Origin of the sequence: Aminobacter sp. DSM 101952, from assembly GCF_001424795.1 — a bacterium.
GTDB lineage: Bacteria > Pseudomonadota > Alphaproteobacteria > Rhizobiales > Rhizobiaceae > Aminobacter > Aminobacter aganoensis.
This window is the reverse complement of the sequence record NZ_LMCL01000003.1, coordinates 55470-101714: the sequence shown is the minus strand read 5'-3', so window position 1 is coordinate 101714 and position 46245 is coordinate 55470. Positions and strand designations below refer to the sequence as shown.

Annotated in this window: 36 protein-coding genes and 1 tRNA gene; 26 read left to right on the top strand and 11 right to left on the bottom strand. The window is 65.6% G+C overall.

All coding sequences use genetic code 11. The features are described from left to right. Nucleotides 1–419: 419 nt before the first annotated feature. Nucleotides 420–2735 carry a long-chain fatty acid--CoA ligase gene (locus tag ASC75_RS05000; RefSeq protein ID WP_280137925.1) on the bottom strand — a complete coding sequence of 772 codons (2316 nt, stop codon included), beginning with the start codon at nt 2733–2735 and terminating at the stop codon, nt 420–422. A gap of 479 nt (nt 2736–3214) precedes the next feature. On the opposite strand from ASC75_RS05000, the gene ASC75_RS04995 reads away from it, so the two are divergent. The 13 genes from ASC75_RS04995 to ASC75_RS04935 all read left to right on the top strand — a co-directional run bounded on the left by ASC75_RS04995 (nt 3215) and on the right by ASC75_RS04935 (nt 15051). After that, the gene (locus ASC75_RS04995) at nt 3215–4810 is read left to right on the top strand and encodes an ABC transporter substrate-binding protein (protein ID WP_055971165.1); all 1596 of its coding nucleotides are present in this window, start codon (nt 3215–3217) and stop codon (nt 4808–4810) included. A 109-nt stretch (nt 4811–4919) separates the two neighbouring features. Further along, the gene (locus tag ASC75_RS04990) at nt 4920–5924 is read left to right on the top strand and encodes an ABC transporter permease subunit (RefSeq protein ID WP_055971162.1); all 1005 of its coding nucleotides are present in this window, start codon (nt 4920–4922) and stop codon (nt 5922–5924) included. Between the two features lie 9 nt (nt 5925–5933). After that, nucleotides 5934–6842, top strand: a complete 909-nt coding sequence (locus ASC75_RS04985; RefSeq protein WP_055971159.1) for an ABC transporter permease subunit — start codon at nt 5934–5936, stop codon at nt 6840–6842. 1 nt (nt 6843) lies between these two features. After that, the gene (locus ASC75_RS04980; protein ID WP_055971155.1) at nt 6844–7695 is read left to right on the top strand and encodes an ABC transporter ATP-binding protein; all 852 of its coding nucleotides are present in this window, start codon (nt 6844–6846) and stop codon (nt 7693–7695) included. Then, nucleotides 7692–8519, top strand: a complete 828-nt coding sequence (locus ASC75_RS04975; RefSeq protein WP_055971152.1) for a dipeptide ABC transporter ATP-binding protein — start codon at nt 7692–7694, stop codon at nt 8517–8519. The genes ASC75_RS04980 and ASC75_RS04975 overlap by 4 nt, the downstream gene beginning before the upstream one ends. A gap of 237 nt (nt 8520–8756) precedes the next feature. Beyond that, nucleotides 8757–10364, top strand: coding sequence for an ABC transporter substrate-binding protein (locus ASC75_RS04970; RefSeq protein ID WP_055971661.1), 1608 nt, complete (start codon nt 8757–8759; stop codon nt 10362–10364). A 245-nt stretch (nt 10365–10609) separates the two neighbouring features. Then, nucleotides 10610–11596 carry an ABC transporter permease gene (locus ASC75_RS04965; RefSeq protein ID WP_055971658.1) on the top strand — a complete coding sequence of 329 codons (987 nt, stop codon included), beginning with the start codon at nt 10610–10612 and terminating at the stop codon, nt 11594–11596. Continuing rightward, nucleotides 11593–12420, top strand: a complete 828-nt coding sequence (locus ASC75_RS04960) for an ABC transporter permease (protein WP_055971147.1) — start codon at nt 11593–11595, stop codon at nt 12418–12420. Before ASC75_RS04965 ends, ASC75_RS04960 begins: the two co-directional genes overlap by 4 nt. Continuing rightward, nucleotides 12417–13175 (top strand): ABC transporter ATP-binding protein, encoded by a 759-nt coding sequence (locus ASC75_RS04955; RefSeq protein ID WP_055971145.1) that lies wholly within the window; start codon nt 12417–12419, stop codon nt 13173–13175. Before ASC75_RS04960 ends, ASC75_RS04955 begins: the two co-directional genes overlap by 4 nt. Beyond that, on the top strand, nt 13172–13960 hold the full coding sequence (locus ASC75_RS04950) for an ATP-binding cassette domain-containing protein (RefSeq protein ID WP_055971142.1): 789 nt from the start codon (nt 13172–13174) through the stop codon (nt 13958–13960). Before ASC75_RS04955 ends, ASC75_RS04950 begins: the two co-directional genes overlap by 4 nt. Further along, nucleotides 13957–14460: an L-2-amino-thiazoline-4-carboxylic acid hydrolase gene (locus ASC75_RS04945; protein WP_055971139.1), complete on the top strand. Its 504-nt coding sequence runs from the start codon at nt 13957–13959 to the stop codon at nt 14458–14460. The genes ASC75_RS04950 and ASC75_RS04945 overlap by 4 nt, the downstream gene beginning before the upstream one ends. Before the next feature lie 116 nt (nt 14461–14576). Continuing rightward, nucleotides 14577–14765, top strand: a complete 189-nt coding sequence (locus tag ASC75_RS04940; protein ID WP_055971136.1) for a YegP family protein — start codon at nt 14577–14579, stop codon at nt 14763–14765. 31 nt (nt 14766–14796) lie between these two features. Next, nucleotides 14797–15051 (top strand): GlsB/YeaQ/YmgE family stress response membrane protein, encoded by a 255-nt coding sequence (locus ASC75_RS04935; protein ID WP_055971133.1) that lies wholly within the window; start codon nt 14797–14799, stop codon nt 15049–15051. A 196-nt stretch (nt 15052–15247) separates the two neighbouring features. On the opposite strand, the gene ASC75_RS25855 is transcribed toward ASC75_RS04935, so the two are convergent. Beyond that, nucleotides 15248–15397: a hypothetical protein gene (locus tag ASC75_RS25855; RefSeq protein ID WP_156381109.1), complete on the bottom strand. Its 150-nt coding sequence runs from the start codon at nt 15395–15397 to the stop codon at nt 15248–15250. Between the two features lie 243 nt (nt 15398–15640). On the opposite strand from ASC75_RS25855, the gene ASC75_RS04930 reads away from it, so the two are divergent. After that, entirely contained in the window at nt 15641–16744 is a 1104-nt protein-coding gene (locus tag ASC75_RS04930; RefSeq protein ID WP_156381108.1) for a helix-turn-helix transcriptional regulator, read from the top strand. An 846-nt stretch (nt 16745–17590) separates the two neighbouring features. On the opposite strand, the gene ASC75_RS04925 is transcribed toward ASC75_RS04930, so the two are convergent. Continuing rightward, nucleotides 17591–17666, bottom strand: a tRNA-Thr gene (locus tag ASC75_RS04925). 162 nt (nt 17667–17828) lie between these two features. Further along, entirely contained in the window at nt 17829–18785 is a 957-nt protein-coding gene (locus ASC75_RS04920; protein WP_055971127.1) for a nitronate monooxygenase family protein, read from the bottom strand. A gap of 229 nt (nt 18786–19014) precedes the next feature. Between ASC75_RS04920 and ASC75_RS04915 the strand changes: the two genes are divergently transcribed. Beyond that, entirely contained in the window at nt 19015–20103 is a 1089-nt protein-coding gene (locus ASC75_RS04915) for a hypothetical protein (RefSeq protein ID WP_055971124.1), read from the top strand. A gap of 14 nt (nt 20104–20117) precedes the next feature. On the opposite strand, the gene ASC75_RS04910 is transcribed toward ASC75_RS04915, so the two are convergent. Both ASC75_RS04910 and ASC75_RS04905 read right to left on the bottom strand, forming a co-directional pair. Beyond that, nucleotides 20118–21836, bottom strand: a complete 1719-nt coding sequence (locus ASC75_RS04910) for a cisplatin damage response ATP-dependent DNA ligase (protein WP_055971121.1) — start codon at nt 21834–21836, stop codon at nt 20118–20120. Nucleotides 21837–22125: 289 nt separating this feature from the next. Continuing rightward, nucleotides 22126–23136 (bottom strand): ligase-associated DNA damage response exonuclease, encoded by a 1011-nt coding sequence (locus tag ASC75_RS04905; RefSeq protein ID WP_055971118.1) that lies wholly within the window; start codon nt 23134–23136, stop codon nt 22126–22128. 84 nt (nt 23137–23220) lie between these two features. Between ASC75_RS04905 and ASC75_RS04900 the strand changes: the two genes are divergently transcribed. After that, nucleotides 23221–24132 carry a methyltransferase domain-containing protein gene (locus ASC75_RS04900; RefSeq protein ID WP_055971115.1) on the top strand — a complete coding sequence of 304 codons (912 nt, stop codon included), beginning with the start codon at nt 23221–23223 and terminating at the stop codon, nt 24130–24132. On the opposite strand, the gene ASC75_RS04895 is transcribed toward ASC75_RS04900, so the two are convergent. Next, nucleotides 24129–24314: a hypothetical protein gene (locus ASC75_RS04895; RefSeq protein ID WP_055971112.1), complete on the bottom strand. Its 186-nt coding sequence runs from the start codon at nt 24312–24314 to the stop codon at nt 24129–24131. The genes ASC75_RS04900 and ASC75_RS04895 overlap by 4 nt on opposite strands. A gap of 388 nt (nt 24315–24702) precedes the next feature. Between ASC75_RS04895 and ASC75_RS04890 the strand changes: the two genes are divergently transcribed. Further along, the gene (locus tag ASC75_RS04890) at nt 24703–27348 is read left to right on the top strand and encodes a ligase-associated DNA damage response DEXH box helicase (protein WP_055971109.1); all 2646 of its coding nucleotides are present in this window, start codon (nt 24703–24705) and stop codon (nt 27346–27348) included. Continuing rightward, nucleotides 27345–28058, top strand: coding sequence for a ligase-associated DNA damage response endonuclease PdeM (gene pdeM / locus ASC75_RS04885; protein ID WP_055971107.1), 714 nt, complete (start codon nt 27345–27347; stop codon nt 28056–28058). The genes ASC75_RS04890 and pdeM overlap by 4 nt, the downstream gene beginning before the upstream one ends. 418 nt (nt 28059–28476) lie before the next feature. Here pdeM and ASC75_RS04880 read toward each other — a convergent pair whose 3' ends face one another. From ASC75_RS04880 to ASC75_RS04870, 3 genes are all read right to left on the bottom strand, one after another. Next, nucleotides 28477–29259, bottom strand: a complete 783-nt coding sequence (locus ASC75_RS04880; RefSeq protein WP_055971104.1) for a TIGR02186 family protein — start codon at nt 29257–29259, stop codon at nt 28477–28479. Beyond that, the gene (locus ASC75_RS04875; protein WP_055971100.1) at nt 29259–30185 is read right to left on the bottom strand and encodes a sulfite exporter TauE/SafE family protein; all 927 of its coding nucleotides are present in this window, start codon (nt 30183–30185) and stop codon (nt 29259–29261) included. The genes ASC75_RS04880 and ASC75_RS04875 overlap by 1 nt, the downstream gene beginning before the upstream one ends. A gap of 175 nt (nt 30186–30360) precedes the next feature. After that, nucleotides 30361–34080 carry an SEL1-like repeat protein gene (locus ASC75_RS04870; RefSeq protein WP_055971097.1) on the bottom strand — a complete coding sequence of 1240 codons (3720 nt, stop codon included), beginning with the start codon at nt 34078–34080 and terminating at the stop codon, nt 30361–30363. Nucleotides 34081–34522: 442 nt separating this feature from the next. On the opposite strand from ASC75_RS04870, the gene ASC75_RS04865 reads away from it, so the two are divergent. The 8 genes from ASC75_RS04865 (at nt 34523) to ASC75_RS04830 (ending at nt 44154) form a co-directional block, all read left to right on the top strand. Continuing rightward, the gene (locus ASC75_RS04865) at nt 34523–34975 is read left to right on the top strand and encodes a MerR family DNA-binding transcriptional regulator (protein WP_055971655.1); all 453 of its coding nucleotides are present in this window, start codon (nt 34523–34525) and stop codon (nt 34973–34975) included. Nucleotides 34976–35509: 534 nt separating this feature from the next. Continuing rightward, nucleotides 35510–37306 carry an acyl-CoA dehydrogenase gene (locus ASC75_RS04860; protein WP_055971093.1) on the top strand — a complete coding sequence of 599 codons (1797 nt, stop codon included), beginning with the start codon at nt 35510–35512 and terminating at the stop codon, nt 37304–37306. Nucleotides 37307–37369: 63 nt separating this feature from the next. After that, nucleotides 37370–38542: an acyl-CoA dehydrogenase family protein gene (locus tag ASC75_RS04855; protein WP_156381107.1), complete on the top strand. Its 1173-nt coding sequence runs from the start codon at nt 37370–37372 to the stop codon at nt 38540–38542. A gap of 30 nt (nt 38543–38572) precedes the next feature. Next, nucleotides 38573–39781 carry an acetyl-CoA C-acetyltransferase gene (locus ASC75_RS04850; protein ID WP_055971090.1) on the top strand — a complete coding sequence of 403 codons (1209 nt, stop codon included), beginning with the start codon at nt 38573–38575 and terminating at the stop codon, nt 39779–39781. A 22-nt stretch (nt 39782–39803) separates the two neighbouring features. Beyond that, nucleotides 39804–42023 carry a 3-hydroxyacyl-CoA dehydrogenase NAD-binding domain-containing protein gene (locus ASC75_RS04845; protein ID WP_055971088.1) on the top strand — a complete coding sequence of 740 codons (2220 nt, stop codon included), beginning with the start codon at nt 39804–39806 and terminating at the stop codon, nt 42021–42023. A 7-nt stretch (nt 42024–42030) separates the two neighbouring features. Further along, the gene (locus tag ASC75_RS04840; RefSeq protein ID WP_055971085.1) at nt 42031–42579 is read left to right on the top strand and encodes a thioesterase family protein; all 549 of its coding nucleotides are present in this window, start codon (nt 42031–42033) and stop codon (nt 42577–42579) included. A 97-nt stretch (nt 42580–42676) separates the two neighbouring features. Further along, the gene (locus ASC75_RS04835) at nt 42677–43327 is read left to right on the top strand and encodes a helix-turn-helix transcriptional regulator (RefSeq protein WP_055971082.1); all 651 of its coding nucleotides are present in this window, start codon (nt 42677–42679) and stop codon (nt 43325–43327) included. Nucleotides 43328–43332: 5 nt separating this feature from the next. Beyond that, on the top strand, nt 43333–44154 hold the full coding sequence (locus ASC75_RS04830; protein ID WP_055971079.1) for a thermonuclease family protein: 822 nt from the start codon (nt 43333–43335) through the stop codon (nt 44152–44154). A 329-nt stretch (nt 44155–44483) separates the two neighbouring features. Here the strand turns inward: ASC75_RS04830 and ASC75_RS04825 are convergent, their stop codons facing one another. Continuing rightward, on the bottom strand, nt 44484–46133 hold the full coding sequence (locus ASC75_RS04825) for a lysine--tRNA ligase (protein ID WP_055971076.1): 1650 nt from the start codon (nt 46131–46133) through the stop codon (nt 44484–44486). Nucleotides 46134–46245: the final 112 nt, after the last annotated feature.

Below are 46245 nucleotides of genomic sequence, written 5' to 3'. Positions count from 1 at the left end.
CCCGGCACCGGCGCTTCCCCCCGTTGCCCGGTGCGCACCGGAGTCCCGTGGAAGATCGCGAGGGTGATGATACGGGAGGTTGAGAGGGGGGTGGAGAAACGCGGGCGGCTCTCCACGCGGGATGCTGACAGATGGTGACAATCCGCGTGCATGTACGAATGGCATGGGACCGTGGTGTAAGCTCCAGCCGTCACGGCATGGATCCCCGGGTCTGCGCAGACCCGGGGATCCATGCCGTGAAGGTTGGGCTATTCCCACGGTCACAGGAAATGGCCAAGCGCTTCAATCAAATGGTCGTTTGATGCCGTTTGAGAAAATGAGGCGGCGTGACGCGCGGCGATCGCCGAGGGCGAAAATAAGCGGCCACCGTGGAAAACCTTTCCACGGTGGCCGCATGTTCGTCGCAATAGGGCGAGGGGTCAGCCCCGCAATTCGCGCCTCAAGATCTTGCCGACATTGGTCTTCGGCAGCTCGGTGCGGAACTCGATGTATTTCGGCCGCTTGTAGCCGGTCAGGTTTTCGCGGCAATAGGCGATCAGCGTCTCGACGGTGAGGTCGGGATCCTTGCGCACGACGAACAGCTTGGGCACTTCGCCCGAATGTTCGTCCGGCACGCCGACTGCCGCGACTTCGAGCACGCCGGGATGCTGGGCGACGACGTCCTCGAGTTCGTTGGGATAGACGTTGAAGCCCGAGACCAGGATCATGTCCTTCTTGCGGTCGACGATCTTGGTGAAGCCGGCCTCGTCCATGAAGCCCATGTCGCCCGACTTGAAGTAGCCGTCGGGGGTCATCACCTTCGCGGTTTCGTCGGGCCGGTTCCAGTAGCCGGCCATCACCTGCGGTCCCCTGATGCAGATCTCGCCGACCTCGCCGAGCGGCATGTCGTTGCCGTCCTCGTCGCGGATGGCGATGTCGGTCGAGGGCAGAGGCAGGCCGATGGTGCCGGTGAAGTCGGGTGACGAGCACTTGTTGGCGGTCGCCACCGGCGAGGTTTCCGACAGGCCGTAGCCCTCGGTGATGTGGTTGCCCGTCGCCTTCTTCCAGCGCTCGGCGACCGGCCGCTGCACGGCCATGCCACCGCCGAGCGAGAGGATCAGGCCCGAGAAGTCGAGCTTGCGGAAATCCTCGTTGTTGGTCAGCGCGTTGAACAGCGTGTTGAGGCCGGGGAAGATGTTGAACTGGAACTTGGCCAGTTCCTTCACGAAGCCGGGGATGTCGCGCGGATTGGGGATCAGCACGTTGAGGGCGCCCTGCTGCATGCCCATCAGCGCGTTCACCGTCAGCGCGAAGATATGGTAGAGCGGCAGCGCGCAGACGAAGGTCAGGTGCGGCGGCTTCGGCTTGACCGTGTAGGCGTCCTCGACCCACAGCGCCAGCTGGGCGACATTGGCCAGCACGTTCGAGTGGATCAGCATCGCACCCTTGGAAACGCCGGTCGTGCCGCCGGTATATTGCAGGAAGGCGATCTCGTCGGGGGCGACGGCGACCGGCTTGAGGCTCTTGCCCGAACCTTCCTTGAGCGCCGCCATGAACTTGACATGGCCGGGCAGCGACCAGGCCGGCACCAGCTTCTTGACCTTGCGCACCACCAGGTTGACCAGCACGCCCTTGAGCCCGAGCATCTCGCCCATCGAGGCGACGACGACATGCTTGACCTGGGTCCTGGCGACGACCGCCTGCAGCGTGGTGGCGAAGTTTTCGAGGATGACGATCGCCTCGGCGCCCGAATCCTTGAGCTGGTGCTCGAGTTCGCGCGGCGTGTAGAGGGGGTTGACGTTGACCACGGTGTAGCCGGCGCGCAGCACGGCCATCATGGCCACCGGGTACTGCAGCACGTTGGGCATCATGATGGCGACGCGGGCCCCCTTGGCGAGGCCCTTCGACTGCAGCCAGGCGGCGAAGGCCGTCGACATGCGGTCGAGCTCGCCATAGGTCAGCGACTTGCCCATGCAGGAAAAGGCGGGGCGGCCGGCATATGTCTGGCAGGCGGCGGTGAGCAGGTCGCCGATCGACTGGTAGGTCAGCGGCGCGATCTCGGCCGCCATGTTGGCGGGATAGCTCTTCAGCCACGGCTTGGCCCCGGCCTTGACTGGCGCGGCCTTGACAGGAGCGGAGGTGGCAGCGGTGGCCTTGGCCGGAGCCGCGGCCCTCGCGGCTGGCTTCGCCTTTGCCACGGGAGCCTTGGCGGCTGGCTTGGCCTTCGTCGGTGCAGCGGCCTTGGCCGCGGGCTTTGGCATTTCGGCAACCTTGGCCGGAGCCGCCTTGGTGGGTTCGGATTTAGCTGCCGCCGGCCTGGCCGCAGACTTGGCCGGCGCGGGGGCGGCCTTCGCCTTGGACGCGGGCTTGGCTGCCGGTTCGGCCTTTACCGGCGAGGCCTTGGCGGCAGCAGGCTTGGTCTGAGCCGTCTTTGTCTTGGCGGCCGCCGGCTTGGGCGTTGCCGGTTTGGCACTGGTAGGCTTGGCACTGGCAGGCTTGGCCGGCACGGCCTTCGCCTTGGGCGCTGGTGCGGCGGCGGCTTTCGTTTCGGGCTTCTTGGCGGGGGCAGTCACCTTGGCCGCCGGCTTGGCGGCGGGTGCTGCCGGGGCTGCCGATCTTGCAGTCTTGGCTGCCTCGGCCTTCGGAGCGGCAGGTTTGGCGGCTGCCTTGGTTTCGGGCTTTGCCTTGCCGGCGGGCTTGGCTGCCGCCTTTGCTGTGGTGTCTGCCGTACGCGCCTTGCCGGTAGATTTAGCCAATGCACCCTCCCACGTTGTTCTTGTTTTTCCGGCCTGATGGATCGCCGGCATTCGCCCTCGTCACTAGTCGCAGCGCCGCAAGAACAGTGCCGCGTCGGGGCATGTTGTAGTTGTTTGTATTGCCACATGACGTTAACGGCAAGTATCACCCAACGTCAGCTCGGCGGCCGAATTTCGCTTTTTTTTGACGCGGCTGGAATCGGCTATGGCGCGCCAGGACCCATGTCGCGGCCGCGACGAGATGTGGCGCAGCGGGAGCTGATAAAGCAGGTTCTGATGAAGCGTCGCCAAAGTCGAAATCGTCTGCCGGACAATCAAATTTCGAAAAAAACAGACTGTCGCCAAGTCATCTGTGGGTAAATTATTCTGCTTACCAAAGGGCACGTAGGCGGGGAGTTCCAAAGCTGAATAAACGGTGCTTATATGCGCGCCTGCGAGCCTGACGGGTAGGGCTTGGGAAAAATCATAGGGAGTGTTCAATGTTCAAAAAAACGACCTTTGCGGCCGCGTTGCTGGCTGCAACCGTCCTGAGCGGTGCGGCGAGCGCCAAGACGTTCGTCTACTGCTCGGAAGGTTCGCCTGAAGGCTTCGATCCGGGTCTCTACACCGCCGGCACGACTTTCGATGCCGCTGCGCACACCGTCTACAACCGCCTGCTCGAATTCAAGAAGGGCACGACCGAGACCGAGCCGGGCCTGGCCGAGAGCTACACGATCTCCGACGACGGCCTGGAGTACACCTTCAAGCTGCGTCCGGGCGTCAAGTACCAGACCACCGAGTTCTTCACGCCGAGCCGTGACTTCAACGCCGACGACGTCGTCTTCTCCTTCGAGCGCCAGCTCAAGGCCGACAATCCGTGGAACAAGTACGTTACCGGCGCTTCGTGGGAATACGCTGCCGGCATGGGCTTCCCGGAAGTCATCAAGTCGGTCGAGAAGGTTGACGACCTGACGGTCAAGATCACCCTGACCCGCAAGGAAGCTCCGTTCCTCGCCAACATCGCGATGCCGTTCGCTTCGATCGTGTCGAAGGAATATGCCGACAAGCTGCAGGCCGACGGCAAGATGAACCAGATGAACCAGATGCCGCTCGGCACCGGTCCGTTCGCGTTCGTCGCCTACCAGCAGGACGCCATCATCCGCTACAAGGCCAACCCCGATTACTGGGGCGGCAAGCAGAAGATCGACGACCTGGTCTTCGCGATCACCCCTGACGCGTCGGTTCGCTACCAGAAGCTGAAGGCCGGCGAATGCCACCTAATGCCGTTCCCGAACGCTGCCGACGTCGCCGCGATGAAGGCCGACACCAACCTGAAGGTGATGGAGCAGGAAGGCCTCAACGTCGCCTACCTCGCCTACAACACCACCCAGGCTCCGTTCGACAAGGCTGAAGTGCGCAAGGCGCTGAACCAGGCCATCAACAAGCAGGCCATCGTCGACGCCGTGTTCCAGGGCGCCGCCACCCCTGCGACCAACCCGATCCCGCCGACCATGTGGTCGTACAACAAGGCCGTCGAAGACGACAAGTACGATCCGGAAGCCTCGAAGAAGGCGCTCGAGGCAGCTGGCGTCAGCGGTCTCAAGATGAAGGTGTGGGCGATGCCGGTTTCGCGTCCCTACATGCTCAACGCCCGCCGCGCGGCCGAGCTGATCCAGTCCGACTTCGCCAAGGTCGGCGTCGAGGTCGAGATCGTCTCCTACGAGTGGGCCGAATACCTCGACAAGTCGAAGGCCAAGGATCGTGACGGTGCCGTCATGCTCGGCTGGACCGGCGACAATGGCGATCCGGACAACTTCCTCGACACCCTGCTCGGATGCGACGCCGTCGGCGGCAACAACCGCGCCCAGTGGTGCAACAAGGAGTTCGACGACCTGGTGACCAAGGCCAAGGAAACCAATGACGTGGCCGAACGCACCAAGCTCTACGAAGAGGCGCAGGTGGTGTTCAAGAAGGACGCTCCCTGGGCGACCATCGACCACTCGCTGTCGGTCGTGCCGATGCGCAAGAACGTCGAAGGCTTCGTCCAGAGCCCGCTCGGCGACTTCGCTTTCGACGGAGTTGACATCACGGAGTAAGGTTGCCTAAACAGGGTCAACCTGGGTTGGGGCGCTTGTACGACAAGCGCCCCAATGCACATTTTGTGCTACCCTTACCTTTCTCGGAACATTCACTTAAAGGTCTGACATGCTCCGGTTCCTGTTGGGGCGGCTAGCCGTCCTCATCCCGACATTCGTCGGGGTTTCCATCATTGCATTCTCATTCATCCGACTTCTGCCTGGCGATCCCGTCGCCCTCCTGTCGGGTGAGCGCGTCATGTCGCCCGAGCGGCACGCGGAAATCTCCGCCGCGCTCGGTTTCGACCGGCCGATCATCATCCAGTATCTCGATTACCTCTGGGGTGTCGTGCGCGGCGATTTCGGCACCTCGATCGTCACCAAGCGGCCGGTTGTCGACCAGTTCTTCGAACTGTTCCCGGCGACCGTCGAGCTGTCGCTCTGCGCCATCATCTTCGCCGTGGTGCTCGGCATCCCGGCCGGCGTGATCGCCGCGATCAAGCGCGGCTCCTTCGCCGACCAAGCGATGATGGGTACGGCCCTTGTCGGCTTCTCGATGCCGATCTTCTGGTGGGGCCTGCTGCTGATCATGCTGGTCTCCGGCATGCTCGGTTGGACGCCCGTCTCCGGCCGCATCTCGCTGATGTTCTATTTCCCGCCCGTCACCGGCTTCATGCTGATCGACTCGCTGCTGTCCGGCCAGGCCGGCGCCTTCAAGTCGGCCGTTAGCCACCTGATCCTGCCGACGATCGTGCTGGGCACCATCCCGCTCGCCGTCATTGCGCGCCAGACGCGCTCGGCGATGCTCGAGGTGCTGTCGGAAGACTATGTCCGCACCGCGCGCGCCAAGGGTCTTTCGGCATTCCGCGTCGTCGGCGTCCATGCGCTGCGCAACGCCATGATCCCTGTCGTCACCACCGTCGGCCTGCAGGTCGGCGTGATGCTCGCCGGCGCGATCCTGACCGAGACGATCTTCTCCTGGCCGGGCATCGGCAAGTGGATGGTCGATTCCGTGTCGCGGCGCGACTACGCCGTCATCCAGGGTGGCCTGCTGATGATCGCAGCCGTCATCATGCTGGTGAACCTTGCCGTGGACCTGCTTTACGGCCTCATCAATCCGCGTATCCGGCACTAGGAGGGCGTCATGTCTCAAGCTGCTGCAACCAGCGCCGTTTCGACTGATCCGTCCCGCCGGGCGCGACTGGCCGAATTCTGGTACTACTTCTCCGAAAACCGGGGCGCCGTCGTCGGCCTCGTGTTCTTCATCTTCCTCGTCCTGCTGGCGATCTTCGCGCCGCTGATCGCGCCGCACGATCCGACCCAACAATACCGCGACGCGGTCCTGGTTCCGCCGGTCTGGCAGGAGGGCGGCCGCGCCGACTTCCTGCTCGGCACCGACGCCGTCGGCCGCGACATGCTCTCGCGCCTGATCTTCGGCACCCAGTTCTCGCTGTTCGTCGGCGTCATCGTCACGACGCTGTCGCTGGTCGTCGGCGTCGTCTTCGGCGTCATCGCCGGCTATTTCCGCGGCTGGGTCGACACCGCCATCATGCGCGTGATGGACATCATCCTCGCCTTCCCGTCGCTGCTGCTGGCGCTCGTGCTGGTGGCCATCCTGGGGCCGGGCCTGGTCAATGCGATGATCGCGATTTCGCTCGTCTACCAGCCGCATTTCGTGCGCCTGGCGCGCGCCGCGGTGATGAGCGAAAAGACCCGCGACTACGTCGTCGCCGCCAAGGTGGCCGGCGCCGGCCATGCCCGGCTGATGTTCAAGACCATCCTGCCGAACTGCATGGCGCCGCTGATCGTCCAGGCGACGCTGTCGTTTTCGAGCGCCATCCTCGACGCCGCCGCACTCGGCTTCCTCGGCATGGGCGCGCAGCCGCCGACGCCGGAATGGGGCACGATGCTGGCCGAGGCCCGCGAGTTCATCCAGAGCAAGTGGTGGGTGGTGACGCTTCCGGGCGTGGCGATCCTTATCACCGTGCTGGCGATCAACCTGATGGGCGATGGCCTGCGCGACGCGCTCGACCCGAAGCTGAAGAGGTCCTGACATGGCACTTCTTGAAATCGAAAATCTGGTCGTCGAGTTCGAGACGGCCTCCGGCCCCTTCCGCGCGGTCAACGGCGTATCGATGAAGGTCCACGAGGGCGAGGTTCTCGCCATCGTTGGCGAGTCCGGCTCGGGCAAGTCGGTGTCGATGCTGGCGGCGATGGGGCTCTTGCCCTGGACCGCCAAGGTCACCGCCGACAAGCTGACCTTCAATGGCCGCGACCTGCTGTCCATGCCGGCCAGCGAGCGGCGCAAGATCATCGGCAAGGACATTGCCATGATCTTCCAGGAGCCGGTGGCCAGCCTCAACCCGTGCTTCACCGTCGGCTTCCAGATCGAGGAAGTGCTGCGCGTGCATCTGGGCCTCGACAAGGCGGCGCGCCGCAAGCGCGCGATCGAGCTGTTCGAGGCGGTCGGCATTCCCGACCCGGCGGATCGGCTCGGCTCCTATCCGCACCAGATGTCGGGCGGCCAGTGCCAGCGCGTGATGATCGCCATCGCGATCGCCTGCAATCCCAAGCTGCTCATCGCCGACGAGCCGACCACGGCGCTCGACGTGACGATCCAGAAGCAGATCCTCGACCTGCTGATGAAGCTGCAGGCCGACCATGGCATGGGCCTGATCATGATCACCCACAACATGGGCGTCGTGGCCGAGACCGCCGACCGTGTGGTCGTGCAGTATAAGGGCCGCAAGATGGAAGAAGCCGACGTGCTGACGCTGTTCGAGAACCCGAAGAGCAACTACACGCGCGCGCTTCTGGCGGCATTGCCCGACAACGCCACCGGCGACCGCCTGCCGACGATCTCCGAACTGTTCGTCGACGACCAGATTGAAGGGGCAGCACGATGAGCGTCATTCTCGAAGCGCGCAACATCGTGCGCGACTACCATGTGCCCGGCAGCCTGCTGAAGAAGGCCAAGACCGTTCATGCCGTGAAGGGCGTGAGCTTCACCGTCGAGAAGGGCAAGACGCTGGCCATCGTCGGCGAAAGCGGCTGCGGCAAGTCCACGCTCGGCCGCATCCTGACGCTGATCGACCCGGCGACCTCGGGCGACCTGCTGATCGAAGGCAAGAAGATCGACATCGCCAAGGGCGACATGACCCCGGAGATGCGCCGCAAGGTGCAGATCGTCTTCCAGAACCCCTATGGCTCGCTCAACCCGCGCCAGAAGATCGGCGACATCCTGACCGAGCCGCTGGTCATCAACACCGACACCCCCGCCGACGAACGCCGCGACAGGGCGATGACGCTGCTGAAGAAGGTCGGCCTCGAGGAGAAGCACTACAACCGCTATCCGCACATGTTTTCGGGTGGCCAGCGCCAGCGCATCGCCATTGCGCGCGCCCTGATGCTGAACCCGAAGCTGCTGGTGCTGGACGAGCCCGTCTCTGCGCTCGACCTCTCGGTGCAGGCGCAGGTGCTGAACCTTCTCGCCGACCTGCAGGACGAGCTCCAGCTGACCTACGTCTTCATCAGCCATGACCTGTCGGTGGTGCGCTACATCGCCGACGAGGTGATGGTGATGTATTTCGGCGAGGCGGTCGAATATGGCAGCCGCGACGAGGTCTTCGCCGACCCCAAGCACAGCTACACCAAGACGCTGTTTGCCGCGACGCCGCGCGCCGATGTCGAAAGCATCCGTGCGCGCCTGGCCAGGAAGAAGGCCGCCTGAACGAAAGGCGACTTCTTCCATCCTGCCTTGAGCCTGGGCCCGGAAACCGACATCGGTTCCGGGCCTTCGCACATCTGGCCTGTGCGTGTGGAAACACCCGCGCACGGAGCACAATGTTTTGGGCCACGGCCCCAAAACGCCAATTTCGTCTCTCGCAAAAGCTTCGGCGGCGATCATAATCCGCTGCATCGAATTGACGGGCCGGCCTTTCTGCCAGCCCGATGCATGGAGGCCGATATGGCGGGAATTGAATTGTCCAGGCGCAAGGTGCTGGCGGGGTCGGCATTCCTTCTGGCGTCGACGGCCTTGCCGTCGATCGGCTGGACGCAGGCGAAAAAGGGCGGGCGGCTGGTGGTCGCCGCCGATTCCGAGCCGCGCAACCTGAACCCGGCGATCGTCGCTTCGAACGGCGTGTTCTTCGTGTCGAGCAAGGTCGTCGAGCCGTTGGCCGAGGCCTCGTTCGACGGCGAGGACGGGCTCGAGCCGCTGCTGGCGACGAGCTGGGAAGGCTCGGCCGACGGGCTGTCGGTCACCTTCAAGCTGCGCGAGGGCGTGACCTGGCACGACGGCAAGCCGTTCAGCTCCGCCGACGTGGCGTTCTCGGCGCTGAGCGTCTGGAAGCCGTTGCAGAACCTTGGCCGCGTCGTGTTCAAGAACCTGGAAGCCGTGGAGACGCCGGACGCGAACACGGCCGTGTTCAAGTTCTCCAAGCCGACGCCGCTGCAACTGATCAGGAATGCGCTGCCGGCGTTGACGGCGGTGCTGCCGAAGCACGTCTACGACGGCAAGGACATCGCCGAGAACCCGGCCAACAACGCGCCCATCGGCACCGGCCCGTTCAAGTTCGCCGAGCACAAGGCAGGCGAATATTACCGGCTCGAGCGTTACGACCAATACTGGGGCGAGGGCGAACCGGCACTCGACGAGATCATCTATCGCGTGCTGCCCGACCGTGCGGCGGCAGCCGGGGCGCTGGAGGCGGAAGAAATCCAGCTTGCGGCCTTCTCGGCCGTGCCGCTGGCCGACCTCGACCGCATCTCCAAGGTGCCGGGCATCAAGGTCATCACCGAGGGCTACGAGGCGCTGACATACCAGCTGGTGGTGGAGATCAACCACCGCCGCAAGGAGCTGGCCGACGTCAAGGTGCGCCAGGCGATTGCGCACGCCATCGACAGGGACTTCGTCGTGAAGACGATCTTCCTCGGCTATGCCAAGCCGGCGACCGGCATCGTTCCGCAGAACGACAAGCAGTTCTACACGGCTGAGGTTGCGACCTATGGCTTCGACGTCGCCAAGGCCAATGCGCTGCTCGACGAGGCAGGTTATCCGAAAAAGGACGACGGCAAGCGTTTTGCGCTGAAGCTTTTGCCGGCACCCTATTTCAACGAGACCAAGCAGTTCGGCGCCTATCTGCGCCAGGCGCTGGCCGCCGTCGGCATCGACGCCGAACTGGTCAACAACGACTCCGCCGCGCACCAGAAGGCCGTCTACACCGACCACGCCTTCGACATCGCCATCGCTCCGCCGGTGTTCCGTGGCGACCCGGCGATCTCGACGACCATCCTGGTGCAGTCGGGCATTCCCGATGGCGTGCCGTTCTCCAACCAGGGCGGCTACAAGAACGACGAGCTCGACGCGCTGATCGCCAAGGCGGCGGAGACGCTGGACCCTGCGGCGCGCATCGATCTCTACAAGGAGTTCCAGAAGAAGGTGGCAGCCGAGCTGCCGCTGATCAACGTCGCCGAATGGGGTTTCATCACGGTCGCGCGCGACACGGTCAAGAACGTCTCCAACAACCCGCGCTGGGCGGTTTCGAACTGGGCGGACACCTATGTCGAAACGTGACATCATTCCGCCAGCCGGGATGATGATCCGTTACTGAGCATGCCTCTGGAAATCTCAGTGCCTCCAAACACCCCCACCCCTAACCCCTCCCCACAAGGGGGAGGGGGACTCGCTGTCGTGCGCCAAGCGCGCGCGCAGCTATCCATCTTGGCGCATCGGGTGACATGGGAATTCCCCTCCCCCTTGTGGGGAGGGGTTAGGGGTGGGGGTGCGTCATGCACGCGCCCATCAGGGGCAATGCCTCGATGAACCGCACTTTCCGCCTCCTGAAACGCCGGCTGGTCGGCGCCATTCCGGTGCTGCTGATCGTGATCGTCGGCTCGTTCCTGCTGCTCGAGGCCGCGCCCGGCGATGCGGTCGACGCCTATGTCGCCTCGGTCGGCGGCGACGCCGGCATGATCGAGGCGCTGCGCCAGAGCTGGGGGCTTGATGCCTCGCCGATGACGCGGCTGGCCGCCTATCTCTGGGCGTTGCTGCATCTCGACCTCGGCCACTCGGTCGCCTTCTCCCGGCCTGTGCGGGATGTCGTGCTGGAGCGGCTGCCGAACACGCTGCTGCTGATGGGCGCAGCGACCGCCTTGTCCTTCGCGCTCGGCACGGCACTCGGCATCGTCGCAGGCGCCCGGCCGGGCAGCGCCCGCGACCGTCTGCTGTCGATCGGCTCGCTGGCGCTTTATGCCGTGCCCGGGTTCTGGCTGGCGCTGGTGCTGACCATCGTTTTTTCGGTCGAGCTGCGCTGGCTGCCGCTGTCGGGCATGGAGACCATCGCATCCGGCAAGGCAGGCTTTGCCCGCGCGCTCGACATCGCCAGGCACATGGTGCTGCCGGTGACCAGCCTCGGGCTGATCTATCTCGCGCTCTATCTCCGCATGATGCGGGCCGGCATGGCCGAGGTCTGGCGCATGGATTTTACCCTGGCCGCCCGCGCAAGGGGGGTCGGCCGGCGCCGCATCGTGCTGAGCCATGTCGCGCGTAATGCGCTGTTGCCGCTGGTCACCATGCTCGGGCTGCAGTCGGCGCAGATGCTGGGCGGCAGCGTGGTGATCGAAAGCGTCTTTTCGGTGCCGGGGCTCGGCCGGCTGGCGCAGGAGGCGGTGGGCTCGCGCGACACGCCATTGCTGATCGGCATCATCCTGGTCAGCGCCGCACTCGTGATCGTCATCAACCTGCTCGTCGATATCGCCTATGCCGCGCTCGACCCGCGTGTCGGCGCCAGCGAGGCGAGCGCATGAGCCTCGCCCGCCTGCTCCGTTCGCCCGAGGCCGTCGCCGGATTTGTCATCCTCGGCCTGCTTGGCGCGATGGCTTTGGCAGCACCGCTGCTGTTTCCCGGCGATCCCCTGGCGATCGCCGGCCAGCCCTTGCTGCGGCCGTTCCAGGACTGGGCGCTGCCGCTCGGCACTGACCGCCTCGGCCGCGACGTGCTGGCCGGGCTGTTCCATGGCGCGCGCACTTCGCTGGCAGTGGGCCTTGCTGCGGCTGCCGCCTCGATCCTCGTCGGCAGCATCGTCGGAACCATTGCAGGCTTTGCCGGCGGGCTTGTCGACGAGGTGCTGATGCGCATCACCGACGCGTTCCAGACGGTGCCGGGCTTCCTGCTGTCGCTGGCGCTGGTCAGCGTCGTCGGGCCGTCGCTCGGCGTCGTGGTGGCGGCGATTGCGCTGAGCGCCTGGACCGGACCGGCACGCATCGCCCGTGCCGAGGTTCTGTCGATCCGCGAGCGCGACTATGTCGCCTCGGCGCGGGTGATCGGCATGCATCCGGTCGGGATCGCCTTCCGCGAGGTGTTGCCCAATGCGCTGCCGCCGGTGCTGGCGCTGTCGTCGGTGATCGTCGCAGCCGCCATCCTGACCGAGGCGGCGCTGTCGTTCCTCGGCCTCGGCGACCCCAACCGCGTCACCTGGGGCGGCATGATCGCGGAGGGCAGGGCGGTGCTGCGCTCGGCACCTTACCTCTCCGTCATCCCGGGCATCGCCCTGGTGCTGGCGGTGCTCGGCGTCTACCTCGCCGGCGAGGGTGTGGTCGAAGGCACGGCCGCGCGGGAGCGGCAGGCATGAGCGCGCTGCTCGAACTGCGCGGACTGGGCGTGCGCTACAGCGGCGCTGCGACCGCTGCCCTTGAGGGCGTCGACCTTGCACTTGCCGCCGGCGAACGGCTGGCTGTCATCGGCGAGAGCGGCTCGGGCAAGAGCACGCTGGCGCGGGCAATAGCTGGTTTGTTGCCACGAACGGCGAGGCTCCATGGCACGATCACATGGCCCGGCCTCGACCATCCGGCGCGCAACGGCCGCGACATCGGTTTCGTCTTCCAGGACCCCGGATCGAGCCTCGACCCCGTCATGGCTGTCGGCGACCAGGTGGCAGAGGTGGCGCATGCCAATCTCGACATGGGCTGGCGCGCAGCACGGCGGCTGGCGGTCGAATTGCTTGACCGGGTCAAGCTGCCCGAGCCGGCTGCCTTGGCGCGGGCCTATGCGCACCAGCTGTCGGGCGGGCAGAAGCAGCGCGTGGCGATTGCCGCCGCCATCGTGGCGCGCCCGAAGCTTTTGATCGCCGACGAGGCGACGAGCGCGCTCGACACCATCGTGCAGGCCGAGATCGTGGCGCTGATCCGGGCACTGGTGACCGAGGACGGCATGGCGCTGATCTTCGTCAGCCACGACATCGGGCTTGCCGCCAACCTCGCCGACCGCATCGCCGTCTTTCGCCATGGCCGCATGGTCGAGCAGGCCACGACGGCCGCGCTGGTGGCTCGTCCGAGGACCGACTACAGCCGTGCGCTGCTCGCCGCACATCTGGGGCTGGAGGCATGAGCGCGCTGCTCGACGTCCAGGGACTGTCGAAACGCTACCGGCGCGGCGACAGCGAGTTCGCCGCGCTCGACGGCGTCTCGTTCTCGATTGCTTCCGGCGAGACCCTGGCGCTGGTAGGCCCCTCCGGCTCGGGCAAGTCGACGGTGGCGCGCATCCTGCTGCGGCTGGTCGAGCCCGACGGCGGCGGCGCCCGCTTCGACGGCGAGGACCTGCTGGCGCTGCGCGGGGCCGCGTTGCGCGCCATCAGGCCAAAACTGCAGATGGTGTTCCAGGATCCACTCGCCGCCTTCAACCCACGCGCCGCGGTGGCCCGGCTGATCGACGACCCGCTGCGCATCCATGGCATCGCCGGCCGGGCGGCCCGCCCCGGGGCAATTGCGTCGCTGCTCGAACGCGTCGGGCTTGCGCCCGAACTTGCAGGCCGGCGCGTCCACGAAATCTCGGGCGGCCAGCGCCAGCGCGTGGCGATTGCCCGGGCGATCGCCACGCGGCCACGTCTGATCGTGCTCGACGAGGCGGTGGCGGCACTCGACGTGCTGGTGCGCGGCGACATTCTGCGGCTGCTCAAGGAGTTGCAGGCGGAAGAGGGCATCGCCTATCTGTTCATTTCGCACGACCTCGGTGCCGTCAGGGCGATCGCCCACCGCATCGCCATCATGGACGGCGGCCGTGTCGTCGAACAGGGCGAGGCGAGGGCGGTGATCGCCGCACCCGCCTCAGCCATCGGCCGGGCCCTGGTGGCGGCCACGCCGGAACTACCGAAATTCAGGGAGACCGCCTCGTGACCGAACATGCCGAACGGGCCGAAAGGCTGGCTCTCGAACTCGACTCCGCCTTCCGCAACCGCGCCGACCTCTACCGGCTGATGCTGGAAGAACTGTCGGCGGAGCTGGGCGAGGCGAAGGCGGAGGAGGTGCTGGTGCGGGCGATCGAGCGGCGCGGCCGCGAGGTGGCGGAGGTGGCGTTCGCCCGGTTCGGTCCCAACGACGCGCGCGCCATAGGCGAGGCCTTCCTGGCCGTCAGCCCGGATGACGGGCGCATGTACCCCACCGACGTCGAGCGCAGCGACAGCCACATCGCCTTCAAGGTCAGGCGCTGTCCGCTGAAGGACGCCTGGCTGGCGGCGGGCGTCGCGGAAGGCACGCTGGCGACATTGTGCCGGATCGCCGGCGCCTTCGATCGCGGCCTGTTCGAGGCCACCGGCGTGCGCTTCGACAATGTCACCTGGACGCCCGGCCACGGCACCGGATGCTGCCACATCTGTCTGACCGACAGGGACGCCTGACACGCTTGCCGCGAGCCGACCACGCGCCGATGCAACCGTGATGGACTTTCGCCGCTTGCCTGTGCGACGATTCGCCAGCGGCGTGAGTCGCGGACCGGCAATTACGAGGAAATGCGATGTACAAATTCGAGGTCTACAAGGACAAGGGCGGTGAGTTTCGCTTCCGCTTCAGGGCTTCCAATGGCGAGGTCATGTTCAGCTCCGAGGGCTATTCGGCCAAGGCGTCGGCGCTGAAGGCGATCGAGTCGATCAAGAAGAACACGCCGGGCGCTGCCGTCGAGGACCAGACCACTGCCGTAGCCTGACCTCCAAACGGCACAAACCAGGAGAGATCATATGGGTATCGAAAGCCTGCTCATCTTCCTTATCGTCGGTGCCGTCGCCGGCTGGCTCGCCGGCCAGCTGGTCAAGGGCTACGGCTTCGGCCTGCTCGGCAACATCGTGGTCGGCATCGTCGGCGCGCTGATCGCCGGCTGGCTGTTTCCGGCCGTCGGCATCAGCCTGGGGACCGGCATCATCGCCGCGATCATCCATGCGACCATCGGTGCCGTGATCCTGCTCGTGCTGCTGAGGGTGGTGAAATCAGCCTAGCGCCGAGTGCGTAAAATCCGCGGGTCCGGACGTCGGTCGACGGTGTCCGGGCCAGCGCGCCAGGTGCGACCCGTTCCGGGCCACTAATAGCCGAGCTGCCAGAGCACCGCGCTCGCCGCGCCGAACGCAACGGCGACATAGAACCAATCCGACCAATCCATAGCGGCAAGGCGGGCTTTCCCGCTCCTCGTACGGTTCAGGGCAGCAGCAATATGGCCAGCATGAAATCCGCCGCCGCCGCGTTGAGAATCGTCAACGCTACGGCGATCATGACCGCCGCTGCGAAGAAGTATTCGAAGCTGTTCTGATCTTCTCTCGGTTGGCGCGGCTGAAGCGGCGTCGGCATGGTGTGTGGCTCCTGAAGCTGCCTTTCGAATCAATTCCCGAAACGAAGGACAGTTCCATGGGCGGCTGAAAGTTCCGCACGCCGGTGCAGGCCCGACATCGAGCGGAAGAAGTGCGGCGCGAGCATCCGGAGCGAACGCGTCTCTGCCGGGCCAAATGCGGTTCGCAGCCGCACTGTCTCGATTTTCTACAAGGTATTGATGTATGTGTTGGAAAATAGACTCGCGCCTGTTCTGCATGTCCGATGCAAATTGACTTAGCCAAACTGGATCGTGCGCTCGACGGAACTCTCGAAGCTGCCGTCGATCCTTCCTTGTGGCCGCGCATTCTTTCCCAGGTGGCCGAGGCCACGAGCGCCTTCGGGGTCAACATCGTGCCCCTGCATGGCTGTTTCCCGGGCGGGCTGGTCAGCACCGACAGCCTCCAGCCAGCCCTCGAAGGTTATTTCGATGGCGGCTGGAACAAGCGTGAGTGGCGTCTCCGCGGAATGCCGTTGCTGGCGTTGCAGGGGACCGTGCTGGAGCAGCACTACACCACCAGCGAGGATTTCAAGAACCAGGAATATTACCGTGCCCAATCGAAGTATGGGATTGGCCGCACCTGCATCATTGGTCTCTCGAACGCCAGGGACCTGGTCTGCTTCACCTTGCACCGGCGCCTCGACGAGGACCCGTTCGATGTCGAGGACGAGCGGATTTTCCGCGCGATGCGGGATCGCCTGATGGTGTCCGCCTCGATCACATGGAACATCGCCAGCCAGAAGATCGACGGCATGCTGGAAGCCTTCCAGATGGCGAAGATGGGAGCGGTGTTTTTCGACCGCTTCGGCAAGGTGACGGCCACGAACGCTGCTGCGAGCGCAAGCCTCGGACGCGAATTGCAGATATCGCAAGGGGAACTCCGCTCGCGGACGCATGCCGAAACCGTGCTGATCAAGACGCGGATGAACACCGTGCTGACGGAAAGATGGCTGGACCCCGACGCAGCCAAGCCGGTGGTGATCCAGAGGGATGCCGCGCGGCCGATCCTGCTGCGCATCCAGCGCCTCGGCGGCAACCTGCTCGATATCTTCTCTCACTCGGTCGGCGTATGCCTGATCGAGGACCTCGATCAATCGAAGATTTCAGAACCCGAACATGTCGCCGAGACATTCGGCCTGACCAGGTCCCAGGCGATGCTGGCCTCGATGCTCGCCGATGGAATGTCGCTGCGCGAAGCGGCCGAACGGCGCTCGGTCAGCTATGAGACGGCGCGATCGCATCTCCGCTCCATCTTTGCCAAGACCGGCACCAGCCGGCAATCGGAGCTTGTTGCCTTGATCGCCCGCCTCCGCCAGACCGCCTCCTGAGTGCGCCATGCTCCCGGTGCCGATGTCTGCTCGGCGCGGCGGGTGGTGCGTCATGGAAAGGCGCGCATGCGATCGGCCCGCGCTCGCCATGCGAGTTCGGGAACCGAACCACCTCAGCTTCGTTCTTGGTTGACGGAGCGACCCACACCCCCGCCCGCCATCGCTCCGACATAGGGGCCTGCCGGCACCCCCCGGCGGGCCCTTGCTGTTGCCCGCTTACATTCGACTTTCGACACCGGCGTGCCGCCGGTTGCCATGGAACCCCATGCGACATGGCGAACGCGACCGATGCGCGCGTCACACTCTCGCGGTTTTGCGGCTGCCGATCAGACGAACATCATGATGGCGATGCCGCCGAACACGACCAGGACCAGCCCGGCGACCAGCATGGGGAGAAGGGAGCTATCTTGGTTGGCTTCAGGCACGGACTTTTCTCCGGTTGGGGTGCCGGCAACATGGCCCAGCGCCCCTGGGACTTCTTTGCGCTAGCGCAAAGAAGATGGCCTCGCGCGCCGCGGCAGATGCCGCAGTCATGGCTTGCCTCGCCTTGATCGAGACCACCGGCAGAAGAAAAGGCCCGCGCCGAATGGGGAGGCAGCGCGGGCGAGCTAGGTTGGATCAGGTGCAAACAGAGGGTGTTGCACCCGACGGAACGGACCATAGCGATGGCCGGCGCTGGCTTCTTTGCGCTGGCTCAAACTACGGGCATGGAACTGTCCTCGCGACGGGAATGCGCAGACGAAGTTTCGCTGGGACTGGTCGCCTGACGGAGCCTTGGGAAGCGGAAAAACGCCATCAGGAGGCGGGCAGGACGCCTCTCGGCTGGCTGGGTTCTCTGGGAAAAAGTGGTGCCGCTTAGGTGACTCGAACACCTGACCCCATCATTACGAATGATGTGCTCTACCAACTGAGCTAAAGCGGCTTCCAGGCTGCGCGATCCCGGAGGTTCGCGCGACGTGAGTGCCTGATAACTTCATTGCGCGCCGATTTCAAGCGGCCTTTGCAGGGATTTGACAGGCGGCGCACGATCGCCGCGTGTCGCGGTGCACGGGCCCGCGCGCCGCAATGGCGCGCAAGCTCCGCATCAGGCGCAGATGCGGGCCTTGGCGGCGGTGTATTCGCCGGCGAGGCGGGCGACGAGTTCGGCCGCCGGCACGACCTTGTCGACGGCGCCGATGCCCTGGCCGCAGCCCCAGATGTCCTTCCAGGCCTTGTATTTGCCCTCTTCCTCGAAATCCATCTTCGAGGGGTCGGAGACGGCGAGGTGGTCGGGATCCATGCCCGAGGCGCGCACCGAGCCCTTGAGGTAGTTGCCGTGGATGCCGGTGAACAGGTTGGAGTAGACGATGTCGGCGGCCTTCGAGTCGACTATCATCTGCTTGTAGGCCTCGGCGGCGCGGGCCTCCTCGGTGGCGATGAAGGGCGAGCCGATATAGGCGAGGTCGGCGCCCATGGCCTGGGCGGCGAGCACGGCGCCGCCATTGGCGATGGCGCCCGACAAAAGCAGCGGCCCGTCGAACCACTGGCGGATTTCCTGAATGAGCGCAAACGGCGACAGCGTGCCGGCATGGCCGCCGGCGCCGGCGGCGACCGCGATCAGGCCGTCGGCGCCCATCTTGATGGCCTTGCGGGCATGGCGGTCGTGGATGATGTCGTGCAGCACGATGCCGCCATAGGAGTGGACGGCCTGGTTGACCTCCTCGACCGCGCCGAGCGACGAGATGACGACCGGCACCTTGTACTTCACGCACAGGCGCAAATCGTGCTCGAGGCGCTTGTTCGACTTGTGCACGATCTGGTTGACGGCGAAGGGGGCGGCCGGGAGTTCGGGATTGGCGGCGTCGTGGGCGACAAGATCCTCGGTGACCTGGGCCAGCCATTCGTCGAGCTGGGCCTCGGGTCGGGCGTTCAGAGCCGGGAACGAGCCGACGACGCCGGCCTTGCACTGTGCCAGCACCAGAGGCGGATGCGAGATGATGAACAGCGGCGCGCCGACGACCGGAACGCGCAGGTTCTTCTTGAGGATTTCAGGCAGCGCCACGCTTGTCTCTCCCGGCTTTTGATTTTGACGTTTCCGTAAACGTAACTTCTTATAGCAGATCGGGCGCTGCGGACAATGCACCGGCTTCAAGCGCTGCTGCACGCATTTTTGCCGGTCCGCAGATGCATTGCATCCAGTTTTGGCCGACAAAACGCTTTCCGTGCCGTTGATTGATGCCCGGTCTGTCGCTAACCATCTGGCAACAAAGGTGCGTTGCGAGGAATATCGGTTGGATTCGATCGAAAAGGCGATCCGGAACGCTTTCGAAAAGGGCGACCCCGAGAACCGCGAATTTCGCGAAAAGGTCTATCGAGCGGCCTTTGCCGCGCTCGATCGCGCGCTCAAGACCAATCCTGCCATGACCGTCGAGGTGGCGATCAACCGCCGCAAGTCGTTGCAAGCCACGATCACCGAGATCGAATCGGAGTTCATGCCGGCCGCCCCGGCGGTTTCGACCGGCACAGCCAATGTGGCCCCGGCTCCGGAAGTCTCGCTCAACGGCAATGGCGCCGCCAAGGCGCCGTCGGTGTCGATCGGCAGCCCGGCGACCGGCGTCACGCCCGTCGTGCCCGATATCATGCCCGATGCCACCCTGCCCGGCGGGCCGGTCGAGATCACCGAAAAGCGCAGCAGGGCCGAGCGTCGCGCGGCGGATCGCGCGGCCCGGCGCGCCGAAAAGCAACGGCCGTTCGCGGCGATGTTCTTTGCCGTGACCTTGCTTGCCATGGGCGGCATCGGCGCCTGGTGGGCGGTGCAGACCGACCAGTTCAAGTCGGCCGAAGAGATCGACACGTCGGTGCGCAACCCGCCGAAGACGCTCGAGAGCGAGGACTTTTCGCCGGATGGCGGACCGGCCCGGCCGGGCGAGGTCGACCAGGCGCGCAACTGGATCACCGTGTTCACCCCGACCGATCCGACCGACGTCAGCACGCCGAGCGGCACCAGCGCCGAGGTGACGGCCGACGATACCGGCAGCTTCCTGCGCATCCGATCGGGCAGCACCGGCTCGGCCATCAGCTTCGACGTCGGCCAGGGACTGCTGCAGCAGATCGCCGGCAAGCATGCGGTGTTCGACATCGTCGCCCGCGCCGAGGACGGCAAGGAAACGCAGATGGCCGTCGACTGCAATTTCGGCGAGCTCGGCGATTGCGGCCGCAAGCGCTACATCGTCGGCTACCAGCGCGGCGAGTACCTGTTCGAGATGGACGTGCCCGACAAGCAGCCGGGCGCTGCCGGGACCATCGCGATCAACACCGACATCGACAAGCAGGGCAAAGCCGTCGACATCTACGAAATCAGGGTCTCGGTGACCGAATAGGCGGCGCACCCGCCTCAGTCGAGCAGCGCCTGCAGCGTCTCGATGCGGTCGGCCTCGGCCGGCGGCTTGTCCCAGCGCAGGCGCGAGATGCGGGGAAAACGCATCGCGACGCCGGATTTGTGGCGGGTCGAGCGGTTCAGTCCCTCGAAGGCGACTTCCAGCACCAGCCCGTTGGCTCGGTCGGCGCGCACCGAGCGCACCGGGCCGAAGCGCTCGATGGTGTTGTCGCGGACGAATTTGTCGATCTGTTTGAGCTCCTCGTCGGTGAAGCCGAAATAGGCCTTGCCCACCGGCACCAGCTCTTCCGCGCCCTCGGCGCCCGACCAGACGCCGAAAGTGTAGTCGGAATAGAAGCTCGAGCGCTTGCCGTGGCCGCGCTGGGCATACATCAGCACCGCGTCGACTGTGTGCGGGTCGCGCTTCCACTTGAACCACGGACCCTTGGGCCGGCCGGCGAGATAGGGCGAATCGAGCCGCTTCAGCATCACGCCCTCGATGATCGGGTGCGGCGGGGCGCTACGCATGTCCTCGAGCTGGGTCCAGCCATCGAAGGCAACCAGCGGCGACAGGTCGAAGCGGTCGGGGTCGAGCGCGGCGATGAAGGTTTCGAGATGCCGGCGCCGCTCGGTGAAGGCGAGGCCGCGCAGGTCCTCGCCATTGAGCTGGAGCAGGTCGTAGCAGCGCACGAAGGCTGGATATTGCGCCTGCATCTTGGCTGACACGGTCTTGCGGTTGAGCCGCTGCTGCAGGTCGGAGAAGGTGCCGGTCGCATCGCGGGGCACGCCGACCAGAAGTTCGCCGTCGAGAGCCGCCTCGAAATCCATCGCCGCGACCACGTCCGGGAACGCCCCGGAGACGTCGTCGCCGGTGCGCGAATAGAGCCGGCGGACGCCGCCCTCCGACACCGCCTGGACGCGGATGCCGTCCCATTTCCATTCGGCGGCATAGTCGGCGGGATCGAGCTTTTCGAGATCGCCTTCACTGACCGGGTTGGACAGCATCACCGGGCGGAATGGCGCCTTGGCTGCCTGTTCCGGCTTCGGCGCCTTGCCCTCCAGCCAGGCGAACAGGTCGGCATAGGGCGGTGCCAGCCCATGCCACAGCTCCTCGATCTCGGCGACGTCGACGGGGCCGAGGTCGGCCAGCGCCTGCTTGGCAAGCCGTGCCGAGACGCCGATGCGCAACCCGCCGGTGACCAGCTTGATGATGGCGAAGCGGGCCGATGTTTCCGCCTGGTCGAGCAGGCGGGCGAGCACGGCCGGCCCGTCCGAGCGGCTGGCGGACTGGAGGGCTGCGACGACGTCGGCGAGCGTGATGTCGTGGTTGGGTTTGTAGGCCGGATTACCCCCACCCCTCACCCCTCTCCACAAGGGGGAGGGGGATTCTGAGACGCTGATGTCTCCCTCCCCCTTGTGGAGAGGGGTGAGGGGTGGGGGTGCTGCAGGCGATGCATTGCCGCCTGGCTCCGGCCACACCAGCGACACCGTCTCGGCGAGGTCGCCGACATAGTCGTAGGAATAGCCGAACAGCACCGGGTCCATGCGCTCCGACACAAGCTGGCGCAGCATCGCCGGCTTGACCGAGGCGATGTCGAGCTCGCCGGTCAGGGCCGCCAGCGCCAGGCCGCGATCGGGATCCTCGACGGCGCGGAAATGGTCAGTGATGAGCTTCAGCTTACCGTTGCGCGACGGCGTCAGCACAAGACGGTCGAGGAGCTCGGCGAAGCGGTTCATGGGAGGGAGGCTCCTGATCGGCGTAGCGCTCCGTCCCACCCCCCTCTGGCCTGCCGGCAATCTCCCCCGCAAGGGGGGAGATTGGTCTCGTCGCCGGCGGCACTCGCCCTGCGACGCTGCAGCGATAGAGGTTGCAACGTTGTTGGTGGGCTGGCCGGGCGATGACAGCGTGATCTCCTCCCTTGCGGGGGAGATTGCCGGCAGGCCAGAGGGGGGTGCTGTCCCGCAGTCTTGGCGGTCCTGTCGCGCTTGGCGGGGCATGGGAGCGTGGGGCGGAGTGTAACCATCCTCAATCCCCCTCATCCTCATAGCCCACCAGATGCAGCGGTCTTGCCGCTATTCCGTTGAATTCGCACCAGCGCACCAGCGCTTCCTCGCGGCCATGGGTGACCCAGACCTCGCCGGCGCCGGTTTCCCGGATCGTGGCGGTCAGTTCGTCCCAGTCGGAGTGGTCGGAGATGATCAGCGGCAGCTCGACGCCGCCCTGCTTGGCGCGCTGGCGGATGCGCATCCAGCCGGAGGCGAAGGCGGCCAGCGGGTCGGGAAAGCGCCGGGCCCAGCGGTCGGCGAAGGCCGACGACGGCGCAATGACGATGGCGCCGGCAAAGTCGCTCCTGTCGCCGTCCTCGATCGTTGCGGGCTGGAGGTCGCCGAGGTCGACGCCCTGGCTCTGGTAATACTCGCTGAGGCGCGCGATGGCGCCATGGATGTAGATCGGCTTGTCGTAGCCCTGGTCGCGCAACAGCCGCATCACCCGCTGCGCCTTGCCGAGCGCATAGGCGCCGACCAGATGGGCCCGCTCGGGAAACTGCTGGACCGACTTCAGCAGCTTGCCGATCTCCTGCGAGGCATCGGGATGGCGGAACACCGGCAGCGCGAAGGTGGCCTCCGTGATGAAGACATCGCACGGCACCACCTCGAAGCCGGCACAGGTCGGGTCGCTGGCGCGCTTGTAGTCGCCCGAGGCGACGATGCGCAGGCCGTTGTGCTGCACCGAAATCTGGGCCGAGCCGAGCACATGCCCGGCCGGATGGAAGCCCACGGTAACGTCGCCGAGCCGGATCTTTTCGCCCAGCGCCACGGCCTGGGTGCTGCCGGCAAAGTCGGCTCCGCAGCGGATCGCCATGATGTCGAGCGTCTCGCGCGTGGCCAGCACCCTGGCATGGCCGGGGCGGGCATGGTCGGAATGGCCATGCGTGATGAGCGCGCGTTCCACCGCTCGCACCGGGTCGATGTAGAAATCGCCGGGCGGGCAATAGAGCCCTTCGGGGCGGGGATGGAGCAGGTCGCGGGCACGCATCTTTGCAAGATAGGCATTTGCCGCTTGCGTGGAAGGCCGCTTTGGCAGTAATGCGCGCCACTCTCCTCATTCTGGACACCGCGCTTGACGCCGTTGCAGCTCTCTTCCAACGACCTGCTTGCCGACCGGCGGGCGGACTATGCCGAAATGCTGTTCGCGTCGGGCGACCATGCCGCCGCCGCCGAACTGATGCTTGGCGCGCTCGAACTGGCGCCGAACTGGGCGATGGGCTGGTTCCGGCTGGGCGAGATCCAGGAGGCGGCTGGCCAGACCGACGCCGCCGCCGAGGCCTGGCGCATGTCGCTGAAGCTCGAGCCGGCCGACCGGCCGGGCGCAACGCTCAAGCTGCAACTGATCGGCGCGGCACCGGCCGCCGACAGCCCGCCGAGCGCCTTCGTCGAAATGCTGTTCGACCAGTATGCCGAGAAGTTCGACCACGCGCTGGTCGAGACGCTGCACTACCGCGTGCCGGAACTGCTGACGGCGGCGATCGGCGCCACCGGGCGCAGCGCGTTTGCGCATGCCGTCGATCTCGGCTGCGGCACCGGCCTGATGGGCGTCAAGCTGCGGCCTGTGGCCAAGCGCCTCGACGGCTACGACATCTCGGCCGAGATGCTGCGCAAGGCGCGTGACAAGTGTGTTTACGATAGCCTCGACAAGGCCGACCTGCAGGAGCTGGAGTTTGCGGGCGAAGCGGCGGACCTTGTCACCGCTGCCGACGTGTTCATGTATCTCGGCGCGCTCGACAGGGTGTTTTCCGGTGTCATGAAGATGCTGGCGCCTGGAGGCATCTTTGCCTTTTCGGTCGAGCTGTTTTCGGGCGTCGGCCCCTTCGAGCTTCAGGCGTCGCGCCGCTATGCCCATTCCGAGGCCTATGTCCACGGGTTGATCGCGGCCGCCGGCCTGACGCTGGTCTCGCTGGAGCGCGCCGTGATCCGCCAGGACCGCCGCGAGCCGGTCGAGGGCCTGATCGTGGTGACCGAGCGGCCGGCCTAGCGCCGGCTGCTGCTGCTTGGGCTACCCAGCATGCCGCGCGAGCGCAGCGGTTTTTCCGTTGGCTTGGCGGTGATGCCGAGGTGCTTCTGCACGGCTTCCAGTTGCGCCTGAAGGTCGCGGACGAGCTTTTCGAGTTCGGCGATGCGGGCTTCGTGGGAGGCTGTGTCGGTCATGATGTCCAAGTATGTCTTTCGTGCTGATCCCATTTGAAAGCGGACAGCCAGCGAAGCAAGGTCTCATTCCTTCACACCCCCCTCTGCCCTGCCGGGCATCTCCCCCGCAAGGGGGGAGATCAGGCCGTCATCGACGCTCCCGGCCAATCACCACTTTGCAGCATTTGCGAACTCGTAGAATGGGCGCCGCCTTGGACGAGACTGATCTCCCTCCTTGCGGGGGAGATGGCCGGCAGGCCAGAGGGGGTGCGAAGGATCGGGATGTCTCAAGTCGGCGTATGCAATGCTCATCCATGATCCCTGTTTGTTCCAGATTCCGCTTGGCGCAGCCCGATCCCCGCGCTAGGTCTGTGGCGTGACGAGCCAAGCGCGACTGGAGCCGAATTCGACTGCCGCCATGCTGCCGGAGCCATTCGTGCGATGGTTCGCCGCGCGCGGCTGGGCGCCGCGTGCCCACCAGCTCGATCTGCTCGCCAGCGCGCAGCAGGGTAATTCTGTGCTTTTGATCGCCCCCACCGGCGCCGGCAAGACGCTGGCAGGGTTCCTGCCGGCGCTGACCGATCTCGCGATCAGGCCGAAGAAACGGCCGGGCGAGGCGCATCGCGGGGTGCACACGCTCTACATCTCGCCGCTCAAGGCGCTGGCCGTCGACATCGAGCGCAATCTCGGCAAGCCGGTCGACGAAATGAGCCTGCCGATCACGATGGAGACGCGCACAGGCGACACGCCGCAGCACAAGCGCGCGCGCCAGAAGCTGTCGCCGCCGGACATCTTGCTGACGACGCCGGAGCAACTGGCGCTGCTGATCGCCTCGCCCGATGCCGAGCGCTTCTTTTCCGGCCTGCGTTATCTGGTGCTCGACGAATTGCATTCGCTGGTGACCTCCAAGCGCGGGCATCTGCTGGCGCTCGGGTTGGCACGGCTGAGGACCTTCGTGCCCGACCTGCAGGCGATCGGGCTGTCGGCGACCGTGGCCGAGCCCGACGAGCTCAGGCGCTGGCTGGTGAGGCAGGGCACTTCACCCTCCCCCTTGTGGGGGTCCGAAGGACGGGCGAGACCCGTGGCTCGCCCCGGTGAGTTGCCCGAAGGGCGGGGTGGGAGGAACGACCTGGCCTCTACCCCCACCCCGACGCTGCGCGTCGACCCTCCCCACAGGGGGGAGGGTAACGCCATGGCCGACCTCATCACCGTGTCAGGCGGCGCCAAGCCCGAGATATCGATCCTCGATTCCGAGGAGCACGTGCCGTGGTCGGGGCACTCGGCGCGTTATGCCATTCCCGACGTCTACGAGGCGATCCGCAAGCACAAAACGACGCTTTTGTTCGTCAATACCCGCAGCCAGGCGGAGTTGCTGTTCCAGGAGCTCTGGCGCGTCAACGACGACAATCTGCCGATAGCGCTCCACCACGGCTCGCTCGACGTCGGCCAGCGCCGCAAGGTCGAAAAGGCGATGGCCGACAATGTGCTGCGCGCGGTCGTCGCCACCTCGACGCTCGACCTCGGCATCGACTGGGGCGACGTCGATCTGGTCGTCCATGTCGGCGCGCCGAAGGGCGCGAGCCGTCTCGCCCAGCGCATCGGTCGCGCCAACCACCGGATGGACGAGCCGAGCCGGGCGATCCTGGTGCCGGCCAACCGCTTCGAAGTGCTGGAGTGTCGGGCAGCACTCGAGGCCAACTATCTCGGCGCGCAGGACACGCCGCCGCTGATCGATGGCGCCCTCGACGTGCTGGCGCAGCATGTGCTGGGCTGCGCCTGCGGCGCGCCCTTCGATGCCGATGAGCTTTACGCGGAAGTGACGGGGGCGGCACCTTATGCCGAACTTGACCGCGACAACTTCGACCGTGTCGTCGATTTTGTCGCCACCGGCGGCTACGCGCTGCGCAGCTACGAACGTTACGCCCGCATCCGCAGGACCAAGGACGGCAAGTGGCGGGTGTCCAACCCGCGCATCGCCCAGCAATACCGGCTGAATGTCGGCACCATCATCGAAGCGCCGATGCTGAACGTGCGCTACACCCGCGCCAAGGGCAAGACAGGCGCGGGCACCGCGGCGGCCCTGACACTGCGCGGCGGGCCGGTGCTCGGCAAGATCGAGGAGTATTTCGTCGAGACGCTGTCGATCGGCGACATGTTCATCTTCGCCGGCAAGGTGCTGCGTTTCGAGGGCATCCGTGAGAACGAGTGCTACGTCTCGACGGGCGGCGGCGGCAACGTCTTGGTGCCGTCTTATGCCGGCGGCAAGTTTCCGCTCTCGACCTATCTCGCCGAGCAGGTGCGCGGCATGCTGGCCGATCCCGCGCGCTGGAAGGCGCTGCCAGAGCAGGTCGCCGACTGGCTGCGCATGCAGCAGATGAAGTCGATCCTGCCCCGGCGCGAGGATCTGTTGGTCGAGACCTTTCCGCGCGGCGAGCGCTTCTACATGGTGGCCTATCCGTTCGAGGGCCGGCTGGCGCACCAGACCCTCGGCATGCTGTTGACCCGTCGGCTGGAGCGCATGGGCGCGCGGCCGCTGGGTTTCGTCGCCACCGACTATTCGCTCGCCATCTGGGCGCTGGGCGATCTCGGTCGCTTGTTCAAGGCGAAGAAGCCGTCGCTGGCCGAACTGTTCGACGAGGACATGCTGGGTGACGACCTCGAGGCCTGGCTCGCCGACAGCTGGCTGCTCAAGCGCACCTTCCGCAACTGCGCCGTCATTGCAGGCTTGATCGAGAGGCGCTTTCCCGGGCAGGAAAAGAACGGCCGGCAGGTGACGGTGTCGGCCGACCTCATTTACGACGTCTTGCGCAGCCATGAGCCCGACCACATCCTGCTCCAGGCAACGCGGGCTGATGCGGCGAGCGGGCTCCTCGATGTCAGGAGACTGGCCGAGATGCTCTCGCGCATCCGCGGCCGAATCGTCCATAAGATGCTCGACCAGATCTCGCCGCTGGCGGTGCCCGTGATGCTGGAGATCGGCAGGGAGCCGGTCAATGGCGAGGCCAACGACACGCTGCTGATGGAAGCGGCGGACCTGATCGAAGAGGCGATGGGAAGCGCATGAACATAGCCGCGCGCGATCTGACCAGGGCTGGCTGCGAGACCATTTCGGTCGCCGGCATGCGCGCCGCCTGCGACCAGCGCGGCGTGCTGCATGTCCCCGAGCTCGACCTGCTCGTCGTCTCCGACCTGCATCTGGAGAAGGGCTCGTCGCATGCCCGCCGCGGCCGTCTGATCCCGCCCTACGATACCGCAGTGACGCTTCAGCGGTTGGCGGAAGTGGTCGAGGACTACCAGCCGCGCATCATCGTCAGCCTCGGCGACAGTTTCCATGATGGCGAGGGCGCCGCCCGCCTGCCTGAGCCGTTTCGCGCGAGCCTGATGGCGATGATGGCGGGGCGCGACTGGTTCTGGATCGCCGGCAACCACGACCCCGAGGCACCAGCCGACTTGCCGGGCGAGACAGTGCGCGAACTCGCTGTCGGCGGGCTGGTGTTCCGCCATGAACCGTCCAGGGGTCATGCCGAGGGCGAGATCGCCGGGCATTTGCATCCCTGCGCCAGGATCGTCCAGCGCGGCCGCTCGGTCAGGCGGCGCTGCTTCGCCAGCGACGGCGCGCGACTGATCATGCCAGCCTTCGGCGCCTTCACCGGTTCGCTCAACGTGCTCGATCGCGCCTACAAGGGCATGTTCCGCGACGGCGCGCCGACCGCCTATATGATCGGCACCAGCCGGGTGTATCCGATCGCGGGTTCGTTGCTGCGGCCGGGTTGATCTCGACGCGCCGCGAATGCTGTCTGTTCGCCTCTATCCAATTCCTGCACCGCCCCGGACGTCGTCTCCGTCGCGGCATGGGTTCCCGACACCCTCCGCTCGCTCACGAGGTCGGGAACGACGGAGGTGAGCGTCCACTTCCGTCCAGCGCCCTCGTGGTTCGACAGGCTCACCATGAGGGCTACGGGGATGGTCCACGTGGCGTAAGCGTTGAAGGTTGGCTGCAAGGTCCACCTTCCGTCGTTCCCGACCTCGTGAGCGAGCGAAGCGAGCGGAGGGTGTCGGGAACCCATGCCGCGACGGAGACGACGTCCGGGGCGGTGCAGGAATTGGGCTGCCGCGCTAACACCGGCAGAGCCAGGCTAGGTAGATCCGGGCAGTGACGATGGTGGCCGAGGGCTGCGCGCCCCCGCGCCGCTCAGTCCTTCCGGAACACGATCCGTCCGAGCCAGCCTGTCAGCATGGCGAGGCCGATGGCGAACAGGCCGTAGCCGAAGCCGTGGTCGGTGGCGAAGCGGAAGATTGTCTGCTCGAAGCCCGACTTGACGATGGCGAGCTGGGCCGAGGTTTCCTTGATGAAGATGCCGTTGCGGAACAGGAAGGCGCGCGCCTTGTGGGTGCCGACCGGCACGTTGGGGGCGAGGTGGAGCGTGGCGCGGAACAGGCTCTGCGACAAAAACTGCACGCCGCCGATGTTGTCGGAGTAGAGTCCGGTCGCCTGCTTGCGCTCGCGCAGCGCCTCGGTGAACTCCTGGATGGTCAGCGGGCTGTCGCGCTTGTCCTCGGGCTCCATGTAGATGTTGTTGGCGCCGAGCGACAGCTGGCGGTAGTTGTTGGGGTCGGTGATGTCTTGCGGCTGGCGCGTTGTTGCCACCGAATAAGACATCGGCACGTTGACGAAGGTCTCGGAGCGGGTGTTGATCCACATGCCGAGCACGCGGTCCTTGCGCCGCACCACGACCGGCCGGGCCGGCCCTTCGAGCACGACATAGACGTCGTAGCGGCCCTGGCGGTTGATCAGCGGGTCGGCGTTTTCGAGCGCGCCGAAGATGGTCAGGTCAGCGCCCGAGAAGTCGGCGGTGATGGCGACGCGGTCGGTCGACAGCCCGATCTGGATGCTTTCGGGATGCGCTGCTTCCTGCGCGCGCGCCGGAAGGGCCGCGGCGGCCAGGATCAGCACTGCAAGCCATGCCGCCCGCATCACAGAAGCCCGCTCACGCCGGTCAGCGAATAGAGGTTCTGCGGCTTGACGAACAGGTCGAAGCCGAGGCGCAAGGCAACGGCAAGCACCAGCAGCGCGAGCAGCGCGCGCAGCTGCTCGCCGCGCAGCTTCTGGCCGGCCTTGGCGCCGTATTGCGCACCCGCCACGCCGCCGATCATCAGCACCAGCGCCAGGATGATGTCGACGGTCTGGTTGGTGGTCGAGTGCACCAGCGTGGTGAAGGCCGAGACGACGACGATCTGGAACAAGGAGGTACCGACGACGACGTTGGTCGGCACCTTGAGCAGGTAGATCAGCGCCGGCACCATGATGAAGCCGCCGCCGACGCCCATGATGGCGGAGAGGAAGCCGATGCCGGCGCCGATGCCGAGCACCGGGATGACCGAGACGAACAGCTTCGAGGTGCGGAAGCGCATCTTGAAGGGCAGGCGGTGGATCCAGTTGTGCTGGCCCGACTTCTTCAGCGCCGGCGGCACCCCGCCCTTGGTCAGGCGCAGCGCATTGACGCTTTCGACCAGCATCAGCCCGCCGACGGTGCCCAGGAAGACGACGTAGAGCAGCGAGATGAACAGATCGAGCTGGCCGATGGCGCGCAGCAGCGCAAAGACGAAGGCGCCGGCGGCCGAGCCGGCGATACCGCCGATCAGCAGCACCGTGCCGAGCTTGAAGTCGAGCGTGCCGCGCTTGAGATGGGCGAGTGCGCCTGAAAACGACGAGGCGATGACCTGGTTGGCGCCGGTGGCGACCGCGATGGCGGGCGGGATGTTGTAGAAGATCAGCAGCGGCGTGATCAGGAAGCCGCCGCCGACCCCGAACATGCCCGACAGGAAGCCGACCGCCGCGCCCATCGCCAGGAGCACGAACACATTGACCGACATTTCAGCTATCGGGAGATAAATGCCCACCCGTCAGTCTCTGCAAAATGAATTATTGCCGTCGCCCATCCCTGGGAGCCAGTTGGCTACCGGGTACTTGCGCCGACATTGCGGCGAAGTCAAACTTCACCGTGCCCGAAATGAAAATATCTCAATCAGTTAACCCGCCGGTTAAGGCGGGTCGCTGAAATGAGGAGTGGGTGGACTATTTGCGCGCCAGCAGCGCCTCGACCAGCGGGCCATCGATCTCGCCGGTCGGCTTCATGGCATTGTCCTTCTGGAATGCCGCAATGGCGTCCTTGGTCTTCTGGCCCATCATGCCGTCGGGCTGGCCGGCTTCGTAGCCGTTCTTGTTGAGAATGGCCTGGACGTTGTGGATGGCCTTCTTCATGTCGACCGCGGCGGGCGCATCCTGCCAGGCGGCGGGGATGTCGACGGCGTTGGATGCCGGGTCGAGCGTCTTGGCCTGCCACAGTGCGGTCGTCTCTTCGGCGCGCTTGAGCTGCTCGGGCTTGAGCGCCTTGGCGATTTCGTCGCGCTTGGCGGCGGCATCCTTGTCGCCCTGCCTGGCGACGATGGCGAACCACTTGTAGGACGCTTCGAGGTCCTGCTTCATGCCGACGCCTTTGGCGGCGAGGATGCCGAGATTGAACTGGCTGTCCTTGACGCCGAGGTCGGCGGCGCTGGTGAACCAGCGGGTTGCCGAGTCGTTGTCGACGGTGCCGTCGGCGCCCATGGCAAACAGCACCGCCAGATTGTGCATGGCGCTGGCGTTGCCCTGGGCAGCGGCGAGCTGGTACCAGGTCTTGGCCTTGGCCGCATCGCGGTCGACGCCGTTGCCCTTTTCGTAGAGATTGCCGATGCGGTACTGCGCCGGCGCGAAGCCGAGCTCGGCGGCTTTTTCGTACCACTGCGCCGCGGCCTTCATGTCGGCCTCGGTGCCGCGGGCTTCGGCGTAGCGCGTGCCGATCTCGAACAGCGCCTTGGCGTCGCCCGCATTGGCGGCATCGCGCAATGCGGTCGGGCCGACGGCCTCGGGCATGAAGGCGGCAGGGGTGGTGGTCGGCTTGATCGTCTCGGTCAGCATCGGCTGCGCCGGAATGGACTGCGTGCTGTTGTGGTCGAGCGCGACCTCAGCCGGTGCCGCCTCTTCGATCGCCTCGGCGATCATGTCGGGTTTTGCGGCCGGTGCCTTGGCAACTTCGGCCTTGTCGACATTGCGAACCGGCGCGGCGGGGGCTGCGATTGCCTTGGCGGGCGGCGCTGCGGCAGCGACCTTGGCCGGCTGGGACGCCGGAGGGGCTACGGTGACGCTTGCCGTTTCCACCGGATCGTTGAGGAAGGCCTTGCCGAGTTGCATGCCGGCGAGCGCCAGCATCACCGCGCCGACGGCCATCAGCACCGATTTGCGGCGCGACTTGATGAGATCGCCGATGCGCAATGCGCGCACCGGGCCCTTGAGATCGGAGCTGCGCTTGAGCGCGTCGGCTTCGGCGGCGGCTGCCTGCGCGGCGCGGCGGGCGGCGGCGATGAAGTCGGATTTCGACGCATCGGTCTCGCTTGGCCTGGTCGTTTCGCCGCGTTCGTCGCGGACGCGGCGCATGATGGCGTTGAGGTCGGGCGCGCCGGAGCCGGGCTCCAGCGGACGGTTGGCGATCTTGGGGTCGAGCGGCGCGTCGAGCATGACGCTCGGGGCGACGGTCTCGATGACCGGTTCGGCCGTCTCGGTTTCCGGCGGCTGTTGCTTGGCCTTCTTGGCCGTGAAGGCGCGTGCCAGGCCGCTGAACATCGAGGTCCGGGCGGGTGCTGGGTCCTTCTTGTCGGCGCGCACGCCGTCGAGGGCTGCGACTGCCGCCGCCGCTTCCGCTGCGGCCTGGGCAGGGCTGCGGGTGATGCGTTCATCGTCGCCCGCGCGCTCGGTCCGGCGGCCGAAGGTGGCGTTGGCCTCGGGCAGCGGTGCCGGCTCTTCGGGGTCGAGCGACGGCGTCTCGCTGAGCGCGAGCTTGGCCTCCGCCTCGACGATCCGCGGCGACAGCAATTCGGCGACGGAAGCGGGCGGCGTGTCGACGACGGCCGTTTCGCCGGTTTCGATGGAGCCGAGCCGGTCGACGATCTTGAGCAGCGTGTCGTGGATCGCCTCGAAGGTCTTGCCGTTGCGCTCGTCGGAACGGCGGGTGAGCGCTTCGAGTGCCTTGAGGTCCTGGGCGAGGCCGGTGACGGCAGCTGTTTCGGTGGTCGAGCCGGTAAAGGAGCGGACGGCATTCTCGGCAGCCTGGCGCGCGGCTTCGACGAGGGCGTGGTGGTTGCCGGCGATCGAGCGTTCGATCTCGTCGAGGCGCGGACGGATGTCCTCGAACTCGGGCAATGGCGAGCCGGGGCGCGCGAGATGGTTGGTCAGTTCGCTGACCTGTGCTTCGAGGCCGCGGATCAGGCTCGGATCGATGCTCGACACCTGGGCCGCCGACATTTCGAGGCGGCCGGAAATGTCCTCGAGTCGTGCCTCGAGGCTGCGCATCGCCTGTTCGGTGGCCGGATCGGGACGGTTGGTTTCGATGCGCTGGGCAAAGGCCGTGAAGCGCGCGTCGATGGCCTCCATGATGCCGGCCTGGTCGGCTGCCGGCTGGCTCGCCTGGCGGTCCAGGCGATCGCCAAGGTCCTCGAGGCGGCGTTCGAGATCGCGGAACAGCGAATTGCCATGTTCGAAGGCATCGCCCTGGCGGCGCTCGAAAACATCGGCCAGCGCGTCGAAGCGCTGTTCGATGCCCTGGAAGATGAGGCCGGCGTCGGGTGCTGCGGGCGTGCGTTCGATCTTGTCGGCGATCAGCGAGATCTGCTGGCCGAGGCGCTCGACGGCCTGCTCGGGAATGTCGCCGCGGGCGGCGATGCCGTCGACGCGCTCGGACAGGACGTTGAGCCGGTCGATGATCTCTGCCGTCGGCTGGTCGGCGGTGATTTCCTCGATCTGGTGGGCAAGCGCAGCGATGCGCACCTCGATGCGCTCGAACGGCGCGGGGTCGAAATGCGGCGTCTGGGCCGAGACCGTCGAGGCGACGATGGCGCGTGAGATCTCGTCGAGGCGCTCGTCGATGAGGCCGAACATCTCGTCGCTGTGGCTGTCGCGCTGGCGCACGAACTGTTCGACCGCGCCGGCCAGCGTGCGCACCTTCTCCTCGATGGTGCGCAGCGACAGCGATTCGGGCAGGTTGTTGACGGCGTCGTTGATCTGTTCGAGCCGGCCGGCAAGTGCGGCCAGTGCCGGGTCTTCGGCGCGCTGGCCGGCATCGGCCGACATGCGGTCGGCGAAATCGGTCCAGCGGCGGTCGAACTCGTCCCAGCGCCGGTCGGCGGACAGCACGGTTTCCTCGCGGGCAAGATCGCCGAGCGAGCGGCGGACCTGCTCCAGTTCGAGGCGCAGCATGTTGACGCTCTTGTCGTCGCTGCGTTCGGCAAGCGAATGGATGGCGCCAGACAGGCGCTCCAGCTCGTGCCCGAGCTCGACGGCCTCGACGCCGGCAGCGCCTGCCTGGCTGGCACGGTCGATGTCCTGGCGCAGCAGGTCGAACTCGCGTTGCAGGCCGGAACTCATCTGGTGGCGCATCTCTTCGCGCAGGGCGCGCAGCTCGCCGGCAATCTGGCCGACGGCGGCAATGCCGTCTTCCTGGCCGCGGACCCTGTCGATGTCGCGGACGATGGTATGGTAGGGGCGCTCGTAAGGAGCGCTGCGGCCAAATTCGCCGCGTGGGGCGTAGCCCGCCGCCGGTGCCTGGCGCATCGGCGCGCGATAAGGTTCTGCGCTCTCCTCGCGGGCGCGTTCCAGCCTCGCCTCGAGGTTTTCGAGCGAACGGTTGAGCTGGTCGAGCGACGCGTGCGGGCGGCGCTGCCTGCCGTCGTTGAGGGTGTCGAGATAGGACCGCTTGCTGTTCATCGAAACGCCCGTTGGTCAGAGTGCTGGTAGGAACCAGTTGCCTCAAATCCTTGCCGGGATCGGGGTCGCGAAATGCCGCGCGGAAATTGGCTTCCTGGGGCTATTCGCCGCCCTCCGAAACCGTGAACAATTCGATACATGATGACCACGGGAGAACCGACATGCGCACATTTCCCCGAACGTGGTAAACAACCTCTTAACCAAGCTTAAGAATGTGCGACGTTGTGTTCCCGTGCCGGCGCCGAAACCAGCCAGATTTCCCTTGCGTAGGGTAGGGCGCATCGTTATAGCATTTACGTAAACGTAAGACGTGTGCAGACCGCCGTCTTGAGTGCCTTTACACATAGAAACCATGATCGGGAGCCCCGCCCCCTGCGGCTTCCATCAGAGCATCGGCCGGCTCCGCCGCCGCGCTCGCAATTGGGGATATCGGAAGCAGATGATGAAGCTTGTATCGGTCGCCGATGTAGCGGCCAATGAAAACAATCTTTCCGGCGAGGACTATGTCCGCATCGGCGAGATGGCGAAGAAGTATGGCGTGACGCTCAGGACGTTGCGTTTCTACGAGGACAAGGGGCTGCTCAACCCCAAGCGTGAGGGCGCGACCCGCCTTTACACCCGGCGCGACCGCGCGCGGCTGAAGCTGATCCTGCTCGGCAGGAAGGTCGGTTTCTCGCTGCGCGACGTCAAGCAGATGATCGACCTCTACGATCCGACCGGCACCAACGCCAAGCAGCTGCGCCTGACGCTCGACAAGTCGGACAAGCAGCTTGGCCGCCTTCAGAAGCAGCGCCAGCTGCTCGACGAGGCGATCGGCGAACTCAACAACCACATGACCGTCGTTCGCCAGCTGCTGGCCGAGCGCACCGCGACCCAGGCCAGCGCCGCCGGCTGATCGCGTACCGACCGTTGTTTGAAAACGACCCGGCGAGGGAAATCTCGCCGGGTCGTTTTTCGTTTGGGGGCAGGGTCGCGCGTAATCTGTAGACGGCATTGACTGACATCCCCGGTCAACGTGTCCGTCCGATGCGCTATCTCCTGAATGCGTCAAAGGTGGTGATGGGCGGAGTCGTCTCAGCAGCCCTCATGGTGAGCCTGTCGAACCATGAGGGCTGCTGATGGGCCGCGCAACGGCATCAAGACTGGATTGGCGGCCCCGCCCCAGTCGCCGTGGGGAGCATGATTTGTCATGGTAAGGCTGCGGGCTGAGTCGCTGCCGTGCTGGCGGGCCAGCTCGATTCTCCGGGCTCGGCTTCGGTTTTCCGGACATCGCCCGGCCACCGAGCGCACCGAAAAATCCATCGGAATGCGGATTCACAAAAATTGACGTTTACGCAAACGTCAATTTTTGCTAATCGGCGTTCGACAAGCGGTTCCCCGTCGCATACCGTCTGGCCGGAACCGGCATAAATTTGCTGGAGGATGAGCAATGCCGATATTCCGCGCGCCGGTCCAAGACACCCTTTTTGTGCTCAACGACGTGCTCGGCTACGAGCGCTACAGCAACCTCGCCGGCTTTTCCGACGCCAGCCCCGACGTGCTGGAGGCGATTCTCGCCGAGGGCGCCAAGCTCGCCGAAAACGTCATGCATCCGCTCAACCGCGTCGGCGACATGGAAGGCTGCGTCCGCAACGAAGACGGCACCGTGACCACGCCCAAGGGCTTCAAGGAAGCCTTCGACCAGTATCGCGAAGGCGGCTGGATGGGCCTCGCGGTGCCCGCCGAACATGGCGGCCAGGGCCTGCCCTACACGGTGCATTCGGCTGTCGGCGAGTACATGTCGGCGGCCAACATGGCGCTGATGATGTATCCCGGCCTGACCCAGGGCGCGATCGCCGCCCTGCTGGTCCACGGCAGCGACGAGCAGAAGGCGACCTGGTTGCCGAAGATGGTGGAGGGTGCCTGGACCGGCACCATGAACCTGACCGAGCCGCATTGCGGCACCGACCTTGGCCTGCTGCGCTCCAAGGCTGTGCCGAACGGCGACGGTTCCTACAAGATTTCTGGCCAGAAGATCTTTATCTCGGCCGGCGAGCACGACATGTCGGACAACATCGTCCACCTGGTGCTGGCCCGCATCGAGGGCGCGCCGGAAGGCGTGAAGGGCATCTCGCTGTTCATCGTGCCGAAGTTCAATCTCGACGCGTCGGGCAATCCCGGCACGCGCAATGCGGTGTCGTGCGGCTCGATCGAAGAGAAGATGGGCATCCACGGCAATTCGACCTGCGTCATGAACTATGACGAGGCCGAGGGCTTTCTGCTGGGCGAGGCCAATGGCGGCCTGAAGGCGATGTTCACGATGATGAACGAGGCTCGCCTCGGCGTCGGCCTGCAGGGCCTGGCGGTCTCCGAGATCGCCTACCAGAACGCTGTCGCCTACGCCAAGGACCGTATCCAGGGTCGTTCGCTGACCGGCCCGAAGGCCCCCGACAGGAAGGCCGACCCGATCATCGTCCACCCCGACATCCGCCGCAAGCTGATGACCATGAAGGCCTTCAACGAGGCCGGCCGGGCGCTGGTGCTGTGGACCGCGATCAATTCCGACGTCGCCCACCGCTCCGAGGATGGCGCCGAGCGCCAGGCCGCCGACGACCACATGGGCCTGATGACGCCGGTGGTGAAGGGGGTGCTCACCGACAAGGGCTTCGAGCATGCGGTCATGGCGCAGCAGGTCTTCGGCGGCCACGGCTACATCGAAGAGCACGGCATGAGCCAGTTCGTGCGCGATGCCCGCATCGCCATGATCTACGAGGGCGCCAACGGCGTGCAGGCGCTCGACCTTGTCGGCCGCAAGCTTGGCCTCAATGGCGGCCGCGCCGTGCAGGCCTTCTTCAAGGAGGTCGGCGAGTTCTGCGAGGCCAATCGCGGCGACGAGCAGATGGCGCCCTACACCAAGGCGCTGAAGAAAGGCCTCAACGACCTGCAGGCCGCCACCATGTGGTTGGTGCAGAACGGCATGAGCAATCCGGACAATGCCGGTGCCGCCTCGACCGACTACATGCACCTCTTCGGCCTTGTGGCGCTTGGCTACATGTGGGGCCGGATGGTCAAGACGGCGCAGGACAAGCTGGCGACCGGCGCCAACGGTTCGGCCGATTTCTACGAGACCAAGCTGATCACCGGCCGCTACTTCATGGAGCGCATCATGCCCGAGACCTCGGCGCATCTCGCGCGGCTTTCGACCGGTTCGGCGACGATGATGGCACTGCCGGCCGAGGCGTTCTGAGGAGCGGGTACGGGCGGCGCCTTACGGCGCCCCTGTTTGCGGCGTCGAAACGCGGAGGAGCAAGTGGCGACAAATCCGACTGACGTTCTGGGACTGCCGAAACCCGCCTGGGCGGGCGAGGACGTCGGCATACTCTACGACATGGCGCACCGCTTCATGTCGGAGGAAATCCTGCCGCATTACGACGCGTTCGAGAAGAACGAGATGGTCGACCGCTCGAGCTGGGAAAAGGCGGGCGCCGCAGGCCTGCTCTGCGCCTCGATGCCCGAGGAATATGGCGGCTCGGGCGGCACCTTCGCCCATGAGAGCGCCATCATCGAGGCGATCGGCCATGTCGGCGTCGACGGCTTCGGCATCGCGCTGCACAATTCGATCGTCGCTCCCTACATCCTCCACTACGGCTCGGAAGAGCAGAAGAAGAAGTGGCTGCCGAAGATGGCGACCGGCGAGCTGATCGGCGCCATCGCCATGACCGAGCCGGGTGCCGGCTCCGATCTGCAGGGCGTCAAGACGCGCGCCGAGAAGAACGGTAACCAATACCGCATCAACGGCTCCAAGACCTTCATCACCAACGGCCAGCACGCCAACCTGATCATTCTGGTGACCAAGACCGACCCGGCGCAGGGCGCCAAGGGTACCTCGCTGATCGTCGTCGAGACCGACGAGGTCGAGGGTTTCGAGCGCGGCCGCAACCTCGACAAGATCGGGCTGAAGGCGAACGACACCTCGGAACTGTTCTTCAACGACGTGCGCGTGCCGACCTCGAACCTGCTCGGGCAGGAAGAGGGGCAGGGCTTCGTCCAGCTGATGCAGCAGCTGCCGCAGGAGCGGCTGCAGATCGGCACCGGCGCGATCGCCATGATCGAGCGCGCGCTTGCCGAGACCATCGACTACGTCAAGGAGCGCAAGGCCTTCGGCAAGGCGATCCTCGATTTCCAGAACACCCAGTTCAAGCTGGCCGAGCTCAAGACCGAGGCGACGATCGGGCGCGTCTTCTACAATGATTGCGTTGCCCGTCACATTTCCGGCGGGCTCGACCCGGTAACTGCGTCGATGGCCAAGTATTGGCTGTCGGACCTGCAGTGCAAGATCGTCGACGAGTGCCTGCAGCTGTTCGGCGGCTATGGCTATATGAATGAATACCCGATCGCCCGCATGTTCCGCGACGCCCGCGTGCAGCGCATCTATGGCGGTACCAACGAGATCATGAAGTTGCTGATCGCCCGCTCGCTCTGAGCCGCGATCCGGAAACCAAGGAGCAGAAAAATGGCTGACGCTTTTGTCTATGACGCCGTGCGCACGCCGCGCGGCAAGGGCAAGAAGGACGGATCGCTGCATGAAGTGCCGGCGGTGCGTCTCGGCGCCAAGGTGCTGGAAGCGCTGCGCGACCGCAACGGGCTCGACACCGCCCAGGTCGACGACATCATCTTCGGCTGCGTCGACCCGGTCGGCGAAGCCGGCTCGGTGATCCCGCGCTCTGCCGCCTTCGAGGCCGGCTACGACAACAAGGCGCCGGGCATGCAGATCTCGCGCTTCTGCGCCTCCGGCCTCGACGCCATCAACTTCGGTGCGGCCAAGATCGCCCAGGGCGCGGACGAGATCGTGATTGCCGGCGGCGTCGAGTCGATGTCGCGCGTCGGCATGGGCATGTCGGGCGGCGCCTGGTTCATGGACCCCTCGGTCGGCATTCCGGCCTGGTTCATGCCGCAAGGCGTGTCCGCCGACCTGATCGCCACCAAATACGGCTTCTCCCGCGACGACGTCGACGGCTACGCGGTCGAGAGCCAGAAGCGCGCGGCACACGCCTGGGAGAAGGGCTATTTCAAGAAGTCGGTGGTGCCGGTCACGGACCAGAACGGCCTGACCATCCTCGACCATGACGAGCACATGCGCCCGACCACCGACATGCAGTCGCTCGGCCAGCTCAACCCGTCCTTCGTCATCCCCGGCGAGATGGGCGGCTTCGACGCGATCGCCGTCCAGCGCTACCCGGAACTGGAGGAGATCAACCACGTCCACCACGCCGGCAACTCGTCCGGCATCGTCGATGGTGCTGCCGCCGTTCTGCTCGGTTCCAAGAAGGCCGGCAAGGCGCTCGGCATCAAGCCGCGTGCGCGCATCCGCGCCTTCTCCAACATCGGCTCCGAGCCGGCGATGATGCTGACCGGCCCGGTCGACGTCACCGAGAAGCTGCTCAAGCGCGCCAAGATGAAGCTCTCCGACATCGACCTGTTCGAGCTCAACGAGGCGTTTGCTTCCGTGGTGCTGCGCTACATGCAGGCCTTCGAGATCCCGCACGACAAGATCAACGTCAATGGCGGCGCCATCGCCATGGGCCACCCGCTGGGTGCCACCGGCGCGATGATCTTCGGCACCGTGCTCGACGAACTCGAGCGCCGCGATCTGAACACTGCTCTCGTCACGCTCTGCATCGGCGCCGGCATGGGCACCGCAACGATCATCGAACGCGTTTGATTTCGGCCGGAAGGAGACAGACATGACCTACACCAACTTCACGGTCGAAACCGATGCCGATGGCATCGCGCTCGTCACCTGGAACATGCCCGACCGCTCGATGAACGTCTTCACCGAAGAGGTGATGGGCGAGCTCGACAAGATCATCGACCAGGTCGTCGCCGACGCCGGCATCAAGGGTGCCGTCATCACCTCCGGCAAGGAGACTTTCTCCGGCGGCGCCGACCTGACCATGCTGCAGAAGATGCTGAAGCTCTACGCCAAGGAAAAGGCCAAGGACGCAGACAAGGCGGCCAAGCTTCTGTTCGACAACGCCGGCCGCATGGGCGCGCTGTGGCGCAAGCTCGAAACCTCGGGCAAGCCCTGGGTATCGGCGATCAACGGCACTTGCATGGGCGGCGCCTTCGAGCTCTCGCTCGCCTGCCACGGCCGCGTCGCGGCGGACTCGGACAAGGTCAAGATGGCCTTGCCGGAAGTAAAGGTCGGCATCTTCCCGGGCGCCGGCGGCACCCAGCGCGTGCCGAGGCTCGCCGACCCTCAGTCGGCGCTGCAGATGTTGACCTCGGGCCAGACGCTGACGCCGCAAAAGGCGAAGGGCATGAACCTGATCCACGCCGTGGTCGAGCCGAAGAAGCTGATCGAGGCCGCCAAGGCGATGATCACAGGCGGTCTGAAGCCGGTCCAGCCCTGGGACGAAAAGGGCTTCAAGCTGCCCGGCGGTCCCGTCTATTCGGCAGCGGGCGCCAATCTCTGGCCGCCGGCAATCGCCATCCTGCGCCGCGAGACCTATGGCAACTACCCGGCCGCGACCGCGATCCTGAAATGCGTCTATGAAGGCCTGCTGGTGCCGTTCGACACCGGCCTGCGCATCGAGCAGCGCTACTTCACCGAGATCATGCAGACCAGGGAAGCAGCGGCGATGATCCGCTCGCTGTTCGTGTCGCTGCAGGAGTTGAACAAGGGCGCCCGCCGCCCCGAGGGCATCACTGACACCAAGTTCAAGAAGATCGGCATCATCGGCGCCGGCTTCATGGGCGCCGGCATCGCCTATGTCACGGCCAAGGCCGGCATCCCGGTGGTGCTTGTCGACCGCGACCAGGAAGCAGCCGACAAGGGCAAGGCGCATTCCGACAGCCTGATCTCCGACCAGGTCAAGAAGGGCCGGGCCAAGCCCGAGGAGCGCGACAAGCTTTTGTCGCTGATCACGCCTTCCGCCGACTATGCCGATCTCGCCGGCTGCGACCTCGTGGTCGAGGCGGTGTTCGAGGATTCGGAAGTCAAGAAGGCGACGACCGAGAAGGCGGAAGCCGTGCTCAAGTCGTCGTCGGTGTTTGCCTCCAACACCTCGACCATTCCGATCACCTCGCTTGGCAAGAATTCGGCCCGGCCGAAGAACTTCATCGGCATCCACTTCTTCTCGCCGGTCGACAAGATGATGCTGGTCGAGATCATCATGGGCAAGAAGACCGGCGACAAGGCGCTTGCGGTGGCGATGGACTTCGTCCGCGCCATCAAGAAGACACCGATTGTCGTCAACGACACGCGCGGCTTCTACGTCAATCGCTGCGTGCTGCGCTACATGTCGGAAGCCTTCAAGATGCTGATCGAAGGCGTGCCGGCGGCGATGATCGAAAATGCCGCCAAGGCTGCCGGCATGCCGGTCGGGCCGCTGGCGCTGACCGACGAGACGGCCGTCGACCTCGCCCAGAAGATCATGAAGCAGACCATCCGCGATCTCGGCGAAAAGGCCGTCGATCCACGCCAGATGGCGCTGATCAACACCATGGTCGACAGCCATGGCCGCCTCGGCCGCAAGAACACCAAGGGCTTCTACGACTATCCGGCAAAGCCGGCAAAGAAGAAGCTGTGGCCCGGTCTCAAGGACCTCTATCCGCAGAAGGCGCCCGAGAACGTCGACGTCGAGGAACTCAAGCTGCGCCTGCTGTCGGTCATCGCGCTCGAAGCGGCGCGCGTGATGGAAGAGTGCATCGTCACCGACCCGCGCGAAGCGGATGTCGGCTCGATCCTCGCCTTCGGCTTTGCGCCCTACACCGGCGGTGCGCTGTCCTACATCGACGGCATCGGCGCCAAGAAGTTCGTCAAGATCGCCAAGGACCTGCAGAAGAAATACGGCGCCGAGTTCAAGGCTCCCAAGCTGCTCATCGACATGGCCGAAAAGGGCGACACCTTCTACCAGCGCTTCGATCCCTACGCGAAATCAGAGGAAAAGAAGGCGGCCTGAGGCGAGAATGTACGTCTGGGCAAGACTGGCACGCATGGCCGCGACGGCATCCCGTCGCGGCCCTTACCGTTTTGGCGATGAAGGCCGGCTGTCGTTCCGCTGCCTGCCGACCGACATCGACTTCAACATGCACCTCAACAATGCGCGCTACATGATGCTGGCCGATGTCGGCCGCATCGACATCTTCATGCGCTCCGGCCTGATCGAACTTGCCCGCAAGAAGCGCTGGGCGCCGATGCTGGGCGGTTTGCAGACAGTGTTCGTGCGCGAGATCAGGCTGTGGAAGCGCTTCGAGGTCGTCTCCTCGATCGAGACCTGGAGTGGCTCCGAGGTCATCGGCAAGCACCGCTTCGTGCTCGACAATGGCGAGACGGCGGCGCTGATCATGACCAGCGCCGGCGTCTACGACCGGACCAATCGCCGCTTCGTACAGATCGACGATCTGGTGGCCGAACTGGGCTATGACGGGGCGGCACCCCGTGACGTAAGCGAGGAAGAGCGCATCTTCATCGCTTCGCACAAGGGGCTGAGGACGTTGGCGAAATCCGAGCGCTGACGCTTCGGCTGCCGGTCCGGCGCATTGGCGGTGGACAATTGACGCTGGCGTGGTTAAATGCCGAAAGGTATTTTTTCCTGTGCCGAAGGGGAGCGCCATGCTCTCGCATGAACGTGTCTGGGCCGCGATCGACGCTCTTGCCGAGCGCTATTCGCTTTCGGCGTCGGGCCTCGCCAAGAAGGCCGGGCTCGACTCGACCGCGTTCAACAAATCCAAGCGCCAGTCCGTCGACGGCAGGCCGCGCTGGCCTTCCACCGAGTCGCTGGCCAAGATCATCGACGCCACCAATTCTTCGCTCGAGGAGTTCCTTGGTTTTGTCGAGCCGGCGAAGGCAGCTGGCAAGGCGAGAGGCCGCGAGCAGGCTGCGGGCGTGCCGCTGCTTGGGTTCGCCCAGGCAGGCGCCGGCGGCTTCTTCGACGATGCCGGATTTCCGGCGGGCCAGGGGTGGGAACTGATCGAGCTTCCGGCGCGCGCCACGGACAGTTCCTACGCGCTCGAGGTGCAAGGCGACTCGATGCTGCCGCTCTACCGCAACGGCGACGTGCTGATCGTCGAACCGGGCGCGGCGGTGCGCAAGGGCGACCGCGTCGTGGTCAAGACGATCTCGGGCGAAGTCATGGCCAAGGTGCTGGAGCGCCAGACCCAAAGCGTGATCGACCTGGTGTCGCTGAATCCCGAGCACCCCAACAGGCGGTTCCAGGTTACCGAGGTCGAGTGGGTTGCCCGTATCGTCTGGGCGAGCCAGTAGGGTCGATGCGTCCCGCAGCCATAGCCATCGCCGCCGCCGGTTTCGGCATCGCCACCTTGCTTGTCACGCTGGGCGGGCAAAGGCTGGCGGCCATCGAGGCACCGTCCGTCGATGTCATCGACGAGGCCGACATCGAGGATGTCGCTCCGTCCGAAACGGAGAACACCGCCGCGATTGAAGCGGAGACCGAGCCACAGGCGTTGCCGACAGACACGAACGCTGCCGCGCGGCCGGTTGCGCCGGAGGATGTGGTGCCACCGCCGGTCGAGCAGGGCGGGCTGGTGCGCGAGGCGCCGCGCGCGCCGCTGAGCGAACTGAGCCTGGCCCTGCCGCCGAAGCCGAAGATGCCCGGCGACTGGGACGGCACGACGTTGTTCCGGCCGGTCGCCTCTGCCGCCGGCCTGATCGAGGCCAAGGGTTTCAGCGTGGCCATTTCGGGTGTGTCAGCCGTCGATACGAGCGAGACCTGTTCGTTCGAGGGCAAGGAGTGGAACTGCGGCGTGCGCGCGCGTACGGCGTTCCGCAGCTTCCTGCGCTCGCGTGCCGTGGTCTGCGATGTGCCGCCCGATGCGGAGCGCGGCGTCATCGTCGCCCGCTGCCGCGTCGGCAAGCAGGACGTCGGCGAATGGCTGGTCGCCAATGGCTGGGCCAGGGCAGATGCCGATGGCCCCTATGCCGAGGCGGGCCAGAAGGCCGAGACGGAGAAGAAGGGCATCTTCGGGGCTGCGCCGGAGCGCATTGAAATGACGCTGTCTCCAAGCGGGACGAGCCTGCCCGAGGTCGAGGCGCCGCCGGCGGAGCCAGCGGTCGAAGTGCCGGCACAATAGCTCAGGCGCGCCCGTGCAGGCACCGCTGTTTCACACGAGGTGACCGGCATCGCGGGCTGATCAGCCCTCATGGTGAGCCTGTCGAACCACGAGGGCGCCTGGCACCGGTTCGCGAGAAGGCACATTTCGCAGTAGCCGCTGATGAACTGCCCAGAGCTCTCAGGGAGAGCGTCAGCCGTAGAGACGTTGACGCCAGGCGCACTCGTGGTTCGACAGGCTCACCATGAGGGCTGTTGGAGCGTCTTCGCCGCGTGCCGCTGTTCGGTATGGCTTATCCCTTCTCCCCATCTGGGCGGGGAGGAGGGATAAGCCAAGAGATGATGCGCGGCTTACGCCGCCAGCTTGCCTTCCAGCGCGCTGCGGATCAGGGCGCGCGTTTCGGCGATGCCGTAGAGCGCCGCAAACGAGCCGAAGCGTGGACCGCGTTCCTGGCCGATCAGCACCTGGTAGATCATCTGGAAGAAGGCGCCCGACACGCCGGGTCCGCCTTCCGGGCTCTGCTTGGTGTGATCCTGGTAGCGCTCGATCTGGCGGGCGACGTTGAGCGAGACGTTCTGGATGGCTTCGCCGTCGGCACCGGCCGGCAGCGCGGCAAGCGCCCGGTCGAGGGTTTCCAGTGCCTGGTGCTCGACTTCGTCCGGCGCGCGGAACGTTTTCGTCGGCTTCACGAAATCGTCGAAGTAGCGGATGGCATAGCCGGTCAGCTTGTCGAGTTCGGGATGCGTCGCGGGCGTCACGCCGGGTGCGTGGCGCGAGATGAAGCCCCACAGCACGCCCTTGTCGTGCGCGTTGGAGGCGCTGACGAGGTTGAGAAGCATCGAGAACGGCACCGGCATGTCGACGACGGGCGGGTTGCCCGAGTGCATGTGCCAGACAGGGTTGCCCAGCCGCTCCTTCCACGCCTGGCGCGGATAGGCGGAGAGGAAGCTGTAATACTCGTCGACGGCCTTCGGGATGACGTCGAAATACAGTTTCTTGGCCTGGCGCGGCCGCTGGTACATGTAGAGGCCGAGGCTTTCGGTCGGCGCGTAGGTCAGCCACTCGTCGATGGTCAGGCCGTTGCCCTTCGACTTCGAGATTTTCTGGCCGTTTTCGTCGAGGAACAGCTCGTAGACGAAATGTTCCGGCGCACGCCCGCCCAGCAGGTTGCAGATGCGGTCGTAGATCACCGCATTGGTCTGGTGGTCCTTGCCGAACATCTCGAAGTCGACGTCGAGGGCTGCCCAGCGCATGCCGAAATCCGGCTTCCACTGCAGCTTGACCCTGCCGCCGGTGACCGACAGCGTGGTTTCGGTGCCCTCGTCGTCGAAGGTGATGGTGCCGGCCTTGGCGTCGACGTCCTTCATCGGCACGTAGAGCACGCGGCCGCTCTTCGGCGAGATCGGCAGGAACGGGCTGTAGGTCGCCTGGCGCTCTTCGCCGAGCGTCGGCAGCATGACGGCCATGATCTGCTCATAGCGCTCGGCGGCACGCAGCAGCATCGCGTCGAACCTGCCTGCCTTGTAATATTCGGTCGCGCTCGCGAACTCGTAGTCGAAGCCGAAGGTGTCGAGGAAGCGGCGCAGCATCGCGTTGTTGTGGTCGCCGAAGCTGGCGTAGTCGCCGCCGAACGGGTTCGGCACCGCCGTCAGCGGCTTGTGCAGGTGCGGCTCGAGGAAGGCGCGGTCGGGAACATTCTCCGGAATCTTGCGCATCCCGTCCATGTCGTCGGAGAAGCACAGGAGCCTGGTCTTGACCTTGTCCTCGGTCAGAACGTGGAAGGCATGGCGCACCATCGTGGTGCGCGCCACTTCGCCGAAGGTGCCGATATGCGGCAGGCCCGAAGGACCATATCCTGTCTCGAACAGGACGGTCTCGGGAAAGCCGGATTTCTTGTAGCGCTCGACGATTTTCTTGGCTTCCTCGAACGGCCAGGCCTTGCTTTCGGCAGCGGCCGCGAGGATTTCCGGGTTGAGATCGATTGAGTTTGATCTCGTCATGTCGAGAGCCCTTTTTAGTTGGGCGGAAATTCCGCCAAAAGATGGCCATGCTCTATGCGCGCATGCCGCGGGCGTCAACGATTCCGGCCATTTTTCGTTGCGGGAGGGCCAG

Excerpts from the sequence above, each read along its gene's own strand:
- ASC75_RS04845 (WP_055971088.1), top strand. The coding sequence starts at position 39,804 with ATGACCTACACCAACTTCACGGTCGAAACCGATGCCGATGGCATCGCG.
- ASC75_RS04835 (WP_055971082.1), top strand. The coding sequence starts at position 42,677 with ATGCTCTCGCATGAACGTGTCTGGGCCGCGATCGACGCTCTTGCCGAG.
- ASC75_RS25855 (WP_156381109.1), bottom strand. The coding sequence starts at position 15,397 with ATGCCGACGCCGCTTCAGCCGCGCCAACCGAGAGAAGATCAGAACAGC.
- ASC75_RS04960 (WP_055971147.1), top strand. The coding sequence starts at position 11,593 with ATGAGCCTCGCCCGCCTGCTCCGTTCGCCCGAGGCCGTCGCCGGATTT.
- ASC75_RS04990 (WP_055971162.1), top strand. The coding sequence starts at position 4,920 with ATGCTCCGGTTCCTGTTGGGGCGGCTAGCCGTCCTCATCCCGACATTC.
- ASC75_RS04830 (WP_055971079.1), top strand. The coding sequence starts at position 43,333 with ATGCGTCCCGCAGCCATAGCCATCGCCGCCGCCGGTTTCGGCATCGCC.
- ASC75_RS04870 (WP_055971097.1), bottom strand. The coding sequence starts at position 34,080 with ATGAACAGCAAGCGGTCCTATCTCGACACCCTCAACGACGGCAGGCAG.
- ASC75_RS04985 (WP_055971159.1), top strand. The coding sequence starts at position 5,934 with ATGTCTCAAGCTGCTGCAACCAGCGCCGTTTCGACTGATCCGTCCCGC.
- ASC75_RS04880 (WP_055971104.1), bottom strand. The coding sequence starts at position 29,259 with ATGCGGGCGGCATGGCTTGCAGTGCTGATCCTGGCCGCCGCGGCCCTT.
- ASC75_RS04995 (WP_055971165.1), top strand. The coding sequence starts at position 3,215 with ATGTTCAAAAAAACGACCTTTGCGGCCGCGTTGCTGGCTGCAACCGTC.
- ASC75_RS04955 (WP_055971145.1), top strand. The coding sequence starts at position 12,417 with ATGAGCGCGCTGCTCGAACTGCGCGGACTGGGCGTGCGCTACAGCGGC.
- ASC75_RS04970 (WP_055971661.1), top strand. The coding sequence starts at position 8,757 with ATGGCGGGAATTGAATTGTCCAGGCGCAAGGTGCTGGCGGGGTCGGCA.
- ASC75_RS04965 (WP_055971658.1), top strand. The coding sequence starts at position 10,610 with ATGAACCGCACTTTCCGCCTCCTGAAACGCCGGCTGGTCGGCGCCATT.
- ASC75_RS04850 (WP_055971090.1), top strand. The coding sequence starts at position 38,573 with ATGGCTGACGCTTTTGTCTATGACGCCGTGCGCACGCCGCGCGGCAAG.
- ASC75_RS04825 (WP_055971076.1), bottom strand. The coding sequence starts at position 46,133 with ATGACGAGATCAAACTCAATCGATCTCAACCCGGAAATCCTCGCGGCC.
- ASC75_RS04975 (WP_055971152.1), top strand. The coding sequence starts at position 7,692 with ATGAGCGTCATTCTCGAAGCGCGCAACATCGTGCGCGACTACCATGTG.
- pdeM (WP_055971107.1), top strand. The coding sequence starts at position 27,345 with ATGAACATAGCCGCGCGCGATCTGACCAGGGCTGGCTGCGAGACCATT.
- ASC75_RS04950 (WP_055971142.1), top strand. The coding sequence starts at position 13,172 with ATGAGCGCGCTGCTCGACGTCCAGGGACTGTCGAAACGCTACCGGCGC.
- ASC75_RS04940 (WP_055971136.1), top strand. The coding sequence starts at position 14,577 with ATGTACAAATTCGAGGTCTACAAGGACAAGGGCGGTGAGTTTCGCTTC.
- ASC75_RS04930 (WP_156381108.1), top strand. The coding sequence starts at position 15,641 with ATGCAAATTGACTTAGCCAAACTGGATCGTGCGCTCGACGGAACTCTC.
- ASC75_RS04860 (WP_055971093.1), top strand. The coding sequence starts at position 35,510 with ATGCCGATATTCCGCGCGCCGGTCCAAGACACCCTTTTTGTGCTCAAC.
- ASC75_RS04905 (WP_055971118.1), bottom strand. The coding sequence starts at position 23,136 with ATGCGTGCCCGCGACCTGCTCCATCCCCGCCCCGAAGGGCTCTATTGC.
- ASC75_RS04910 (WP_055971121.1), bottom strand. The coding sequence starts at position 21,836 with ATGAACCGCTTCGCCGAGCTCCTCGACCGTCTTGTGCTGACGCCGTCG.
- ASC75_RS04890 (WP_055971109.1), top strand. The coding sequence starts at position 24,703 with ATGCTGCCGGAGCCATTCGTGCGATGGTTCGCCGCGCGCGGCTGGGCG.
- ASC75_RS04980 (WP_055971155.1), top strand. The coding sequence starts at position 6,844 with ATGGCACTTCTTGAAATCGAAAATCTGGTCGTCGAGTTCGAGACGGCC.
- ASC75_RS04865 (WP_055971655.1), top strand. The coding sequence starts at position 34,523 with ATGAAGCTTGTATCGGTCGCCGATGTAGCGGCCAATGAAAACAATCTT.
- ASC75_RS04935 (WP_055971133.1), top strand. The coding sequence starts at position 14,797 with ATGGGTATCGAAAGCCTGCTCATCTTCCTTATCGTCGGTGCCGTCGCC.
- ASC75_RS04840 (WP_055971085.1), top strand. The coding sequence starts at position 42,031 with ATGTACGTCTGGGCAAGACTGGCACGCATGGCCGCGACGGCATCCCGT.